55 protein-coding genes and 3 pseudogenes (2 of these 58 only partly in view) are annotated in these 57671 nt (G+C 41.1%); 49 read left to right on the forward strand and 9 right to left on the reverse strand.

Annotated features, from left to right (window positions below; genetic code table 11):
* The 38 genes and pseudogenes from pstC to trmD form a co-directional block, all read left to right on the forward strand.
* A protein-coding gene (pstC, locus tag A4H00_RS08775) for a phosphate ABC transporter permease subunit PstC (protein WP_067089696.1) crosses the window boundary here: on the forward strand, positions 1 to 161 show its final stretch. 757 nt of this gene lie to the left of the window's left edge; only the last 161 of its 918 coding nucleotides appear in the window; the start codon falls outside the window, past its left edge; the stop codon is at positions 159 to 161.
* A complete protein-coding gene (gene pstA / locus A4H00_RS08780; RefSeq protein WP_067089699.1) occupies positions 151 to 1038 on the forward strand; it encodes a phosphate ABC transporter permease PstA in 888 nt (295 codons plus the stop codon). The genes pstC and pstA overlap by 11 nt, the downstream gene beginning before the upstream one ends.
* 15 nt (positions 1039 to 1053) lie before the next feature.
* Positions 1054 to 1857 carry a phosphate ABC transporter ATP-binding protein PstB gene (gene pstB / locus A4H00_RS08785; RefSeq protein WP_067089704.1) on the forward strand — a complete coding sequence of 268 codons (804 nt, stop codon included), beginning with the start codon at positions 1054 to 1056 and terminating at the stop codon, positions 1855 to 1857.
* A gap of 12 nt (positions 1858 to 1869) precedes the next feature.
* Positions 1870 to 2628, forward strand: coding sequence for a phosphate ABC transporter ATP-binding protein PstB (pstB, locus tag A4H00_RS08790; RefSeq protein WP_067089708.1), 759 nt, complete (start codon positions 1870 to 1872; stop codon positions 2626 to 2628).
* A gap of 18 nt (positions 2629 to 2646) precedes the next feature.
* Complete coding sequence (phoU, locus tag A4H00_RS08795) at positions 2647 to 3303, forward strand: phosphate signaling complex protein PhoU (protein WP_067089712.1); 657 nt, start codon at positions 2647 to 2649, stop codon at positions 3301 to 3303.
* 96 nt (positions 3304 to 3399) lie between these two features.
* Positions 3400 to 4074: a response regulator transcription factor gene (locus A4H00_RS08800; RefSeq protein ID WP_067089716.1), complete on the forward strand. Its 675-nt coding sequence runs from the start codon at positions 3400 to 3402 to the stop codon at positions 4072 to 4074.
* Positions 4064 to 5450: pseudogene (locus A4H00_RS08805) on the forward strand (sensor histidine kinase). The gene A4H00_RS08800 and the pseudogene A4H00_RS08805 overlap by 11 nt, the downstream one beginning before the upstream one ends.
* Before the next feature lie 483 nt (positions 5451 to 5933).
* On the forward strand, positions 5934 to 7436 hold the full coding sequence (locus A4H00_RS08810) for an LPXTG cell wall anchor domain-containing protein (RefSeq protein WP_067089719.1): 1503 nt from the start codon (positions 5934 to 5936) through the stop codon (positions 7434 to 7436).
* Between the two features lie 391 nt (positions 7437 to 7827).
* Positions 7828 to 8658: pseudogene (locus A4H00_RS08815) on the forward strand (metal ABC transporter solute-binding protein, Zn/Mn family); the annotation flags it as partial.
* On the forward strand, positions 8659 to 12186 hold the full coding sequence (locus A4H00_RS12030; protein ID WP_067089727.1) for a pneumococcal-type histidine triad protein: 3528 nt from the start codon (positions 8659 to 8661) through the stop codon (positions 12184 to 12186).
* Positions 12187 to 12333: 147 nt separating this feature from the next.
* Positions 12334 to 13395: a pyridoxal phosphate-dependent aminotransferase gene (locus A4H00_RS08825; protein ID WP_067089731.1), complete on the forward strand. Its 1062-nt coding sequence runs from the start codon at positions 12334 to 12336 to the stop codon at positions 13393 to 13395.
* 287 nt (positions 13396 to 13682) lie between these two features.
* On the forward strand, positions 13683 to 14426 hold the full coding sequence (locus tag A4H00_RS08830; protein WP_067091599.1) for a DeoR/GlpR family DNA-binding transcription regulator: 744 nt from the start codon (positions 13683 to 13685) through the stop codon (positions 14424 to 14426).
* Entirely contained in the window at positions 14423 to 15334 is a 912-nt protein-coding gene (pfkB, locus tag A4H00_RS08835) for a 1-phosphofructokinase (RefSeq protein WP_067089735.1), read from the forward strand. Before A4H00_RS08830 ends, pfkB begins: the two co-directional genes overlap by 4 nt.
* On the forward strand, positions 15331 to 17286 hold the full coding sequence (locus tag A4H00_RS08840) for a PTS fructose transporter subunit IIABC (RefSeq protein ID WP_067089738.1): 1956 nt from the start codon (positions 15331 to 15333) through the stop codon (positions 17284 to 17286). The genes pfkB and A4H00_RS08840 overlap by 4 nt, the downstream gene beginning before the upstream one ends.
* A gap of 101 nt (positions 17287 to 17387) precedes the next feature.
* Complete coding sequence (locus A4H00_RS08845; protein WP_067089741.1) at positions 17388 to 17762, forward strand: DUF1149 family protein; 375 nt, start codon at positions 17388 to 17390, stop codon at positions 17760 to 17762.
* 1 nt (position 17763) lies between these two features.
* Positions 17764 to 18615 (forward strand): DegV family protein, encoded by an 852-nt coding sequence (locus A4H00_RS08850; RefSeq protein ID WP_067089745.1) that lies wholly within the window; start codon positions 17764 to 17766, stop codon positions 18613 to 18615.
* Positions 18616 to 18618: 3 nt separating this feature from the next.
* Entirely contained in the window at positions 18619 to 19386 is a 768-nt protein-coding gene (dapB, locus tag A4H00_RS08855; RefSeq protein ID WP_067089749.1) for a 4-hydroxy-tetrahydrodipicolinate reductase, read from the forward strand.
* Positions 19383 to 20594, forward strand: coding sequence for a CCA tRNA nucleotidyltransferase (locus tag A4H00_RS08860; protein ID WP_067089752.1), 1212 nt, complete (start codon positions 19383 to 19385; stop codon positions 20592 to 20594). Before dapB ends, A4H00_RS08860 begins: the two co-directional genes overlap by 4 nt.
* On the forward strand, positions 20587 to 22458 hold the full coding sequence (locus A4H00_RS08865; RefSeq protein ID WP_067089757.1) for an ABC-F family ATP-binding cassette domain-containing protein: 1872 nt from the start codon (positions 20587 to 20589) through the stop codon (positions 22456 to 22458). Before A4H00_RS08860 ends, A4H00_RS08865 begins: the two co-directional genes overlap by 8 nt.
* A 9-nt stretch (positions 22459 to 22467) precedes the next feature.
* A complete protein-coding gene (locus A4H00_RS08870) occupies positions 22468 to 22803 on the forward strand; it encodes a hypothetical protein (protein ID WP_067089762.1) in 336 nt (111 codons plus the stop codon).
* A gap of 66 nt (positions 22804 to 22869) precedes the next feature.
* A complete protein-coding gene (locus A4H00_RS08875; RefSeq protein ID WP_067089767.1) occupies positions 22870 to 23829 on the forward strand; it encodes an ROK family glucokinase in 960 nt (319 codons plus the stop codon).
* A gap of 445 nt (positions 23830 to 24274) precedes the next feature.
* Positions 24275 to 25180, forward strand: coding sequence for a LysR family transcriptional regulator (locus A4H00_RS08880; protein WP_067089770.1), 906 nt, complete (start codon positions 24275 to 24277; stop codon positions 25178 to 25180).
* Between the two features lies 1 nt (position 25181).
* Positions 25182 to 25646, forward strand: coding sequence for a signal peptidase II (gene lspA, locus A4H00_RS08885; RefSeq protein ID WP_067089773.1), 465 nt, complete (start codon positions 25182 to 25184; stop codon positions 25644 to 25646).
* Positions 25630 to 26520, forward strand: a complete 891-nt coding sequence (locus A4H00_RS08890) for an RluA family pseudouridine synthase (protein ID WP_067089777.1) — start codon at positions 25630 to 25632, stop codon at positions 26518 to 26520. Before lspA ends, A4H00_RS08890 begins: the two co-directional genes overlap by 17 nt.
* A 60-nt stretch (positions 26521 to 26580) precedes the next feature.
* Positions 26581 to 26916, forward strand: a complete 336-nt coding sequence (locus A4H00_RS08895; RefSeq protein ID WP_067089781.1) for a zinc ribbon domain-containing protein YjdM — start codon at positions 26581 to 26583, stop codon at positions 26914 to 26916.
* Positions 26917 to 26998: 82 nt separating this feature from the next.
* Positions 26999 to 27643 carry a Pr6Pr family membrane protein gene (locus A4H00_RS08900; RefSeq protein WP_067089784.1) on the forward strand — a complete coding sequence of 215 codons (645 nt, stop codon included), beginning with the start codon at positions 26999 to 27001 and terminating at the stop codon, positions 27641 to 27643.
* Positions 27644 to 27869: 226 nt separating this feature from the next.
* A complete protein-coding gene (locus tag A4H00_RS08905) occupies positions 27870 to 29666 on the forward strand; it encodes an oligopeptide ABC transporter substrate-binding protein (protein ID WP_067091601.1) in 1797 nt (598 codons plus the stop codon).
* Between the two features lie 413 nt (positions 29667 to 30079).
* Positions 30080 to 30610 carry a bifunctional pyr operon transcriptional regulator/uracil phosphoribosyltransferase PyrR gene (pyrR, locus tag A4H00_RS08910; RefSeq protein WP_067089788.1) on the forward strand — a complete coding sequence of 177 codons (531 nt, stop codon included), beginning with the start codon at positions 30080 to 30082 and terminating at the stop codon, positions 30608 to 30610.
* A 12-nt stretch (positions 30611 to 30622) separates the two neighbouring features.
* Positions 30623 to 31555, forward strand: coding sequence for an aspartate carbamoyltransferase catalytic subunit (locus A4H00_RS08915; RefSeq protein ID WP_067089792.1), 933 nt, complete (start codon positions 30623 to 30625; stop codon positions 31553 to 31555).
* 43 nt (positions 31556 to 31598) lie between these two features.
* Entirely contained in the window at positions 31599 to 32687 is a 1089-nt protein-coding gene (locus A4H00_RS08920) for a carbamoyl phosphate synthase small subunit (protein WP_067089797.1), read from the forward strand.
* A 180-nt stretch (positions 32688 to 32867) separates the two neighbouring features.
* Positions 32868 to 36047: a carbamoyl-phosphate synthase large subunit gene (gene carB, locus A4H00_RS08925; RefSeq protein WP_067089800.1), complete on the forward strand. Its 3180-nt coding sequence runs from the start codon at positions 32868 to 32870 to the stop codon at positions 36045 to 36047.
* Between the two features lie 165 nt (positions 36048 to 36212).
* A complete protein-coding gene (locus A4H00_RS12105; RefSeq protein ID WP_067089805.1) occupies positions 36213 to 36401 on the forward strand; it encodes a hypothetical protein in 189 nt (62 codons plus the stop codon).
* A gap of 248 nt (positions 36402 to 36649) precedes the next feature.
* Positions 36650 to 37414 (forward strand): class I SAM-dependent methyltransferase, encoded by a 765-nt coding sequence (locus tag A4H00_RS08935; protein WP_067089810.1) that lies wholly within the window; start codon positions 36650 to 36652, stop codon positions 37412 to 37414.
* Between the two features lie 16 nt (positions 37415 to 37430).
* Positions 37431 to 38078 carry a pyroglutamyl-peptidase I gene (gene pcp / locus A4H00_RS08940; protein WP_067089815.1) on the forward strand — a complete coding sequence of 216 codons (648 nt, stop codon included), beginning with the start codon at positions 37431 to 37433 and terminating at the stop codon, positions 38076 to 38078.
* A 145-nt stretch (positions 38079 to 38223) separates the two neighbouring features.
* Positions 38224 to 38496: a 30S ribosomal protein S16 gene (gene rpsP / locus A4H00_RS08945; protein ID WP_067089819.1), complete on the forward strand. Its 273-nt coding sequence runs from the start codon at positions 38224 to 38226 to the stop codon at positions 38494 to 38496.
* 22 nt (positions 38497 to 38518) lie between these two features.
* Positions 38519 to 38758: a KH domain-containing protein gene (locus A4H00_RS08950; protein WP_067089824.1), complete on the forward strand. Its 240-nt coding sequence runs from the start codon at positions 38519 to 38521 to the stop codon at positions 38756 to 38758.
* Between the two features lie 89 nt (positions 38759 to 38847).
* Complete coding sequence (gene rimM / locus A4H00_RS08955; RefSeq protein ID WP_067089829.1) at positions 38848 to 39366, forward strand: ribosome maturation factor RimM; 519 nt, start codon at positions 38848 to 38850, stop codon at positions 39364 to 39366.
* A complete protein-coding gene (gene trmD, locus A4H00_RS08960; protein ID WP_067089834.1) occupies positions 39356 to 40084 on the forward strand; it encodes a tRNA (guanosine(37)-N1)-methyltransferase TrmD in 729 nt (242 codons plus the stop codon). The genes rimM and trmD overlap by 11 nt, the downstream gene beginning before the upstream one ends.
* Positions 40085 to 40148: 64 nt before the next feature.
* Here the strand turns inward: trmD and A4H00_RS08965 are convergent.
* The 3 genes and pseudogenes from A4H00_RS08965 to coaA all read right to left on the reverse strand — a co-directional run bounded on the left by A4H00_RS08965 (position 40149) and on the right by coaA (position 41939).
* Positions 40149 to 40659: pseudogene (locus A4H00_RS08965) on the reverse strand (DNA topology modulation protein).
* Between the two features lie 53 nt (positions 40660 to 40712).
* Positions 40713 to 40961 carry a 30S ribosomal protein S20 gene (gene rpsT / locus A4H00_RS08970; protein WP_012027069.1) on the reverse strand — a complete coding sequence of 83 codons (249 nt, stop codon included), beginning with the start codon at positions 40959 to 40961 and terminating at the stop codon, positions 40713 to 40715.
* A 57-nt stretch (positions 40962 to 41018) separates the two neighbouring features.
* Positions 41019 to 41939, reverse strand: a complete 921-nt coding sequence (coaA, locus tag A4H00_RS08975; RefSeq protein ID WP_067089838.1) for a type I pantothenate kinase — start codon at positions 41937 to 41939, stop codon at positions 41019 to 41021.
* A gap of 97 nt (positions 41940 to 42036) precedes the next feature.
* Here coaA and A4H00_RS08980 point away from each other — a divergent pair, with 97 nt between their 5' ends.
* The 8 genes from A4H00_RS08980 (at position 42037) to A4H00_RS09015 (ending at position 49887) form a co-directional block, all read left to right on the forward strand.
* Complete coding sequence (locus A4H00_RS08980; protein WP_067089843.1) at positions 42037 to 42627, forward strand: class I SAM-dependent methyltransferase; 591 nt, start codon at positions 42037 to 42039, stop codon at positions 42625 to 42627.
* Complete coding sequence (locus A4H00_RS08985) at positions 42624 to 43901, forward strand: pyrimidine-nucleoside phosphorylase (RefSeq protein WP_067089847.1); 1278 nt, start codon at positions 42624 to 42626, stop codon at positions 43899 to 43901. Before A4H00_RS08980 ends, A4H00_RS08985 begins: the two co-directional genes overlap by 4 nt.
* A 15-nt stretch (positions 43902 to 43916) precedes the next feature.
* Positions 43917 to 44579 (forward strand): deoxyribose-phosphate aldolase, encoded by a 663-nt coding sequence (gene deoC, locus A4H00_RS08990; RefSeq protein WP_067089851.1) that lies wholly within the window; start codon positions 43917 to 43919, stop codon positions 44577 to 44579.
* Positions 44566 to 44955, forward strand: a complete 390-nt coding sequence (locus tag A4H00_RS08995; RefSeq protein WP_067089855.1) for a cytidine deaminase — start codon at positions 44566 to 44568, stop codon at positions 44953 to 44955. The genes deoC and A4H00_RS08995 overlap by 14 nt, the downstream gene beginning before the upstream one ends.
* A gap of 80 nt (positions 44956 to 45035) precedes the next feature.
* Positions 45036 to 46109 (forward strand): BMP family lipoprotein, encoded by a 1074-nt coding sequence (locus A4H00_RS09000; protein ID WP_067089859.1) that lies wholly within the window; start codon positions 45036 to 45038, stop codon positions 46107 to 46109.
* Between the two features lie 233 nt (positions 46110 to 46342).
* Positions 46343 to 47878 (forward strand): ABC transporter ATP-binding protein, encoded by a 1536-nt coding sequence (locus tag A4H00_RS09005; RefSeq protein ID WP_067089864.1) that lies wholly within the window; start codon positions 46343 to 46345, stop codon positions 47876 to 47878.
* On the forward strand, positions 47871 to 48932 hold the full coding sequence (locus tag A4H00_RS09010; protein WP_067089868.1) for an ABC transporter permease: 1062 nt from the start codon (positions 47871 to 47873) through the stop codon (positions 48930 to 48932). The genes A4H00_RS09005 and A4H00_RS09010 overlap by 8 nt, the downstream gene beginning before the upstream one ends.
* Before the next feature lies 1 nt (position 48933).
* Positions 48934 to 49887, forward strand: a complete 954-nt coding sequence (locus A4H00_RS09015; RefSeq protein WP_067089872.1) for an ABC transporter permease — start codon at positions 48934 to 48936, stop codon at positions 49885 to 49887.
* A gap of 218 nt (positions 49888 to 50105) precedes the next feature.
* On the opposite strand, the gene A4H00_RS09020 is transcribed toward A4H00_RS09015, so the two are convergent.
* Positions 50106 to 51089: an L-lactate dehydrogenase gene (locus A4H00_RS09020; protein WP_067089876.1), complete on the reverse strand. Its 984-nt coding sequence runs from the start codon at positions 51087 to 51089 to the stop codon at positions 50106 to 50108.
* Between the two features lie 192 nt (positions 51090 to 51281).
* On the opposite strand from A4H00_RS09020, the gene gyrA reads away from it, so the two are divergent.
* From gyrA to radC, 3 genes are read left to right on the forward strand one after another with little or no spacing between them, the layout of a single operon-like run.
* On the forward strand, positions 51282 to 53729 hold the full coding sequence (gene gyrA / locus A4H00_RS09025) for a DNA gyrase subunit A (protein WP_067089880.1): 2448 nt from the start codon (positions 51282 to 51284) through the stop codon (positions 53727 to 53729).
* Positions 53730 to 53733: 4 nt separating this feature from the next.
* Positions 53734 to 54480, forward strand: coding sequence for a class A sortase (locus A4H00_RS09030; protein WP_067089884.1), 747 nt, complete (start codon positions 53734 to 53736; stop codon positions 54478 to 54480).
* Between the two features lie 53 nt (positions 54481 to 54533).
* Positions 54534 to 55214 (forward strand): RadC family protein, encoded by a 681-nt coding sequence (gene radC, locus A4H00_RS09035; RefSeq protein ID WP_067089888.1) that lies wholly within the window; start codon positions 54534 to 54536, stop codon positions 55212 to 55214.
* Here radC and A4H00_RS09040 read toward each other — a convergent pair.
* From A4H00_RS09040 to A4H00_RS09060, 5 genes are all read right to left on the reverse strand, one after another.
* Complete coding sequence (locus tag A4H00_RS09040; RefSeq protein WP_067089891.1) at positions 55211 to 55903, reverse strand: gamma-glutamyl-gamma-aminobutyrate hydrolase family protein; 693 nt, start codon at positions 55901 to 55903, stop codon at positions 55211 to 55213. The genes radC and A4H00_RS09040 overlap by 4 nt on opposite strands.
* A 4-nt stretch (positions 55904 to 55907) precedes the next feature.
* A complete protein-coding gene (locus A4H00_RS09045; protein WP_067089894.1) occupies positions 55908 to 56546 on the reverse strand; it encodes a redox-sensing transcriptional repressor Rex in 639 nt (212 codons plus the stop codon).
* Between the two features lie 98 nt (positions 56547 to 56644).
* Positions 56645 to 56860, reverse strand: coding sequence for a DUF4649 family protein (locus A4H00_RS09050; RefSeq protein ID WP_067089898.1), 216 nt, complete (start codon positions 56858 to 56860; stop codon positions 56645 to 56647).
* The gene (locus A4H00_RS09055) at positions 56857 to 57210 is read right to left on the reverse strand and encodes a DUF1831 domain-containing protein (RefSeq protein ID WP_067089902.1); all 354 of its coding nucleotides are present in this window, start codon (positions 57208 to 57210) and stop codon (positions 56857 to 56859) included. Before A4H00_RS09055 ends, A4H00_RS09050 begins: the two co-directional genes overlap by 4 nt.
* A protein-coding gene (locus tag A4H00_RS09060; protein ID WP_067089906.1) for a cysteine desulfurase family protein crosses the window boundary here: on the reverse strand, positions 57210 to 57671 show its final stretch. Its footprint extends 660 nt past the window's final position; only the last 462 of its 1122 coding nucleotides appear in the window; the start codon falls outside the window, past its right edge — the gene reads right to left on this strand; its stop codon occupies positions 57210 to 57212. The genes A4H00_RS09055 and A4H00_RS09060 overlap by 1 nt, the downstream gene beginning before the upstream one ends.

The raw sequence follows: 57671 nt of genomic DNA on the forward strand, positions 1-57671 counted from the left end.
TGACATCTGTTTTAACCATGGGAATTGGAAATACGGTTATGGGCACTGTCCAAAATAATGTTCTCTGGTCATTGGCTCTCGTTCTATTATTGATGAGTTTGGTCTTTAACTTGATTATGAAATTTATTACAAGAGAGAGGAAGAGAAACTATGCACGCTAAAAAAGTTGATAAATTAGCGACAGGGATTTTGTACTCGATAGCGATTATTATCGTTGCCATTTTAGCTTCCCTCATTTTGTATATCTTGCTACGAGGTCTTCCTCATGTGAGTTGGTCCTTCCTGACTGGAAAATCGTCATCCTATCAAGCAGGTGGGGGGATTGGCATTCAGCTCTATAATTCCTTCTTCCTATTAGTGATTACGCTCTTGATTTCTGTTCCACTTTCCATGGGTGCAGGAATTTATCTGGCAGAATATGCGAAAAAAGGTCGCCTGACCAATTTTATCCGTACCTGTATTGAGATTCTATCTTCTCTTCCCTCTGTGGTGGTTGGTCTCTTTGGCTACTTGATTTTTGTTGTCCAATTTCAATATGGCTTTTCTATCTTATCAGGTGCCTTAGCTTTGACAGTCTTTAATCTGCCACAAATGACGCGCAATGTCGAAGATAGTTTGCGCCATGTTCACCATACGCAACGCGAAGCTGGTCTAGCTCTCGGTATTTCACGTTGGGAAACAGTATTTCACGTTGTCATCCCTGAAGCACTTCCAGGAATTGTAACCGGAATTGTCCTTGCTTCTGGTCGTATTTTTGGGGAAGCTGCGGCTCTTATCTACACCGCAGGTCAATCAGCGCCAGCCCTTGATTGGTCAAACTGGAATCCGTTGAGTGTGACGAGTCCGATTTCGATTTTCCGTCAGTCAGAAACGCTGGCAGTTCACATCTGGAAGGTAAATAGTGAAGGAACGATTCCAGATGCAACGCAGGTTTCAGCTGGTAGTGCAGCTATTCTCTTGATTTTCATTTTGATTTTCAATGTATCTGCACGTTATATCGGTAAAAAATTGCATGCAAAATTAACATCTGCAGCCTAGAGTAGAGGAGAAAAAATGGCAGAATACAATTGGAATGAAAAGCATATCATCACCTTTCCTCAGGAGAAGATTGCCTTAGAAACCAAGGATTTACATGTCTATTATGGTAGTAAGGAATCGATTAAGGGTGTTGATATGCAGTTTGAAAAACATAAAATTACAGCCCTCATCGGCCCGTCTGGCTCTGGGAAATCAACCTATCTTCGTAGTTTGAACCGTATGAATGATACCATTGATATTGCTAAGGTTACAGGAGAAATTCTCTATGAAGGTGTGGATGTGAACCGTCCTGAGATTAATGTTTACGAAATGCGTAAACACATTGGCATGGTTTTCCAGCGTCCCAATCCCTTTGCTAAATCCATTTACCGCAATATCACCTTTGCCCATGAACGTGCAGGTGTCAAAGATAAAAAAGTCTTGGATGAGATTGTTGAAACCTCACTCAAACAAGCAGCTCTATGGGAGCAGGTCAAAGATGATTTACATAAGTCAGCCTTGACCCTATCAGGAGGACAGCAACAACGCTTGTGTATCGCTCGTGCCATTTCTGTGAAACCAGAAATTCTCCTCATGGATGAGCCTGCTTCGGCACTTGATCCGATTGCGACCATGCAGTTGGAAGAAACCATGTTTGAATTGAAGAAAAACTATACGATTATCATTGTGACCCACAACATGCAACAAGCAGCGCGCGCCAGTGATTACACAGCCTTCTTTTATTTGGGAGATTTGATTGAGTATGATAAAACAGCCAATATCTTCCAAAATGCCAAATTACAATCAACAAACGACTACGTGTCAGGACACTTTGGATAGAAAGGAACTTTAATGACAGCACCGATTTTACAAGTCAAAGACTTGTCTGTTTATTACAATAAGAAAAAGGCCTTAAAAAATGTTTCCATTGACTTCTATCCAAATGAAATCACAGCCCTGATTGGGCCGTCTGGTTCTGGGAAATCAACGCTCTTACGTTCGATTAACCGCATGGGAGATTTGAATCCGGAGGTGACCTTGACAGGAGCGATTGATTACAATGGTCGAAATATTTACAGTCCCCGTACGGATACGGTTGATTTGCGAAAAGAGATTGGAATGGTATTCCAACAGCCCAATCCTTTCCCAATGACCATTTATGAAAATGTGGTATATGGCTTGCGAATTAATGGAGTGAAAGACAAGCATATTTTAGACGAGGCTGTTGAGACTTCCTTGATTGGAGCTTCCATTTGGGATGAGGTCAAGGACCGCTTGCATGATTCTGCGATCGGCTTATCGGGTGGACAGCAGCAACGGGTCTGTGTGGCACGGGTTCTTGCAACGAGCCCTAAAATCATCTTGCTGGACGAACCAACATCCGCCCTTGATCCTATCTCAGCTGGAAAGATTGAAGAAACCTTGTATGGCTTGAAGGACAAGTACACTATGGTCTTGGTGACACGTTCTATGCAGCAAGCCTCACGTATTTCAAACAGAACAGGCTTTTTCCTCGATGGTGATTTGATTGAGTATAATAAGACCAAGGAAGTCTTCTTGAATCCTCGAAATAAGGAAACGGAAGATTACATCACAGGAAAATTTGGATAAGAAAAAGGAACACCAACTATGTTAAGAACACAATTTGAAGAAGAACTAGATAAATTGCACAATCAATTCTATGCGATGGGAAATGAAGTTCTTGGACAAATCAATAATACTGTACAAGCCTTTATCTCGCATGACCGCGAATTGGCAAAAGAAGTGATTGAATCAGATGCCAAAATCAATGCTTTTGAAATTAAACTAGAGAAAAAATCACTTGAAATCATTGCCTTGCAGCAACCAGTATCATCTGACTTGCGTACGGTTATTACTGTTTTGAAGGCTACTAATGACTTGGAGCGCATGGGTGACCACGCAGTATCCATAGCAGAAGCGGCTATTCGAATGAAAGGAGAAGTCCGTATTAAAGTTGTTGAGGCTGAAATCAAGAAAATGGGGCGAGAAGTCCGTCGCTTAGTTGAGTCTGCCTTGGAATTATACCTCAATGGTGGCGAAACGGAGCAGGCGTATGAACTGGCAGCCCACGACGAAGTCATCAATCAGTATTACAACAGCATCCAAGAATTGGCAACAGAAGAAATCAAAAAAAATCCTGATGCCTTGATTGCAGGACGTGACTATTTCCAAGTCATTTCCTTCCTTGAACGCATTGGTGATTATGCCAAAAATATCTGCGAGTGGGTAGTCTACCTACGCACAGGAAACATTACGGAATTGTAAAAAATCTGGACACTTGTCCAGTTTTTTTAGCTTCTTTTAAGTTTGCTGGTGTAGAATCAACTATAATGATATAATGGAAAAACAGGAGAGAATAGGATGATTAAGATTTTATTAGTAGAAGACGATGTAAGTTTATCCAATTCAGTCTTTGATTTTTTAGATGATTTTGCGGATGTGATGCAGGTATTTGACGGCGAAGAAGGCTTGTATGAGGCGGAATCAGGAGTGTATGACCTCATCTTGCTTGATTTGATGTTACCAGAAAAGAATGGCTTTCAAGTGTTGAAAGAATTACGAACCAAAGGTATTACAACGCCTGTCTTGATTACGACGGCCAAGGAAAGTTTGGACGATAAGGGACATGGGTTTGAACTTGGAGCAGATGACTATCTGACCAAACCCTTTTATTTGGAAGAGTTGAAAATGCGCATCCAAGCCCTTCTGAAGCGTGCTGGGAAATTCAACGAAAATGTTTTGACCTTTGGGGATGTAACTGTTGATTTATCGACCAATACGACAACCGTAAATGGGGAAGAAGTAGAATTTTTGGGGAAAGAATTTGACTTATTAGTCTACTTTTTACAGAATCAAAATGTGATTTTGCCGAAAACACAGATTTTTGATCGCCTTTGGGGGTTTGACAGTGATACGACAATCTCAGTAGTAGAAGTCTATGTCTCTAAAATTAGAAAAAAATTGAAAGGGACGGCCTTTGGGGAGCAATTACAGACTCTAAGAAGTGTCGGATATATCTTGAAAAATGCTCATTAAATTTCGTAAACTTTACCACACGGATAATTTTTCTTATTTTATCCGTTATTTTTGTTTTTACACTAATCTTTGGTTTGATGACGGTGATTATTTTCCAGCTCATGCGTTCAACCATGTATCAAAGCGCTGATGAGAATTTTAAGGAAATTATGAGCAATCCTGAGATGATGATGAAATTCGCTCGGGCACGTGGCTTGTCTCCTGAGGCAGAAATTGTCTGGGAAAAAAGTGTAACAGGAAGCCAATCTGATACAGAGGACGGAGTAAACGATTCGGCAGATGAGAAGTCCTTTTATTCCGCTTCCAAAATTCGTCTCAACTCAAATTATCATGTGATTCTTTACGATAGTAAAGGCAACCGGTTGAATCAGGTCGACTTCTTCTCAGGTTTGTCAACCTTGACCTTGGATAAAAAACCTCTTGGTACCATTACCGAATGTGCTGTAACGACTCCTTTTGGAGAGCAGGAGTATTACCGCTGTATAACAGTGTCTTTATCAGAAGATGCGATGGCATCTTACGCTGGATTAGATATCAAATATGCCACAATTCTTTTCAATACAAGTCAAATTAAATCATCTATTGCCTCTTATGAGTCAACGGTAATCCTTGTCATGATTAGCTTTTGGTTGATTTCGATTGTGGCAAGTATCTACCTATCTAATGTCAGTATGCGTCCTATCCTTGCTAGTTTTCAAAAGCAAAAAGAGTTTGTGGAGAATGCAAGTCATGAATTGCGGACACCGCTTACTGTCTTGCAAAACCGATTGGAAAGTCTTTTTAGACATCCGGAAGCAACGATTATGGACAGTAGTGAAAATATTGCCTCCAGTTTAGCAGAGGTGCGCAATATGCGTCTTTTAACAACCAATCTGCTCAATCTCGCTCGCAGAGACGATGGTTTGAAACCAGAAATTGATGCGATTCAGCCAGCATTTTTTGATGAAATATTGGCAAACTATGTGATAATGGCTGAAGAAAATGGAAAAACGATAGCTATCACAAATCAAGTTACAGAGACAATTCGGACGGATAAGACCCTACTCAAGCAATTGATGACGATTTTAGTCGATAATGCAATGAAGTACTCAGAAGCCGATGGTCATATCTGGATTCAAACAAGTCTCAAAGATAAGTTTTTAGTCGTACGTGTTGCTGATAATGGTCTTGGAATTAGCCCTGAAAATAAAAAGAAGATCTTTGACCGATTTTATCGTGTTGATAAGGCACGAACGCGTCAAAAAGGAGGCTTTGGACTAGGCCTCTCTCTTGCGAAGCAAATCATTGATACCTTACATGGAACAATTACTGTTCAAGATAATCAGCCAAAAGGTACTATTTTTGAAGTAAAAATTCCAAAAGAATTTCGAAAATAATAGATAGGGGGGATAAGCGAATCAGCTTCGAACATTTCCTCCCTTTCCGCTAAGACTTACAGTCATGTGGTTTATATAAGATTCTATTTTTTCATTGGGTTGCAATACTCATCAAGAATCAGAATCTGACGTTGTTAACTTACCTTGCGGAACTGTCGTTCTATCTATAGTTTTGTTGTCTAGTCAGATTTTGACTTTCATAGAGTACAAAAGACCTCAATTCGATCTCGTTGGGAGGTGCTGAAATACCGTTAGAGTGCCCACTTTCAGGCAAACGTTCATCTTTTGTATGGAAAATGTAAAATTTTTCAAAAAATACTTGACATTTTAGGGATAAATATATAGAATAGTAGCGTAAAGGATGTTACAGTGCTTACAGTGCTTACAGTGCTTACAGTGCTTACAGTGCTTACAGTGCTTACAGGGTCTATAGTGTCCTTATACAACATTATCTTTCTATTTTCAAAATAAGAGGAGGAAAATATGAATACGAAGAAAATTGTTTTAGCTAGTTTAGCTAGCGTTTCACTTCTAGGTGCAGCTGTTGTAGCTCAGCAAGTGATCAGCCCTGCATCAAATGTAGAGGCAGCTAGTGTTGCTCAAGTCCGTGTGGCAGTTATTGACCAAAATGGTGCAGCTGTTCCGGGTGCTACTGTTGACGTTAACATCGGTGGAAAAATCACAACCTATACTGCGGATGCAAACGGTTTTGTAGACCTTACTGCTACTACAGGTACTATGGTTGAGTACCGTGTTTCTACACTTCCAAACGGATACGAGCTCACTCAGTACAATGGCCAACCAGTTGGCTTCCAAGGTGTTGTGAAAGCAGTTGATGTGCGCCTAGAAAAACGTACATTGTCAGTGACCAACAATAACCCAGCTCCAGTAGAACCAGCTAAACCACAAGAGGATCCAAAACCAAAAGAAGATCCAAAACCAAAAGAAGATCCAAAACCAGTTGATAACCAATCAGTAGCACAAGTGCGTGTAAGAGTTGTCGATGAAGCTGGTCAACCAGTATCAAACGTATCAGTTGATGTTATGGTAGATGGCAAAGCTACAGGATACACAACAAATGATCAAGGTGTTCTCGAATTGACAACGAACGGTGGAGCAGCTGTTCAATACCGTATTGCAACACTTCCAGCAGGTTATGAGTATGTAATGTACAATGATAGCCCAGTTAGCAACCAAGGTATGTTAACAGCTAATGCAGCTAGCTTGCAAGAACGTACTCTTGTATTGAAGAAAGTTGGAGGTAAGCACCATTCTACTGGTCCAGATGAGACTCCAAAATCGGACAAACCAAAATTGGATCTAGATCAATTACAAAAGGATGATCAGTTTCCAGAAGGTGAAGCAAAAGTTATCGTGGCAGTTGTAGACTATGCAGACCAAAGCAAACCACTTGCAGGCGTTGGTATCAAAGTAACTGTTGGTGGAAAAGACTACCGTTTGACAACAGGTGCAGATGGTACGATCACAATCCCAGCTAAAGACGGTGAAACAGTTGCATATGAAATTGTAGACCCAGGAAATAACGGCTACGGATTTGTAGAATACGGTGGAATGCCAGTGAGCCACAAAGGTGAAGTGAAAGCTCTTAAAGTTCGTGATGAAAAACGTACCCTTGTTCTTACAAAAGGTGGAGCAGCACCAAGCGGTTCACAAGGACCTATCCAAGGCCCAGGTATGCGTCATAAACCTGGTTCAACAACCACAAGCACAAATACTCCACCAGCTCCAGTAGGTGGACCAAAAGCAACTACTACAAGCACAAATACTGCTCCAGCACCAGGTAACAAAACTCAACCGGGTATGAGCACTTCAACAGCGAAAGCAGCAGCTCCAGCAGCAGCTAAGAAAGAAGAGAACAAAAAAGTATTGCCTAAGACAGGTGATGCAAGCTCACTTCTTACAGTTGTAGGAACAGTTCTTTCAGGCTTTGGTATTGCAGGAGTAGCAAAACGCCGTAAAAAATAATTCACTTAGATAATCACTATTATATTATCTTATATAAGGAATTTAGATAGAGAAGAAGCTTAGATGGATAACCATCTGAGCTTTTTCTGTTTATTTATAACACTTGGAAAAAGACTACAGTGGTAGTTTGGTTTCTACAAACGGGAACTTTGTGAATCTTTTTTCATTTTTTTAAAAAAATACTTGACAGTTACTAGATAGAGTGGTATATTATTAACTAGTTTAAGAACCAGTTAAGTAATTAGCTGAGTTTATTTTTAAGCATATAGACAACTGGTTAATAATCGGTAAAGGAGTTATGATGAAAGTAAAAAAGGTTATTCTAACAGTGTTGAGCTTGATTTCCTGTCTAGGTATTGTAGGCTGCAGTAGGGAAACGCAGCAAAGTGGGCAGGGGCTGAAGATTGTCACCAGTTTTTATCCTATTTATTCTATGGTTAGAGAAATCGCAGGCGAAGTCAATGATGTCCGCATGATTCAATCAAATAATGGCATTCACTCCTTTGAGCCATCAGCCAATGATGTTGCCGCTATCTATGATGCAGATATCTTTGTCTATCATTCAAGAACCTTGGAGTCTTGGGCTGGATCGCTTGACCCTACCTTGCAAAATTCAACTGTTAAAGTTATTGAAGCTTCTCAAGGAATGAGCTTGGACAAAGTACCGGGTTTGGAAGATATGGAAGCTGGTGAAGGGGTAGATGAAAAAACACTCTATGATCCACATACTTGGTTAGATCCTGAAAAAGTTGCAGAAGAAGCTCGAATTATTGCCCAGCAGTTGTCAGAAGTGGATCCGGAGCATAAAGAGCTGTATATGAAAAAAGCTGATAAGTTAAGTCAAGATGCTCAAGCTTTAACCAAAAAATATCAGCCAATATTTGCAAAGGTCTCTCAAAAAACTTTTGTGACCCAACATACAGCCTTTTCTTACTTAGCCAAGCGTTTTGGCTTAGAGCAATTAGGGATTGCAGGGATTTCACCAGAGCAAGAGCCTAGTCCACGCCAGTTGGCAGAGATTGAGGAATTTGTGAAACACTATAAGGTTCAAACCATTTTTGTGGAAAGCAATGCTTCTTCAAAAGTAGCTGAAACGCTGGTTAAATCAACAGGAGTCGCCTTAAAAACTTTAAATCCTCTGGAAGCTGATCCGGAGAACGATGCGACCTACTTGGAAAATTTAGAGGCAAATATTGCCATATTAGCAAAGGAATTAAAATAGATGAAAAAGAAATATATTATTGGTAGTGTTGCAGCCATTGCCCTTAGTTTATGTAGTTATGAACTCGGCCGTCATCAAGCAATTTCTGAAAAAGAAAGTCATCGTGTGGCCTATGTCGATCAACAAGCTTCTCCAAATAATGTCGCGACAAAAGCTGAAAATTTGACTCCTGAGCAAATCAATGCTAAAGAAAATATTAAAGCAGAACAAATTGTCATCAAAATCACGGATAAGGGCTATGTTACATCGCATGGTGACCATTATCATTACTATAATGGGAAAGTTCCGTTTGATGCCATTATTAGTGAAGAATTGATTATGAAAGATCCTGCTTACCAATTGCAGGATGCAGATATTGTCAACGAGGTAAAAGATGGCTATATTATCAAGGTCAACGGCACCTACTATCTATACCTAAAAGATCCAGCTCATACCACCAATGTACGGACCAAAGCAGAGATTGCTCGTCAGCGTGAAGAACATGTGCAAAGCAAGATTGCTGCAGGAGAAAATAATCAGTCAGTTCCTCAAGAAGTCAAGGCCGCACGAGCGCAAGGTCGTTACACGACAGACGATGGCTATGTCTTTAATCCGACAGATGTGATTGAAGATACAGGGGATGCCTACATTGTTCCTCATGGCAATCATTTCCATTATATTCCAAAAAGTGATTTGTCTCCAAGTGAGTTAGCCGCAGCACAGAATTATTGGAATAGCAAAAAAGGTGGTGGGAACCGTCCTTCTTATGCTCAGGCTGGTAGTCAGAACAGTGCCAGTCCATCAAACTCAGACGGTCAGGAAGATATTCAAGGTTTGCATACAAGCAGACAGCAAGCTCCATCACTTTTCCAATTATTACAAGACTTGTATGCAACTCCACTTTCAGAGCGCCATGTCGAGTCAGATGGTCTTGTCTTTGATCCGGCGCAGATTACACGTCGTACGGAAAGTGGTGTTGTGGTACCGCATGGCGATCATTTCCACTTTATTCCTTATGCTCAAATGTCAGCACTCGAAGCAAGGATTGCTCGCATGATTGAGATTGGAAAGGTTGTCACCCCAGATGAAGAAAGACCTCAAACAAATACTGAGAGTGTGTCAGCACACCAGAGTGCTCATTCAGATTCGTCCATTCCTTCTTTGCATCAGTCTGGAAATCAACTTGATCAGAATCCTTCGCAAGAGATGCGAACAAAGAAAACGGGATATACGACAGATGACGGCTATGTCTTTAGCCCAACGGACGTGATTGAAGATACAGGAGACGCTTTCATCGTCCCGCATGGCAATCACTTCCACTATATTCCGAAAAATGACTTGTCTCCAAGTGAGTTAGCCGCAGCTCAGAGTTATTGGAACAATAAAAAAGGTGGCATACAGACTTCGTCTCAACCTCAATCAGGTTTGACTAACGTACAGAACAAGCCTAATTTACCAGAAAGTCCGCAAGTTGGCTTGCTTGGAATTCCAAATCCAAGCAAACCAGAAAAAATACTTCCGAGTCAGCCAGATGTGACTGGACATGTTCCGCATTTGAGCAGTGAAACGATTTCAAGTATTGTTTCTCATGGTAATCAGGAGCCGAGTATTTTCCAACTCTTGCAGGAATTGTACCAGAAACCGCTTAGTGAACGTCATGTGGAGACAGATGGTCTTGTCTTTGACCCAGCACAAATCACTAACCGTACCTCAAGAGGGGTGGCAGTACCTCACGGTGATCATTTCCACTTCATTCCGTACGCACAGATGTCTCCGTTAGAAGAGAAAATTGCTCGGATGATTGAGATTGGAAAAGCGATAAAACCAGACGCAACACCAAGTGAGCCGACTGTTCCAGCAAAACCAAGCAATCCAGTAAGGCCAATTAACAAGCCAAGTGCAGTGCCAACTACGCCAACACAGCCTGTTGAGCCAAGTAAACCAGTCGAAACTGTTCCAACTCCAGCAAATCCAATTGAGCCAAGCGACAAACCTGAAGATAAGCCAGCAGTTGAAGTTCCTAAAGATCCAGAAAGTCAGCCAGTACTGCCTCAGGATCCGAAGCAGGAGGAAGCCCCTAAGGCTGAAAAACCGCAGAAGAAAAGTATGTATTCGCAGGAAGAATTGGCCGCAGCACGGGCAGAAGGCCGCTATACCTCTGCTGAAGATGGCTATATCTTTAAGGCAGAGGACATCATCAGTGATGAGGGCGAGTCTTATCTGATTTTCAGAGACAATTACACACATTGGGTAGACAAAGAGTCTCTTTCAGAAGCAGAATTAGCAGAAGCCAAAGCCTTTTGTGAGGCAAAAGGGTTGAAAGCTCCTGCTGCAGATGATGTATCCTATTTTGATGCCAGCAAGGAAAGTGCAGAAGCAGTCTTTGAACGAGTGACCCCTAAAAAAGTGATTCCGTTTGAACGCTTGCCGTACAATTCAGGCTATGTATCTGACATTAAGAAGGGCAAGATTATCATTCCTCATCGGGATCATTACCATAATCTATCCGTTTCTTGGTTCAACGATTCAGAATCCTTTAAAGCACCGAGTGGCTATAGCTTGGAAGACTTGTTTGCAACCATTAAATACTATCTTGCCCATCCAGAGGAACGTCCATATTCGCAATATGGTTGGGGTTCTGTAGAGGAGAGCAAGGAAGAAACACCGAACATTCCAGAAAGTAAGCCAACAGAGGCACCTAGCCACCCAGAACGAGAAGGCAAGCCAAATTCACAGATTGTCTATACACCTGAGGAAATTGCTGCTGCCAAGGCGCAAGGTCGTTATACAACATCAGACGGTTATATCTTTGATGCCAAGGACATTGTTGAAGACCTTGGAGATGGCTACTTGGTTCCTCATATGAGTCATAGCCATTATATTCCAAAGAAAGATTTGTCTGAAAAAGAGCAAGAAGAAGCGCGCCGCTATGTAGCAGAAGCTGGTCTTGCAGATAAGAAAGAAGAGCCGACAGTTCCAACTACTGGTGAAAAGGCTATTGATATCTACAATCGTGTAACACCAGCCAAACTTGTCCCAGTTGAGGCTATGCCGTATAACTCCGCTTATGTTGTAGACTTTAGAGATGGTCAGATGATTATTCCACATTATGATCACTATCACAATATCTCTCTTTCTTGGTTTGATAATGACCATTACCATGCACCAGCCGGATATACCTTGGAACAATTCCTCGCAACGGTCAAATATTATGTCACTCATCCAGAAGATCGTCCAGTATCTGAGGACGGATTTGGCAGTGCCAGCGACCATGGCAAGGCGACTGATGAAGGAAAAGAAGAGACAGACGAGGTAGAAGAAACAGCACCAGAACCAGACGAAGAAGAATTGGAGCAACAAAGGTTAGCCGGAGAGTACGGACTGTCAGTGGATGATTTCCAAGACAGACTCGTCAAAATTGCCTTAAAATACAAGGTAGCTGTGGATAGTTTTAGTTACCAACCAGGACAAAAAACACTTTCATTGGTAACAAAAGATGGTAAAACAGTCCTTGTTTCTCTGGAAAGTTTAGAAGAACTTCCGGCATAAATAAAAACTAGTAAATTCCATGAGGGAATTTGCTAGTTTTTTTACAGTAAAAGCTTGATTTTTCCGTATTCCATGCTATAATAATGTACATTTATACAGTTTTGTCAAAAATAACGTATAATAACACATCTTAAAGGAGAGAGCAAAATGGTAGAGTTTAGACAGGGATTGGCGAGCTGGGAGCCGTACAAATTGGGGCAAATTGCTCCATATGATTTGGCCAATAATGAGAACCGCTTAATGGATTGGACAGGGCTTTTAGAGAATATCCAAGCCAATATGAGTCTGTCCGATTTGATGTACTATGGTGATAATTGCTATCGTGATGTTATTGAAAAATATGCCAACTATGCTGGTGTGCATGCTACACAAGTTACAGTCGGTGTAGGGTCAGATTTTCTCATTCACATGATTGTAACGACCTTCTTAGAAAAGGAAGATGTCTTTTTGACCGTTGATCCGGATTTTTTCATGTATCAGGTCTACAACCAGCTGCATGATTCGCGTTTCGAGGCATATCCCTTAGAGTGGGAGCAGGGCAGTCTACACTTGTCGGCAGAAAAACTTTTGATTTATGCAGAGCGAGTGGAGCCTAAGGTTCTCATGTTATCCAATCCCAACAATCCCTCTTCTGTAGCCTTTGATCCCAAAGAAATCGAGCAAATTCTACAATCTTTCAAGGGCTTGGTTGTCTTAGATGAGGCCTATATCGAGTTTTCAGATAGCCCGAGTTTTGTCAGTTTGATTGGAACTTACCCTAATCTCATTGTTTTACGTACCTTATCAAAAGCCTTTGGTCTAGCAGGTCTGCGGTTAGGCTTTGCCATAGCTAATGAGCGCTTGATTTATGAACTGGATAAGGCTATCCCGCCTTTTAGTGTGTCAAATGTTGTGGCAAAAATTGGCTCTGTGGCTCTAGATTACACTAATCAAGTGGAAGAGTCAAGACAAGCAATCATCGCACTTCGTCGGGAGTTTCTGGATTTTCTGGCTCAGATTCCGAAGGTTCAAGCCTTACCTAGTCAGACAAATTTTGTGACATTTACCTTTCCAAAAGCAGAAGCCTTTTATCGCAAGGCATTAGAACAGGGATTTGACTTCAAGTATTACCAAGAAGGAAAACTAACAGGTTATATTCGGATGGCGATTGGTCGTCCTGAGGAAATGGCCTTAGTGAAGCAGATTCTGCTCTCTCTTATGTCTGAATAAATGAAGTAGATTTCGCCAAAAACGTTTGACTAATATACAAAAATAGGAGTAAGATACTCAACGTTAGGAATAACAAGTGAGTTCTGCTCCTGTTTTATTTTTGTTTTAGATGAACTTTCGATGGATAGGGTTTGTAGCGTATTAGTCCATATGCTGGACTATTTTTGACAAAAAGTATATTTTATCCTTAAAATGATAGGTTTTGAAAGAAAATGATTGACAATGATTGACAATGATAGAAAAACGTGTATAATAGTTTCTGTAATCGATTGCAGGAGGTGAGAGAGATTCTTAAATCAGAACGCCAACAGATAATTGTAGAGACCATTAAGGAGCGTCAATTTGTGAAATTGGAAGATTTGGTGGTATTGCTACATTCTTCTGAATCAACTGTCAGACGCGATTTGGATGAGCTTGAAATGGCGGGAAAGCTTCGTCGTGTGCATGGCGGAGCCGAAAGTCTACCCAATCTTCAGGAAGAAGAATCCATTGTTCAAAAATCTGTCAAAAACGTTCAAGAAAAACGGCAAATCGCTCAAAAAGCTGCCAGTTTGGTAGAAGATGGGGATGTCCTCTTTCTTGATGCAGGAACAACAACCGAGTTCATGATTGATTACTTGGCAGCGACTGAGTTGACTGTAGTGACCAATTCTGTTCATCATGCTGTCAAGCTAGTAGATAAGGGCTTTTATACCATCATCATTGGCGGTAAGGTTAAAAAGTCAACAGACGCTTCTATCGGAGCAGTAGCACTGGAACAGATTCGGCAGCTGCATTTCACCAAGGCATTTCTTGGAATGAATGGTGTTGATAGCCATGACTATACGACACCAGACATAGAAGAAGGAGCGATTAAGCGGACGGTTTTGAACAATACCAGTCAAGCCTATGTCTTAGTCGATTCATCTAAATTTGGTCCGATTTCTTTTACAAAAGTGGCAGAAATCGAAAGAGCACATCTCATTTGTTGTCACACCGAGAGCAATCTAATAGCAACTATAAAGAAAAAAACGAGGGTAATTGAAGTATGATTTATACAGTCACCTTAAACCCTGCGATAGACTATATTGTTCGTCTGTCAACGATCGAATCAGGCGCAGTTAATCGCATGGATAGTAGTGATACCTTTTCTGGTGGTAAGGGAATCAATGTCAGCCGGATTTTACAACGGCTTGGCTATGCCAGTACCGCAACTGGTTTTGTTGGAGGATTTACTGGGGAATTTATCAAGAGCAGTTTGGCTGCTGAAGAAATTGGTACTCGGTTTGTCAATGTAGACCAAGATACCCGTGTCAATGTCAAAATCAAGGCAGACCAAGAAACGGAGATCAATGGACTAGGACCGATTGTGACAGAGGAGCAGCTGGCAGAATTAGAAACCATTTTAGCACATGTCACCACAGAAGATACCGTGGTTTTTGCAGGTTCTGCACCAGCTAGTTTGGGAAACCAAGTCTACAATCGCTTGATTCCCTTAGCCAAAGAGGCTGGAGCAGAAGTTGTCTGTGACTTTGAAGGTCAGACCCTGCTGGATTCTTTGGCCTATCAACCACTCTTGGTCAAACCAAATAATCATGAATTGGAAGCCATTTTTGGTGTGACCTTCCAGTCGCGTGAGGATATTGTGCAGTATGCAAAAGAAATTCTTACCAAAGGTGCACAACATGTGATTGTGTCCATGGCAGGTGATGGAGCATTGCTAGTGACTCCAGAAGCAACCTATTTTGCAAAACCAATCAAAGGAGAGGTCAAAAATTCTGTCGGAGCTGGTGATTCAATGGTTGCTGGATTTACAGGTAAATACACGACATCTCATGACCCAATTGAAGCCTTGAAATGGGGAGTTGCCTGCGGAACGGCAACAGCTTTCTCAGATGATTTAGCCAGCATTGAGTTTATTAAGGAAATGTATGAAAAAGTGGAGGTAGAAATGCTATGAAAATTCAAGATGTCTTACGACAAGAAGTGATGTTGCTTGATTTAGCAGCAAAAACAAAAGAAGCAGTCATTGATGAAATGGTCACAAGCTTAGTGGAAAAAGGGTTTGTAACAGATTTTGATGTCTTTAAAACAGGGATTATGAACCGTGAAGCCCAAACGACAACTGGTCTCGGTGATGGAATCGCTATGCCTCATAGCAAGAATGCGGCAGTAAAAGAAGCAACGGTTCTCTTTGCAAAATCAAATGCAGGTGTCGACTATGAGAGTTTAGATGGTCAGCCAACAGATTTATTCTTTATGATTGCTGCACCAGAAGGGGCTAATGATACGCATTTAGCAGCCCTTGCAGAATTGTCCAAATATTTGATGAAGCCAGGATTTGCAGACAAACTTCGTCAAGTCTCTTCACCTGCTGAAGTTCTAGCAGTCTTTGATGAAGCTGAGGCAGCTGATAAAGCGAGTCAAGCGGTCGAAACAGCAAGTGTTAGCACAGGAGAAAAAGACTTTATCGTTGCTGTTACAGCATGTACAACAGGAATTGCCCATACCTATATGGCAGAAGAAGCACTGAAAAAACAAGCTGCTGAAATGGGGATTGACATTAAGGTAGAAACAAATGGTGCATCTGGTGTTGGCAATAAGTTGACAGCAGAGGATATCAAGCGTGCTAAGGGCGTTATCATCGCGGCAGATAAGGCAGTTGAAATGGCTCGATTTAATGGAAAACCACTTGTATCACGCCCAGTTGCAGATGGTATCAAAAAGACAGAAGAACTCATCAACATCGTCTTAAACGGTGAAGCAAGTCTGTATCAAGCAAAAGAAGGTGTGAGTATGGAAGAATCAGCTGAAACATTGAGTCTTGGAAAAGCCTTCTACAAACACTTAATGAGCGGTGTTTCCCAAATGCTTCCATTTGTTATCGGTGGCGGTATCTTGATTGCCCTCGCCTTCCTCATTGATAATGTCTTGGGTGTACCACAAGAACAATTGTCTAGTCTTGGTTCGTACAATGAATTAGCTTCTATGTTTATGCAGATTGGTAGCGCTGCTTTTGGCTTTATGCTGCCACTTCTTGCAGGGTATATTGCTTATTCTATTGCTGAAAAGCCAGGCTTGATTGCAGGTTTCGTAGCAGGTGCTATTGCAAAAGATGGTCTGGCTTATGGAAAAATTCCATTTGGGGCAGCGACCTCTGACATTCCAGCAGCTGTTTCTTCTGGTTTCTTAGGTGCTCTTGTCGGCGGTTTCTTGGCAGGTGCGGTTATCCTAGCCTTACGAAAAGTTCTTGCGCATTTGCCAAAATCTCTTGAAGGAATCAAATCCATTCTTCTCTTGCCACTGCTTGGCGCTATGATTACGGGATTTGTAATGTTCTTTGTCAATATCCCAATGGCGGCTATCAATACTGGTATGAATGATTTCCTCAGTGGTTTAGAAGGAAGTTCCGCAATCATCTTGGGACTTGTCCTTGGAGGGATGATGGCAATCGATATGGGCGGTCCCGTCAATAAGGCAGCCTATGTCTTTGGTACAGGTACATTGGCAGCAACCGTTGCAAATGGTGGTTCTGTGGCAATGGCAGCTGTTATGGCAGGTGGCATGGTGCCTCCTCTAGCAGTCTTTGTTGCTACTCTCTTATTTAAAGATAAATTTACAAAAGAAGAACGTAATTCAGGATTGACCAATATTGTTATGGGCTTATCCTTTATTACAGAAGGGGCGATTCCATTTGGGGCAGCAGACCCAGCACGTGCGATTCCAAGTTTCGTAGCAGGGTCAGCGATTACAGGAGCTTTAGTAGGTTTGTCTGGTATCAAATTGATGGCACCACACGGAGGAATCTTCGTGATTGCCTTGACTAGCAATCCGCTTCTCTACCTCGTCTTTGTTCTCGTTGGTGCAATTGTATCCGGTATTCTCTTTGGTGCCCTTCGCAAAGCAAACTAATCAAAAATATTCAAACCTTATCATTGAATTGGTAAGGTTTTTTCTCAATTTTATGAAAAATATGGTATAATATCTGTATTATTGTATTTAGGAGAAAAACGATGAATATAATCCGTGATAAAGAGTTTGTGAATCAGTACCACTTTGATGCTCGTAACAGAGAGTGGGAGGCGGAAAATGGTGTTCCGACGACTAAATTGAAAGTAGATTTTCAATTGATTGAGCAAAACACAGAAGAGAACAAAACGTCAATTATTGTGATTCTTCGTTTTATGATTGTTTTGGATCATTTTGTCATTTCTGGTGCGATGAGCCAAGGAATACATATTTTAGAAAAAATAGTTAGAGAAGTAGATGAATTTAGCGAGCAAGACAAGCGATTCTTAGTAAGTCCGTTGCTAGACATCTTGCAACGTCTGACATATGAAGTAACAGAAATCGCCTTGGATGCCCCGGGTGTAAATTTGGAGTTTTAACATGAAATTGGCTGTGATTACAGATTCATCAGTTGTACTGCAAACAACAGAGAGAGAGAATCTTTTTGTATTAGATATTCCAGTAACGATTGAGGATACGACCTATATCGAAGGGAAAAATCTAAGTGTAGAAGAATTTTATCAAAAAATGGCGTCAGCATCTGAATTGCCAAAAACGAGCCAGCCAAGTCTGTCTGAATTGGTCGAAATTCTTAGCCGCTTGCAAAAAGAAAACTATAGTCATGTCATTGGTCTATTTTTATCCTCAGGAATTTCAGGTTTTTACCAGAATATCCAGTATTTGAAAGACGAATTTGAAGGAATGACCATTGCCTTTCCAGATAGTAAGATTACATCTGCCCCACTTGGTATGATGATAGAAAATATCTTAAAGCGATATGACGCGGGTCAGCCTTTTGAGGAAATTTTGGCAAAGTTAGATCAAGAAATCAGCGGTACAACTGCCTTTATCATGGTTGACGACTTGAATCATTTGGTCAAAGGAGGACGCTTGTCAAATGGCGCAGCTCTTCTAGGCAATCTTCTTAGCATCAAACCAATTTTATCTTTTACTGATGAAGGGAGAATAGAAGTATACGAAAAAGTTCGCACAGAGAAAAAGGCTGTCAAGCGCCTGTTGGAAATTTTACAAGAGCAGACTCAAAATGGTCGCTATCGGATAGCTGTGATTCATGCCAATGTGCCACAAAAGGCTGAAGAATTTAGGCAATTGTTACAAGAAAGTGGCACTGACCATGAGTTGTCCATTGTATCCATGGGGTCTGTTATTGGAACGCACGTAGGTGAAGGGGCAATTGCCTTTGGTGTTTCACCAATTATTGACGAGGAGTAGGAGATGACGATTCAGGTAATTATTGCAGGATTTAAAGGGAAAATGGGGTCTACAGCTCTTGATATGGTCAAAAAGGACAAGGACTTGGCTTTAGCAGCACTACTTGATCCCTTTGCGACAGAAAAAGAAGTGGATGGTGTACCCGTCTACACGTCAAAAGAGGAGTTAATTGGTTGTTCAGCAGATGTGTGGGTTGATTTTACGACCCCTGCCTTTGCCTATGAAAATACCAAATTTGCACTTGAAAATGGCTTTGCGCCAGTTGTTGGGACAACAGGCTTTACCTCAAAAGAAATTGACGAATTGACTGCCTTATCAGCTGAGAAAAAACTCGGTGGTTTAATTGCTCCAAACTTTGCAATCGGAGCGATTTTACTCATGCAATTTGCAACCCAGGCAGCCAAGTATTTCCCAAATTTGGAAATTATTGAACTACACCACGATAAGAAAAAAGACGCACCAAGCGGAACTGCTATTAAGACCGCAGAATTGATTTCACAGGTTCGCACAAGTCAGTCACAGGGCTTGGCAGATGAAGAAGAGTTGATTGCAGGAGCTCGTGGTGCAGATTTTGATGGGATGCGTATTCATTCTGTCCGCTTACCTGGCTTGGTCGCTCATCAAGAAGTCATTTTCGGAGCGCAGGGTGAAGGGTTAACCATTCGCCATGATTCGTATGACCGCAGTTCATTTATGAGTGGTGTCCGCTTAGGAATAAAAGAAGTAGTAAAACGAGAGCAACTCGTTTATGGTTTGGAACAGTTATTATGAGATTACATCAGTTGCCTTCTGAATTTCAGAAGGCTTTGCCGATTTTAGAGAAAATCAAACAAGCAGGCTTTGAGGCCTATTTTGTCGGTGGTTCAGTCCGAGATGCGATTCTAGGACGGCCGATTCATGATGTTGACATTGCTTCGTCCAGTTATCCAGAAGAGACAAAAGCGATTTTTTCACGTACCATTGATGTCGGGATTGAGCATGGGACAGTCCTTGTTTTAGAGGAGCATGGCGAATATGAAATTACCACCTTTCGGACAGAGGATGTCTATGTAGATTACCGCCGTCCGAGTCAGGTTTCCTTTGTTCGTTCCTTAGAAGAAGATTTAAAACGTCGTGATTTTACCGTCAATGCATTTGCCTTAAATGAAGAAGCACAAATCATTGATAAGTTTGACGGACTGCGTGATTTGGAAAACAAAACCTTGCGGGCGGTTGGAGTGGCTACGGAGCGGTTTACAGAAGATGCCCTTCGCATTATGCGTGGCTTTCGTTTTGCCGCTACGCTTGATTTTACAATTGAAGAAACAACGTTTGAAGCGATGAAAACAACTGCTCCTCTCTTGGAGAAGATTTCGATTGAGCGAATTTTTATTGAATGTGACAAGCTCTTGATGGCAACAAGTTGGCGTAAGGGAATCAGAGCCCTTATTGACTCTAAAGCCTACAATTATCTGCCTGATATGAAAGAGAAAAATAGAGAGTTGGAAGAACTGTTGGAGGTTATTTCAGAAGACTTTGCCTTTCGTACTTCAGAGCAGGCCTGGGCAATGCTGATGATTTGCCTAGAGCTTTCAGCGCCCAAAAGCTTTCTCAAACATTGGAAAACCAGTAATGATTTTCAAAAAACAGTGATGAAGCTGGTTGCAATCTATCAATTACGCCAGCAACAATCGGTGAATAAGCAGATGTGCTATCGCTACGGAAAGGAATTGCTGTACCTAGTTGAAGAACTCAGACAAGCTCAGGGACTTGAGGTTGATTATGACCGTATCGATCGAATTGACCATTCTTTGACGATTCATGATAAGCATGAGATTGTCGTAAAAGGTGGCGATGTGATGACAACCTTTCAGCTTAAACCGGGCCCGCTACTTGGACGGCTATTAAATGAGGTTGAAAACGCGATTGTAGCAGGAAATTTAGCCAATGACAGCACTGCTATCATGGCATTTGTAGGGGAGAAACTAGCCAATGAGTGATTTTATCGTTGAACAATTGAGTAAGTCAGTAGGAGATAAGACAGTTTTTGCAGGAATTTCTTTTATTATTCACCAGTATGATCGTATCGGTATTATTGGTGTCAATGGAACTGGGAAAACAACGCTTTTGGATGTGTTATCTGGCAAATTAGGTTTTGATGGCGATGTTTCTCCTTTTCGAACAAAAAATGCGTATAAGATTGCCTACCTCACTCAAGAGCCTGATTTTGAGGAAAGTCAGACGATTTTAGATACGGTTTTGTCCTCTGATTTACGAGAAATACAATTAATTCGAGAATATGAAGCGCTCGTTGCTTCCTATAGTGAGCAAACACAGAATCGCTTAGAGAAGGTGATGGCCGAAATGGATGCTCTACATGCTTGGGAAATTGAGCACCAGATTAAGACAGTCTTATCCAAACTCGGTTTGACTGATACAAACCAGCGTGTTGGCGATTTATCAGGTGGTCTTCGTCGTCGGGTTCAATTAGCGCAAGTACTACTAGGTGATGCAGACTTGCTACTCTTAGATGAGCCAACCAACCATTTGGATATTGAAACGATTGAATGGTTGACGACCTTTTTGAAGCAAGCCAAAAAGACAGTCCTTTTTATCACCCATGATCGCTATTTTTTGGATAATGTGGCAACTCGTATTTTCGAGTTGGACCGAGCTAGTCTAACCGAATACCTTGGAAATTACCAAGATTATGTGCGACTAAAAGCTGAGCAGGACGAACGCGATGCAGCTTTACGCCACAAAAAAGAACAATTATATAAGCAGGAGTTGGAGTGGATGCGTAGACAACCGCAAGCCCGTGCGACCAAGCAACAGGCGCGGATCAATCGTTTTCACGATTTAAAATCAGATGTAGGCCATACAGTAGATGATAGTCAGCTCGAAATCAATTTTGAGACTAGTCGTATTGGAAAAAAAGTCATCGAATTTCAACAGGTGGATTTTGCCTATCCAAACAAGGATATTTTAAAGGGCTTTGATTTACTGGTACAAAACAAGGACCGTATTGGAATTGTGGGAGATAATGGAAAAGGAAAATCAACCCTGCTCAATCTAATTGCAGGGGAATTACAGCCTACATCTGGTCAACTCATAGTGGGTGAAACCATTCGTGTCGGTCATTTTTCACAGCAAATTCAAGGCTTGGATGAAAATAAGCGGGTCATCAATTTTTTACAGGAAGTAGCAGAAGAAGCCGAAACAACATCAGGAATGGTTTCGATTGCGGAACTCTTGGAGCAATTTCTGTTCCCGCGCAATACCCATGGAACCTTGATTCAAAAGTTATCAGGTGGTGAGAAAAAACGCCTTTATTTACTGAAAATTTTGTTAGAGCGTCCGAATGTCTTACTGCTTGATGAGCCAACCAATGACTTAGATATTGCAACATTAACCGTATTAGAACAGTTTCTCCAAGGCTTTTCAGGACCAGTGATTACAGTGAGTCACGACCGCTATTTCCTCGATAAAGTAGCGACCAAGATTCTCGCCTTTGAAGACGAGGGGATTCGCACCTTCTTCGGCAATTATACAGATTATCTGGATGAGAAAGCTTTTCTTGCTTCTGCAGAAGCCAATCGAGTTGTAGCTCCTAAAGAAAAGCAGGAAAAAGCTCGTGAGAAACAAAAACGGATGTCCTACTTTGAAAAACAGGAATGGGCAACAATTGAAGATGATATTGCGAGTGTCGAAGAGAAAATCGTCGAAATTGAAGCAGATATGCAGATTTGTGGCAGTGACTTTACACGTTTGTCTGATTTACAAAAAGAATTAGAGTTGCAAAACGAGATTTTGTTGGCTAAATACGAGCGCTACGAATATCTGAGTGAGTTAAGCGAAGGATAGGTGTAGAATATGAAAAACATTATGATTGTCTATATGGGCATCTATTTGCTTGTGACGGTAATCGCTGCTGCATATAGTTATGTCAAGACCAAACGGATGAATCAGCTGTGTTTAGGTCTAACCCTGCTGACTTGCCTCCTCTTACTTGTAACGTTGTGGTTCTATGCCCAAGGCTATCAGCCTATTCAAATGGTGGGATTTGCAGTCGGTTTTACCTTAATTTCGAGTCTCTTTCTCTATAATGGTACGAGAGAGGGAACACAGTTTATCTATACTTTCTTGTTTAGCGCAGGACGCTTCCTGTTGCATTTACAGTTTTTACTTTTGCTCTATCTTTTTCGATAAAAAGTAGTGCAAACCTTTGCAATGTGGTATAATAAGGCGAAGTAAAAATTTTATGAGGAGTATCTTATGGCAAAGAAGATTATTGGTATTGACCTTGGTGGAACTTCTGTTAAATTTGCGATTCTAACAGAACAAGGTGAGATTCAAGAAAAATGGTCCATTAAGACCAATATATTAGATGAAGGTAGTCACATTGTGCCAGATATCATTGAGAGTATCAAGCATCATTTTGACACACACCAGTTGACGAAAGATGATTTTCTAGGCATCGGAATGGGGTCGCCAGGTGTGGTAGACAGTAAGGCAGGGACTGTTATCGGTGCTTACAATCTCAACTGGAAGACGCTTCAACAGATTAAAGAACAAGTTGAATCTGCTATTGGTTTGCCATTTTTCATTGACAATGATGCAAATGTCGCTGCCTTAGGTGAACAATGGGTTGGTGCTGGAGGTAACAATCCAGATGTCGTCTTTATGACCCTAGGAACTGGCGTCGGCGGTGGTGTCATCGCTAGCGGTAACTTGATTCGTGGATTTGGCGGTGCTGGAGGCGAATTAGGACATATTACAGTTGACTTTGAAGAGCCAATTGCTTGTACCTGTGGTAAAAAAGGTTGCTTAGAGACGGTGGCTTCAGCAACTGGTATTGTGAACTTGACTCGTCGCTATGCGGATAGCTACGCTGGTGATGCCGAATTGAAAAAACGCATTGACGATGGTCAGGATGTAACGGCAAAAGATGTCTTTGACCTTGCAAAAGCAGGAGATGACCTCGCTCTTATTGTTTACCGTCATTTCTGTCGCTATTTAGGAACAGCTTGTGCCAATATTGCCGCTGTCTTAAACCCTGCTTATATCGTCATCGGCGGCGGTGTGTCAGCAGCTGGAGATTTCTTACTAGAAGGGGTTAATGAAGTCTATTTGAAAAATTCCTTCCCACAGATTGCTCAAACGACAAAATTAACCCTAGCCAATCTCGGAAATGATGCCGGTGTTCTCGGTGCTGCATCGCTCGTTTTAAAATAATCATTTTGATAAAGAAAATGGAGAAGATTCCATGACAAATATGCAGTAGTTGTTAAAAGAAAGCTATTATAAGTTCATTTTTGTCAGTAGATAGTGAAATAATAAATGGATCTTTTCTATCATTTGTCAAGAATAATAAGGTTTCCTAACTGTAATAATTATCTGAATGCGCATCAAGGGATTATTAAGAAGATGAGATCGAGCTTTTTTTGAATTTTAGTACACAAAAGGATACCTTATCTAGCATTTTTTTAATAAGGTATTGTAATGATTGTGCATAGGCGACTTTAATAAAGCGGAGTCTTAAAGTTTAGGGGTTCTATAATTTCTGTAGTGCTAAATTCACTATGGAGATTATAGGACTTTTTGTGTGAAATTGTATTTCGTGTATGAAAGAGGCTAGAATATGGTATAATAAAGAGTATTTTACAAAGGAAGTGACAACATGAATATTCAACAATTGCGCTATGTTGTGGCGATTGCAAATAGCGGGACTTTTCGAGAAGCAGCAGAGAAAATGTTTGTCTCACAGCCGAGCTTATCCATTTCTGTACGTGATCTAGAAAAAGAATTGGGCTTTAAAATTTTTAGTCGGACTAGCTCAGGAACCTTTTTGACACGTCGGGGAATGGAATTTTATGAAAAAGCCCAAAGCTTAGTAAAGGGGTTTGATCAATTCGAACACTTGTATTTACAGTCAGATGATGGTGAAGTAGAGTTTTCCATTTCCAGTCAGCACTATGATTTTTTACCACCTTTGATAACGGAATTTTCGCAACGATTTCCTGAGTATCCAAAATTTCGTCTGTTTGAGTCAACAACGGTACAGATTTTAGATGAGGTTGCACAAGGACACAGCGAGTTGGGGATTATTTATCTCAATCACCGCAATACCAAGGGAATTATGCAAAAGTTGGATAAACTCCGCTTGGAAGTAGTTGATTTGATTGATTTTCAAACCCATATCTATATCCGCAAGGGACATCCTCTGGCTGAAAAGAAAGAGATTGAGCTGGCTGATTTAGCAGGACTTCCAACCGTTCGTTTTACCCAAGAAAAGGATGAATATCTCTATTATTCGGAAAATTTCTTTGATACCTCGGATTCGTCTGTGACCTTTGATGTGACAGACCGTGCGACCCTAAATGGTATTTTAGAGCGAACAGATGCCTATGCGACCGGTTCAGGATTTTTAGACAGCGAGAGTGTGCATGGGATTACGGTGATTCCTTTTAAGGAAGAAAAAGGGAATCGGATGGTCTATGTCAAAAGAGAAGATGGCGAATTAAGTCCTTGTGCGCAAGATTTTATCAGCGTCATGGAAGACTATTTTGCCAAAAAGAAAGGATAATATGAGAAAAATTGGATTTCCATTAGGCATTGTGAGCTTGATTGCACTTGATCAGTGGGTAAAGGCTTGGACTGTGGCTACTATTGCCTTAAATGAACAACGCGCTTTTATTCCCAAAATTGTCAATTTTTATTACCTGCGTAACTACGGAGCTGCATTTTCCATTCTCCAGCATCAGCAATGGTTCTTTACTCTTGTGACTCTCATCGTGATAACAGTAGCTATTTGGTATTTCATCAAGCATATAGAGGGTAGTCTCTGGACTTTGTGGAGCCTATCTCTTGTGATTGCAGGGGGAATCGGAAATTTTATTGATCGCCTTCGTCTAGGATACGTTGTGGATATGTTTCATCTTGATTTTATTGATTTTCCTGTCTTTAATGTCGCAGATATGTGTTTGACAGTTGGTGTAGCGGTCTTGTTTATCAGTATTATGAAAGAAGAGAATAATGGAAATAAAAGTTGAAACAGGTGGTATGCGTCTTGATAAAGCCTTGGCGGATTTGACCCCTCTATCGCGTTCGGTAGCCAATGAGCAAATTAGGGCTGGCCTAGTCCTCGTCAATGGTCAGGCAAAAAAAGCTAAATATACGGTTCAGCCAGGAGACTGTATCCAATACGAGATTCCTGAAGTGGAAGAAGTAGACTATGTCGCAGAAGAGATTCCACTTGAGATTGTGTATGAAGATGCAGATGTAGCTGTTGTCAATAAGCCGCAAGGCATGGTGGTACATCCCTCAGCTGGTCATACTTCAGGTACTCTGGTCAATGCACTTCTGTATCATATCAAGGATTTATCTGGTATCAATGGAGTCATGCGACCAGGGATTGTTCATCGTATTGACAAGGATACATCTGGTCTTTTGATGATTGCTAAGAATGATGAATCCCATCAGAAATTGGCAGAAGAATTAAAGGCGAAGAAATCCTTACGAAAATATGTGGCGATTGTCCATGGCAATTTGCCAAATGATCGAGGTGTAATTGAAGCGCCGATTGGTCGTTCGGATAAGGATCGTAAAAAACAAGCAGTAACAGCTAAGGGAAAAGAAGCCCTCACCCGCTTTCAGGTCTTGGAGCGCTTTGGAGACTATACCTTAGTCGAGTTAACTCTTGAAACAGGTCGGACACATCAGATTCGTGTTCATATGGCCTATATTGGTCATCCAGTTGCTGGAGATGAGGTGTATGGACCACGTAAGACCCTAAAAGGTCACGGTCAGTTCCTACATGCTAAGACCCTTGGTTTCACCCATCCTAAGACAGGTGAGCTTGTGACCTTTACGGCAGAAGAGCCAACTATTTTCCGTGAAACCTTAGAAAAACTCAGAAAAGCCTAACTTGCTCAATTAAACCGAGCATGGTATACTAGAACAGTTACAAAAAAATGAGGAGTGAATATGGAAACTTTACCAAATTGTCCAAAATGCCAATCTGAATATGTCTATGAAGACGGTGTATTGCTTATCTGTCCAGAGTGTGCTTATGAGTGGAACCCTGCAGAGGTTGCTGAAGAAGAAGGTCTTGTAGCGATTGACGCCAACGGAAATCGTTTGGCAGATGGTGACACGGTAACCCTGATTAAGGACTTGAAAGTCAAAGGAGCACCGAAGGATTTAAAACAAGGTACACGTGTGAAAAATATTCGCATTGTGGAAGGTGACCACAATATCGATTGTAAGATTGATGGTTTTGGTGCCATGAAATTAAAATCAGAATTTGTGAAAAAAATCTAATCAAATGAAACAGATTTTTATAAGAATTGGGAGTCGAACACGTTATTGTTTTGCTCCCTCTTATTCTTTTAGGAGGAATACATTGAATTATCAAAGTAAGTATTTTTATTCGCGTTGTTTGCTAGCTATTCTTGCCATTGTTGGCACGACTCTTGAGATTGTCAAATATGGTATCGGGATGTTGCTGTATTATACCGTGCAGTCCAATTTGCTGGTAGCCCTATTTTCAACTTACATGGTCTATGCCCTGTACCGTAAAAAAGACTTGCAAAGTCGGACATTCTTACGGATAAAGGCAGCAGTCACCATGTCGATTATGATTACCTGTGTCATTTATCATTTGCTGCTAGCCCCTTTAGCGACAGATTTTTGGCGTGTGGAAAACCTTCTCTGCCACTATATTGTCCCGCTTTACTTTCTACTAGATACCTTGTTTTTGGACAAGCAAAGACAATACAAGTGGTTTGACCCAATCTGGTGGACAGCTCTGCCGATTACTTACTTAGGCTTTGCCCTTATCAATGGTCTCTTTATCAAATGGCCAATTCCTGAGGCGAAAGATAGTCCCTTTGCCTATTTCTTCTTAAATGTTCCTAAATACGGTTGGAATTTTGTCTTGAGTTATTCAGGCACTATTTTTATTGCCTATTTACTGGCTGGTTTTGGTTTACTATTGTTGAAGTCCACTTCCTTACCAAGTCAGTCACAAAAGCCACGGACTGTTTAATTTTTCTCTTTCCTTTTGGTAGATATACAAAAAAATATGGAATTCTCTCTATTTCTAACATAAAAGGGAGGATTTTCTTACATGTACATGTCACAATATACAAAAAATATGAATATTTTTTCATAAAAAATGCAGACAAATGAACTATTTTGTGTTAAAATACAACAACAGACATGGAAAGCATCGTCTGGTGACCAATCAAAAAGAAAGTTTTGAGGTTTTATTTATGAAAAAATCAACAAAATTCTATTCTCTAGCAGCCGTGACTCTTTTGTCAGCATCTGTACTAGCAGCTTGTGGATCAACTGGGAATAAAAACGCATCATCTGCAAATGAAGCAAGTCTTTCATTTCCAGGAGAAGTGACTCATGATGGAAGTGCAATTAAGGGTGGCCAGCTCAACTATGCAATCGTCGCAGCATCAGCGTCAACTGGCTTGTTGATTGATGAGTTAACTGAAAATAATGTTGACTCAACTTTTGGGACTATGGTTGATGAGTCCATGTTTGGATATGACGGTGACCGTAAATTAGATGATTCAGGACTTGCCAAAGTTGATTTTGACGTAAAAGAAAAAACAGTAACCGTTACCTTGAATGGTAAAGACTACAAGTGGTCTGATGGGCAGCCGTTTACGATTGATGATTACATCTTTACGATTGAAAAAATGGCAGATAAAGGCTATACAGGAGTGCGTTTCGGAGATGGATTTAAAAACATCGTTGGAATGGATGAGTTTGTCGACGGAAAAGCAGATAGTGTTTCAGGGATTGAAAAAGTGGATGATTACTCTGTCGTATTGCACATGAAGGAAATGACTCCTTCTATGATGTATGCAGGTGGAGACGTTCCAGCCTATGTCATGCCAAAACACATCTTTAAAGATATTCCAGTTGCTGAATGGGAAAAGAGTGACTATGCGCGTGCGACAACTAAGTTCGTCGGTATGGGACCATTCAAAATTAAAGAAGTGGTGAGTGGAGAATCTGTTACCTTTGTAGCAAACGAAAATTACTATGCTGGCAAACCAACCATTGATACCTTGAAGATGGATATCGTGTCTCCTGACACAATTGTGTCAGAGATGAAAGCGGGTCACTATGACTATGCAGAAATGCCAACGGATCAATTGGACAGCTTTAAGGATGCGTCTAACTTTACAGTTCTTGGAACCTTGGCTTCAAGTTATGAGTACCTATCCTTCAACCTTGGAAAATACGACAAGGACGCAAAGAAAAATGTCATGAATCCTGATGCTAAGATGAATGATGTGAAGTTGCGTCAGGCGATGGGCTACGCTCTTGATACGAAGACTGCTGGCGAAAAACTCTACAGTGGTTTGTACCATCCAGCAACGTCATTGATTATTTCATTCTTCGGAGACTTACATGACTCAGAATTAGAAGGTTACACTTACAACCCAGAAAAAGCGAAGAAATTGCTTGATGAAGCAGGTTACAAAGATGTAGATGGAGACGGTATCCGTGAAGATAAGAACGGAAAACCATTTAAAATCAGCCTTGCAGCTCGTAAACGGACAGAAGCTAATGAAGCTCTTATCCAACAATATCAAAACTGGTGGAAAGAAGTCGGTCTGAACGTTGAACTTTATACTGGTCGTACAATGGAGTTGAATTCATTCTATGATACAATCGAAGCTAACGATGAAAATATTGACGCTTATCTAGCAGGTTGGTCAACAGGATATGATCCAAATCCAACAGGTTTATGGGGAGCAGAAGCACCGTTTAACTACTCACGTTATGTATCAGATGAAAATACGAAGCTATTGAAAGCAATCAGTTCAGAAGAATCATTTGACGAGAAGAAAAATCTTGACAACTACAAGAAATGGCAAGAAAATGCTGAAAAAGAAGCCTTTGCGATTCCATTGTTTGAATCTGAAAAGCTCATCGCAGTTAATAAACGTGTCAAATACTTTGATACCAAATACGGTTCAGCTTCTAAAGCACAATTTAATAAACTTGAATTAACAGCTGACCAAGGTGTAGCTGAGAAATAAGCTAGACGAAAAATAAAATATAAGGATTGGCAGAACGACCAGTCCTTATTTGTCTACAACAGTGGTATTTTAGACAGTTCCTTACGGTTTCGCTACTAGGTTTTAGGGAGTGCTGTTCATTTTCGACCTACGATTTGTTTTTTGAGAAAAATTCTGTTATACTAATAGAAATAAATCCTTTAAGGACTGTTCCGTGAAACAGGCAAGGAGTATCAGCTAAAACAGGTTTCTGGATAGCTTAGTAAGACGAAGTAGACAGTCAGATGTTGGATCGCAGGTTGAACTGCCATTAGGCAAGGTACACATTTCACTTGTTCTACCCGTTTTAAGAAGCGATACAAGACCTTATTTTCTGGAATCTCCTTGTGGTCAAGGAGATTTTTTTGTGCCATTGGGCGAGAAGGGAGTTTGTCATGAAAACCAAGGAAATAGTAGATGAGATGACCATGAAACGGGCTATTACCCGGATTACCTATGAAATCATCGAACGCAATAAAGAGCTAGATAATATTGTCTTAGCTGGGATTAAAACACGTGGAGTCTATATTGCAAAACGTATCCAAGAGCGCTTGAAACAGTTGGAAGGAATTGATGTTCCACTTGGAGAACTGGATACCAAGCCGTTTCGGGATGACATGAAGGTCGAAGAAGATACAACTGTGATGACTGCAGATGTGAATGATCGTGATGTGATTTTGGTTGACGATGTCCTCTATACAGGGCGGACCATTCGAGCTGCAATTGATAATATTGTATCACTTGGTCGCCCTGCACGAGTGAGCCTAGCGGTCTTAGTGGACAGAGGCCACCGTGAATTACCAATTCGAGCAGATTATGTCGGAAAAAACATTCCAACCAGCCGCACAGAAGAAATCATTGTGCAGATGGTGGAGTCAGATGGGAATGATTCGGTTTTGTTGGTTGATAGTAACGAGGCGAAATAAGAGGTAGAAAAAATGGCAATCATCGACGGAAAGGTGTCACTCCAGCATGTGGTGACCATGGAGAGCCTAACAAATGAAGAAGTATTGGGATTGATTCAGCGTGGATTGGCTTTTAAATGGGGAGAAGCGACCGCTGCGATTGACCAGCCTGTTTATGTTTCTAATCTCTTCTTTGAAGATTCCACTCGTACCCACAAGTCTTTTGAAATGGCAGAGCTACGTTTGGGGCTAAATATGATTGACTTTGATGCAAAGACTAGCTCAGTCAATAAGGGAGAGACTTTATATGATACCATTTTGACCATGAGTGCCTTAGGGGTAGACATCTGTGTTATCCGCCATTCAGAAGTAGATTACTATCGGGAGCTTATTGAGAGCCCAACCATTACGGCTTCGATTGTGAATGGGGGAGATGGATCTGGACAACATCCTAGCCAGTCTCTGCTTGATTTAATGACCATTTATGAGGAATTTGGGCGCTTTGAGGGCTTAAAGATTATGATTGCAGGGGATTTGACACATTCACGTGTTGCCAAGTCCAATATGCAGATTTTAAAACGCTTGGGTGCAGAATTGTTTTTTGCAGGACCAAGTGAATGGTATACAGCAGAATTTGATGCCTACGGTCAGCATGTAGCCTTGGATGATATTGTCGAGCAAGCAGATGTCTTGATGTTCTTGCGTGTGCAGCATGAACGCCATGACGGAAATGGCCATTTTTCCAAGGAAGTTTATCACCAATTGCACGGCTTAACACAGGAGCGGTATCATCGCATGAAGGAATCTGCTATTATCATGCACCCAGCTCCGGTCAATCGTGATGTCGAAATTGCTGATGCCTTAGTTGAAGCACCGAAGTCACGCATTGTTCGACAGATGCAAAATGGTGTTTTTGTGAGGATGGCTATTTTAGAAGCTGTTTTACAGGCAAGAGCCACTAAATAGAAACGTTAACAGGCTCCAGAGAGAGCAGACGAGGAGGGAAATAATGGCAAAACGATTGCTAATTTTAGAAGATGGAACGATTTTCGAAGGTGAAGCCTTCGGAGCAGATATTGATGTGACAGGTGAGATTGTCTTTAACACAGGGATGACAGGTTATCAAGAGTCGATTACAGACCAGTCCTACAATGGTCAAATTTTGACCTTTACCTACCCGTTGGTTGGAAATTATGGGGTCAATCGTGATGACTACGAATCAATCACTCCTACTTGTAAGGGTGTTGTAGTTCGTGAATGGGCTCGTCGAGCGAGCAACTGGCGCAATCAATTAACCTTGGATGAATTTTTAAAGGCCAAGAAAATTCCGGGTATTTCAGGAATTGACACGCGCGCTCTCACCAAAATTATCCGTCAACATGGGACTATGCGGGCAACGCTTGCAGATGTAGGAGATTCGGTCGAGCATTTATCAGATCAGCTACGTGCGACAGTATTGCCAACCAATAATATCGAACAGGTTTCAACTAAGACTGCCTACCCTGCACCGGGAATTGGTCGCAATATTGTTCTAGTAGACTTTGGTCTCAAACATTCCATTTTACGTGAGCTTTCAAAACGTGATTGTAACATCACGGTAGTATCATTTGATACGACTGCTGAAGAAATTTTAAACTTAGCGCCAGATGGTGTCATGCTCTCAAATGGGCCTGGGGATCCAGATGATGTGCCAGAAGCCTTGGAGATGATTCGTGGTATTCAAGGAAAAATTCCGATTTTTGGAATCTGTATGGGGCATCAATTATTGGCAAAAGCAAATGGGGCTAGCACCTATAAGATGAAATTTGGGCACCGTGGTTTTAACCATGCCGTTCGTGAAATTGCAACTGGCCGTGTCGATTTTACCTCTCAAAACCATGGGTTTGCGGTGTCGCGTGAAGACTTACCAGACTGCTTGATGATTACCCATGAGGAAATCAATGACAAATCAGTCGAGGGCGTTCGCCACCGTTATCAACCAGCCTTCTCTGTTCAGTTCCACCCAGATGCAGCACCTGGTCCACATGATGCCAGCTATTTGTTTGACGATTTTATGGAATTGATTGATGCCTTTCAAGCTGAGGCAGGTAAAAAATAACATATTTAATGGCAGCCAGAGAGCTGACGAATAGAAAGGAGAAACAAAGGGAGCCGTATTTGCAAAATTGAATACGGGCTACGAACTTTGTCAAAAAGATAGTTTGTCCTAGAACTCATTGTTCTGCGGAACAAACTCCTATTTTGACTGTGTTCGTTTGACGCCCTTTATATCTTAATTATGCCAAAACGTAGTGATATTAAGAAAATTATGGTGATTGGGTCTGGGCCGATTATTATTGGTCAGGCGGCTGAGTTTGATTATGCGGGGACACAGGCTTGTCTTGCCTTGAAGGAAGAGGGCTATAGTGTGGTCTTGGTCAATTCAAATCCGGCAACGATTATGACGGATAAGGAGATTGCAGATCGGGTTTATATTGAGCCGATTACGCTGGAGTTTGTGACGAGGATTTTACGGAAGGAGCGACCAGATGCGCTTTTACCAACCTTGGGTGGTCAGACGGGCCTCAACATGGCCATGGAATTGTCTAAGGCTGGGATCTTGGATGAGCTTGGGGTTGAACTCTTAGGGACGAAATTATCTGCCATTGACCAGGCTGAAGACCGTGATTTGTTTAAGCAGTTAATGGAAGATTTGGGGCAACCCATTCCAGAATCTGAAATTGTCAATACCGTGGAAGAAGCAGTAGCTTTTGCAGCGACCATTGGGTACCCAGTCATTGTTCGTCCTGCCTTTACCCTTGGGGGAACGGGTGGTGGTATGTGTGCCAATGAAGAAGAACTCCGTGAGATTGCAGAAAATGGTTTGAAACTCTCTCCAGTGACCCAATGTTTGATTGAGCGTTCGATTGCTGGCTTTAAGGAAATCGAGTACGAAGTCATGCGTGATAGTGCCGACAACGCCTTAGTCGTGTGTAACATGGAAAACTTTGACCCTGTCGGCATCCATACAGGAGATTCGATTGTTTTTGCCCCAACTCAGACCTTATCAGATATTGAAAATCAACTGCTGCGTGATGCAAGTTTGAGCATTATCCGTGCCCTCAAGATTGAAGGAGGCTGTAATGTGCAGCTGGCCCTTGACCCGCATAGCTTTAAATACTATGTCATTGAGGTGAATCCGCGCGTGTCTCGCTCGTCAGCTCTTGCCTCAAAAGCAACTGGTTATCCAATTGCCAAACTCGCAGCTAAGATTGCTGTAGGCTTGACCTTGGATGAGATGGTGAATCCTGTGACAGGTTCGACCTATGCCATGTTTGAGCCAGCCCTTGATTACGTCGTTGCCAAAATTCCTCGCTTCCCATTTGATAAATTTGAAAAAGGTGAGCGCCGTTTGGGAACACAGATGAAGGCAACCGGTGAGGTTATGGCAATTGGTCGGACCATTGAAGAAAGTCTTTTGAAGGCTTGTCGTTCGCTTGAAATTGGTGTCTATCATACAGAAATGAAAGACTTGGCAACCGTGACAGATGATGTCTTAGTGGAAAAAATTGTCAAGGCGCAAGATGATCGTCTCTTCTATGTATCTGAGGCTCTTCGCCGTGGGTTTACGGTGGAAGAAATTGCTCATCTAACGAAAATCGATATCTTTTTCTTGGATAAACTGGTCCATATCATTGAATTAGAAGCAGAGCTAGCTAGCAATATTGGCAATGTTGATGTCTTGAAATGTGCGAAACAAAATGGTTTTGCAGACCGCAAGATTGCAGAATTATGGCAGCAGACTACTGAGGAAGTTCGTCAGTTCCGCTTGGAAAATGGGATTGTTCCTGTCTATAAAATGGTGGATACTTGTGCGGCTGAGTTTGAAAGTGCCACTCCGTACTTCTATTCGACCTATGAATGGGAAAATGAATCGATTCGCTCTGAGCGAGAATCTGTCCTTGTTTTAGGATCAGGACCAATTCGGATTGGACAAGGGGTCGAGTTTGACTATGCCACTGTTCACTCTGTTAAGGCCATTCAGGCAGCAGGTTATGAAGCGATTATCATGAATTCAAATCCAGAGACGGTATCGACAGACTTCTCTGTTTCAGATAAGCTCTATTTTGAACCCTTGACCCTCGAAGATGTCTTGAATGTGATTGAGCTTGAGCAGCCAATCGGTGTCATTGTTCAATTTGGTGGACAGACTGCGATTAACTTGGCAGAACCATTGTCTAAGGCAGGTGTGCGGATTATCGGTACCCAAGTTGCAGACTTGGACCGTGCGGAAGACCGTGATTTGTTTGAAAAAGCCTTGAAAGACTTAGGTATTCCACAACCGCCAGGGCAAACTGCAACGAATGAAGAAGAAGCTGTTGAAGCTGCTCGCAAGATTGGCTTTCCTGTCCTTGTTCGTCCGTCCTATGTTCTTGGTGGTCGAGCTATGGAAATCGTTGAAAATGAGATTGACTTAAGGAGCTATATGCGGACAGCTGTTAAAGCCAGCCCTGAGCATCCAGTCCTTGTCGATTCTTACATTGTTGGTCGTGAGTGCGAAGTTGATGCTATTTCAGACGGAAAAGATGTCCTTATTCCAGGAATTATGGAGCATATCGAACGTGCAGGGGTCCACTCAGGTGACTCGATGGCCGTCTATCCTCCGCAGACCTTGTCAAAAGAAATTCAAGCAACGATTGCAGATTATACCAAGCGGTTAGCGATTGGACTGAACTGTATTGGCATGATGAATATTCAATTCGTTATCAAGGATGAAACAGTCTATGTGATTGAAGTGAATCCACGTGCCAGCCGTACCGTTCCATTCTTATCGAAAGTGACAGATGTTCCAATGGCGCAGGTAGCAACGAAGCTCATCCTGGGGCAAACCCTAGCGGAATTAGGCTATGCAGACGGCTTATATCCTGAATCGGACAATGTCCATGTAAAAGCTCCTGTCTTCTCCTTTACCAAACTAGCTAAAGTAGACAGCCTCTTAGGGCCTGAAATGAAATCAACTGGTGAGGTCATGGGGACAGATACGACCCTTGAAAAAGCATTGTATAAAGCCTTTGAAGCCAGTCATTTCCACTTGGAAGAATTTGGCAATGTTGTCTTTACAATTGCAGATGAAACTAAGGAAGAAGCTCTTGCCTTGGCTAAACGATTTGAAGCAATTGGCTATGGTATTTTTGCGACTGAAGGCACGAGTGAATTCTTCAAGGAAAATGGAGTAGACTCTATCGCAGTAAACAAACTGGGCGAGGACAAGGAAAATGACATTCCAGCTCTTGTTCGTAAGGGGCAAGTACAGGCTATTATCAATACAGTTGGAACAAAACGTGTGGCAGAAGGAGATGGACAAATCATCCGCAGCTCTGCTATCGAAACAGGCACACCGCTCTTTACCGCCCTTGATACGGCAGACGCCATGTTAAAAGTGTTAGAGAGCCGTAGCTTTACGACCAATGCCATTTAGAGTATAATAGAAAGTAAAAGGAATAGAGGAGTAAGTGTAGTGAAGGTAAATCTAGTCAGCTCGGTTGGATAATTCAAACAAGCGCCAGTAGGCTTTTCTTGGACAACCTTTTTCTTAAATTTCTGGGTCCCGTTAGTCCGTGGGGACTGGAAGTGGGCAGCCATTATGTTTTTGGTTAACATGGTAATTGGAGGAGTTTTCTTTAATTCAGATGTCTCTGCCCTCGTCTTTTTAGTATGGGCTACTTGGGGCTTCTTCTACAATAAACTCTATATCAAAGAACTCTTTGCCAAGGGCTACAAGCCAGCAACAGACTTTGATGCAGAAGTCATTCGCACAAAGGTCAATTTATAATAGAAATAAAAGAAAGTGAGGATAGTTATAAACTATTTTCACTTTTTCTTTGAGGTAAAATGCAGTAGTCATCAAATTTCTCACTGAAAAACTCATACTCTATTTAGCATTTTTCGATACGTTATTAGATAGTGCGGACGTAAGAAAGTATTAAAAAGGTGAATTAATTTTAATGGAGTATCAATAGCAATTAGATGATATCAGAAGATGATTTCGACAGAAGTCATCTTTTTTGTTATACTGGCAGTATGAAATGGATTATTACAACAAGTCTCGGTATGGATGAACAGTTGGTTGCAAGGGCAAAGGTCATTGCAGCTTCTTTTGGTGTGCCCTATATTGAGCGGAAAAAACAGGCTGTTAAACGACTACAAGAGCAGTATGGGACAGTCTTAGTGGTCTATCAGGATAGACTTTTACTGGAGCAGGTTGGAGGAAAGCGATTATTTTTCCACCCAGATACGGCACTGTTGCGTATCAAATCGCAGCATGATCCCTTACTAGAGCTGATTGGCTCAACTCCTAAAAGGATTTGTGATGCTACTATGGGCTTGGCTTCTGATAGTATCGTGATGGCAAGTGCTGGTCATCAAGTAGTAGCAATTGAGTCTACGAGCCTGATTGCTTTTATTGTGAGTCAAGGATTGCAAAATTGGGATACTGGTATGGAGCAGGTCAATACAGCCATGCGGTCGATTCAAGTGGTCGAAATGGATAACCTTACTTTCTTACGACAGCAGGCAAGTCATTCCTTTGATATTGTCTATTTTGACCCCATGTTTTCCGAGGATATTGTCGAATCACAGAATTTAGCAGGCATAGAGAATCTGGCTAATCCTGCAAGGTTAACGAAAGATTTGTTAGCAGAAGCGAAGCGAGTAGCAAAAGAAAAAATTATTTTAAAAGCTCATTTTAGAGACCCTATTTTTGAAGAATTTGGTTTTACTCGCCTAGTTCGTCCTAATCAGAAATTTCATTATGGAATTCTGGAAATTACAGGCAGTATAAAGTAGAGAAAAGGAGTAACTCATGAAAATTCTCGTAACAGGTTTTGATCCTTTTGGTGGGGAAGCCGTCAATCCAGCCTTAGAAGCTGTTAAACAATTGCCAGCTAACATTGCTGGTGCAGAAGTCCAATGGCTGGAAGTCCCAACTGTTTTTTACAAATCAGCACAGGTATTGGAAGAAAAAATCGCTGCCTACCAACCAGATGTGGTGCTGTGTATCGGTCAAGCAGGTGGTCGATTTGGTCTGACACCAGAGCGTGTTGCCATTAACCAAGATGATGCACGGATTCCAGACAATGATGGCAACCAACCAATTGATACGGTTATCCGTGCAGATGGCGCACCAGCTTACTTTGCCACTCTTCCGATTAAGGCCATGGTAGAGGCAATCAAAGCAGCAGGTCTACCAGCTTCTGTCTCAAATACAGCAGGTACCTTTGTCTGCAACCACTTGATGTACCAAGCCTTGTACTTGGCGGATAAGAAATTCCCAGGTTTGAAAGCTGGCTTCATGCACATACCATTTATGACCGAGCAAGTCGTAGATAAGCCTAATACGGCTTCAATGGCTCTAGCAGATATTGTCAAAGGAATCGAATCGGCAATTGCAGCCATTGTCTCTTATCGAGATAAGGAAGACCTCAAAACCATAGGTGGAGAAACGCACTGAGTGACGGATAGAGATTGTCTATAAAAACAGTTAGGTGTCAAGTTTTTTTCTTGACACCTTTTGAAATTCTGATATAATAGAATATGTGATAAATAGTTTTTGCTATTTCACCGATAAATTATAAAAGAAAAGAGATTCATAGAAAATGGCAGTAAAAATCCGTTTAACTCGTATGGGTTCTAAGAAAAAACCTTTCTACCGTATTAACGTAGCAGATTCACGTGCTCCACGTGACGGACGTTTCATTGAAACAGTTGGAACTTACAACCCGCTTGTTACTGAAAACCAAGTAACATTGAAAGAAGACCGTGTTCTTGAGTGGTTGGCAAATGGTGCACAACCTTCTGATACAGTTCGCAATATCCTTTCAAAAGCTGGAGTATTGAAGAAATTCCACGATTTAAAATTCTCAAAATAAAACGAATTAAGAGAGTACACTTATGGACATGATTGAAAATCTGATTATTGCAATTGTGAAACCCTTGATTTCACAGCCAGATAGCTTGACGATAAAAATCGTTGATACACCTGAATTTTTAGAATATCACTTAGACTTAGAGCAGTCTGATATTGGTCGCGTTATCGGCAGAAAAGGACGCACAATTTCTGCGATTCGGACGATTGTTTATTCTGTTCCAACAAGTGACAAAAAAGTTCGTCTTGTGATTGATGAAAAGTAAAAGGAGCGGCTAGTCCGCTCTTTTTCTTGTCTTGAGAAAATGTCTAAAAAATGGTACAATAAGGCATATTATAGAGTTTTGGAGAGCATATGAATTATTTTAAAGTTGGAAAAATCGTCAATACCCAAGGACTTCAAGGCGAAATGAGGGTCTTGTCTGTGACAGATTTCGCAGAAGAGCGATTTAAAAAAGGCAACCAGTTAGCCTTATTTGATCCCAAAGACCAATTTGTCATGAATGTAGAAATCGCTAGCCATCGGAAGGCAAAAAACTTTGACATTATCAAGTTTAAAGGGATGTACCATATCAATGATATTGAAAAATACCGTGATTTTACCCTCAAAGTAGCAGAAGAGGACTTGACGGATTTGGAGGACGGTGAATTTTACTACCATGAAATCATTGGTTTAGAAGTCTATGAAGGTGAACAGTTACTTGGGACGATTAAGGAAATTTTACAGCCAGGGGCAAATGATGTGTGGGTAGTCAAGCGGAAAGGCAAGCGCGATCTTCTTCTTCCCTATATTCCGCCTGTGGTCCTTGACGTAGATGTGGCAAATGGTCGTGTCCAAGTAGAGATTCCAGAAGGATTAGACGATGAAGATTGATATTTTGACCCTCTTTCCAGAGATGTTTGCACCCTTGGAGCATTCGATTGTTGGTAAAGCTCGGGAAAAAGGCTTGCTTGAGATTACTTATCATAATTTTAGAGAAAATGCTGAAAAGTCTCGCCATGTAGACGATGAACCTTACGGAGGCGGTCAGGGGATGTTGCTACGGGCTCAGCCGATTTTTGATGCTTATGATCAGATTGAAAAGACCTCTCCTCGTGTTATCTTGCTAGATCCTGCTGGTAAGCGGTTTGATCAATCCTATGCGGAAGAGTTAGCCCAAGAAGACCATTTGATTTTCATCTGCGGTCATTATGAGGGGTATGACGAGCGCATTAAGACCTTGGTGACAGATGAGATTTCACTAGGGGATTATGTCCTTACAGGAGGGGAACTTGCTGCGATGACTATGGTCGATGCGACTGTTCGCTTAATTCCAGAAGTGATTGGTAAGGAAGCCAGCCATGCGGATGATAGTTTTTCGTCTGGTTTGTTGGAATACCCTCAATATACGCGTCCCTATGATTTTAGGGGGATGCTGGTACCGGATGTGCTCATGAGCGGCCATCATGAAAAGATCCGCAAGTGGCGTCTGTATGAGAGTTTGAAAAAAACCTATGAACGGAGACCCGATTTATTAGAGCAGTATGAGTTGTCTGATGAAGAAGGTAAAATGTTGGAAGAAATTAAAAACTTGTCTAAGGATGAGCAATAGGCTAGGCCATGAACATCAGGTTTTCGCTCTGAAAAATAGTAATGGGCTGGGAGTTTGTTTACTCTCAGCCCATTACTGTTTTCATAAATTGGTCTAATTCCTTCTGATTGCGGAGAATTTTTAGTTTGCTGTGATATTTTTGATAGATTTCTTGGTAACGCATTTGGACTTTTTTAGAACGACCATCTTTTAGAATCCAACGGATAAATTTCCAGTCCAGTTTTTCGATGCAGCCTTCCGCGCTACTTTCACGGACTCGTCCAGCATAGGTGATATAGCGTTTTACAGCACGGTATAAACAATTCCAGCGTGAAAATGCCATCAGGATAATCTGGTCTGCTTCTTCCGTGCGTTCTTGGTAGTAGAAGGCGCTGTAATTTCCTTCAATGACCCAAGAATCATTCTCTAAAAAAGTCTGGAGCTGGTTGCGCATGTCTTCATCTGGTCGTTCCTGCCAGTTAGGAAGAAATCGTAACTTATCCAAATGTAGACAGGGAATCCCATAATGTTTACTGAGATAGCTAGCTAAACGTTGATTTTCCTGAAGCGCTATAGCCGATGATTGCAATTTTCATGTTAGAACCTTTCTAGAAATTTGGATAAAAAAAGAAGCCAAAGGCTCTTTTTATTAAGCAAGTTTTGATGCAAGACGTGCTTTGTCGCGGCTTGCTTTGTTTTTGTGAATCAAACCTTTTGTTTCTGCTTTATCGATAGCTGAGCTAGCAGCGCGGAAAAGCTCCTCAGAAGGATTTGCTTCAAATGCTTTAATTGCAGTACGCATAGCTGATTTTTGAGCTGAGTTTTTTTCGTTTTGTTTTACGTTCAATTCAGCACGTTTGATAGCTGACTTAATGTTTGCCAATGGTTTCACCTCCACCTTTTCTGTACTAACTATACCATTATATCCGAAAAAATAAATTTTGGCAAGTGGAAATTATTTTTTCAAGTAAATTTCATCAATTTCATGATTTTTGGCTTTATGAAGAATAATATCTGCCCGATGTCTGGTTGGCTCAATATAGTCTTTGAGATTGACCAGATTGATGGTCTCCCAGATATTATGCGCCAAATTTGAAATTTCCTTTTCTGAGAGCTCTAGGAAGCGATGGTAGTAGTTATTGGGATTACTTTGAGCTAATTTCAGTAATTTTCTGAAGCGCTCCAAGTACCATGTTTCAATATCGTCAACTGCTGCATCGACATAAATGGCTAGATCAAAATAATCGCTGACATACAAGTGCTGATTTTGAGGATTTTGAAAAACATTGATTCCCTCAACAATGAGAAAGTCTGGTGCTGAAATAGTTTGTCGTTGATCTGGTACAATATCATACACTTCATGTGAATAAACAGGAATCTGGTAATCATGTCCATTTTCAATATGATTTAAAAAGTCCAGCAACAATTCCATATTATAGGATTCAGGGAAACCTTTTCGGTCAAGGATATTTTTCTCTTTTAAAATAGCATTGGGATAGAGAAATCCATCTGTGGTGACCATTTCTACTTTGGCATGCTTAAAGGTTCGGGTTAATAAAATTTGTAAGAGACGACTGGTGGTCGATTTTCCGACAGCTACACTACCTGAGATGCCAATGATAAACGGCTGGGTCTTTATTTTCTTCTGTAAAAAGAGACTCTTGGAAAAAGAAAGATCCTCACTTGCCTTTTTATAAATCCGAATCAAATTGATAAGGGGTAAGTAGACATCTAGGACATCTTGGAGGCTAATCTTATCATTGAAACTTTTAATCGAATTCAACTCTTCTTGTGTGAGCGGAACAGTGGTATTTCGGTGTAATTGTTGCCAGGTTTGGCGGCTGATTTTTTCAAAATTAATCAATTCGTTCTTCATAGCACCATTGTAGCATGATTTTTTACAGGTGTAAAATGATAGGAGGGGGATAAAGCAATCACTTGTAAACGTTTTTATTAAATGGTATAATAAGGGTATGGCAAATATGTATTACGAGAAAAATCCTAGTGTGGCTCATGATCTTCATGAGCTTCGTGTCACTCTACTTGGTGAAGAAATGGTCTTCTTAACAGATGCAGGAGTGTTCAGCAAGAAAATGGTGGACTACGGTAGCCAAGTGCTTTTAAATACAGTAGAGTTGGAAAAAGAAAAAAGATTACTAGATGTGGGCTGTGGATATGGTCCACTTGGTTTGACTTTGGGGAAGGTTTTTAGTGTACGGCCAACTATGGTCGATATTAACAGTCGAGCAGTTGATTTAGCCATAAAAAATGCCGAGAGAAATAAGGTCAAAGCCACTATTTTCCAGTCCAATATCTATGAAGAAGTATCAGGAATGTTTGATTATGTAATTTCAAATCCACCAATTCGAGCTGGGAAGGCAGTCGTCCATGAAATCATTACAGGAGCGTATGACTATTTAGTTGATTCTGGACGATTGACAATCGTGATTCAGAAAAAGCAAGGTGCTCCGAGTGCCAAAGCTAAAATGGAGGAGGTTTTTGGAAACTGTACTATCTTGAAGAAAGATAAGGGATATTATATTTTAGAAAGCGTGAAAGAATGAGAACAGTCGACTTAATTCAGAAAAAACGAGACGGCCATGAACTCACCACAGATGAAATTAACTGGCTGATTAGTGGCTATGCAAATGGTACTGTCCCTGATTATCAGATGGCTGCCTTTGCAATGGCGATTTATTTTAGAGGAATGTCTACCCGTGAAATTTCTGATTTAACCATGGCGATGGTGGCAAGTGGTGAAGAAATCGACCTATCGGCCATTTCAGGTATTAAGGTAGATAAACACTCAACTGGTGGTGTCGGAGATAAGGTAACCTTAATTTTAGCACCATTAGTAGCTAGTTTTGGCATTCCTGTTGCTAAAATGAGTGGGCGTGGCCTAGGTCATACGGGTGGAACCTTGGACAAATTAGAGTCAATCAAGGGATACCAGATTGAAGTGACTCAGGACCAGTTTATCAAACAGGTGCAGGAGATTGGCGTATCTGTTATTGGCCAATCAGATAATATGGTAAAAGCCGATAAGTTGCTTTATGCTCTTCGTGATGTGACTGCTACGGTTGATATTATCCCTTTGATTGCAAGTTCTGTTATGTCTAAAAAAATTGCAGCTGGTGCAGATGCGATTTTACTAGATGTAACGGTTGGTGAGGGTGCCTTTATGAAGAACATTGAAGATGCTCGTCAATTGGCTCAAACCATGGTCGAACTAGGAAAAGCAGTTGGACGAAAGACTGTTGCAGTAATTACGGATATGTCACAGCCTGTCGGTACCAGTATCGGAAATCGTCTGGAAATTCTCGAAGCCTTGGACATTTTACAAGGTAAAGGACGAAAAGATGTAACAGAGTTTATCTGTGAATTGGCACAGATTATGCTGGGCCTTGCTAATGTTGAAAAGACTATCGAGGAAGTTCATGCTCATTTAGTAGATGGATCGGCTCTGCGCAAGTTTGAAGAAATGGTTCTGGCGCAAGGGGGCGATTTGGACGATTTGTATCGGCCAGTCCAAGTGACACATCAAGTGCCGGTATTTGCTCAGGAAAGTGGCTACATTACCGCCTTGCCCGCCTTAGAATTTGGCTTGTTTGCCATGAAGTTAGGTGCAGGACGAGCTGTGAAAACAGACAGCTTAGATTATGAGACAGGAATTGTCTTCCATAAAAAGGTCGGTGAACCTGTTGAAGCAGGTCAAGAAATTGCCACTATTTTTACAAATGAAAATATTTCGGAAAATATGCTTACAAATTTCCAAAAAAATGTTAAAATAGGAAATGTGAGTGTAAAAACGAAAGAAATTATAGAAATTGTTTCATAATGTACGGAGAAAAACATGAAATTAAATAAATATATTGATCACACTCTATTGAAGCCAAATGCTACGAAAGAACAAATCTTAGCGATTATTGACGAAGCAAAAGAATACGATTTTGCAAGCGTCTGTGTCAACCCAACTTGGGTAGCTCTTTCAGCGAAAGAATTACAAGGTACAGATGTCAAGGTTTGTACAGTTATCGGCTTTCCTTTGGGAGCAAATACATCAGCTGTAAAAGCAGTTGAAACCAAGGATGCCATCGCAAATGGTGCAGATGAAATCGACATGGTGATTAACGTCGGCGCACTTAAATCACAAGATTACGAAGCGGTGCTAGCAGATATTCAAGCGGTTGTGGAAGCAAGCGGTGATAAGTTGGTGAAAGTCATCATCGAAACCTGTCTCTTGACCGACGAAGAAAAAGTCAAAGCCTGTCAATTATCACAAGAAGCAGGTGCTGACTTTGTGAAAACATCTACTGGCTTCTCAACAGGTGGCGCAACAATAGAAGATGTAGCCTTGATGAGAAAAACAGTTGGGCCAGATATGGGAGTGAAAGCATCTGGAGGTGCACGTTCATACGAAGATGCCAAAGCCTTTATTGAAGCAGGTGCGACTCGTATCGGAGCTTCTTCTGGTGTAGCGATTATGAAAGGAGAACAGGCAGATGGCGACTACTGATTTGATTGATTTATCTATTGAAGTTAGTAAGAAAGCCTACGTACCCTATTCTCATTTTCCAATTGGAGCTGTTTTAGTTGCTAAGAATGGTCAAGTTTTTACCGGCGTTAATATTGAAAATGCTAGTTTTGGATTGACCAACTGTGGCGAACGGACAGCGATTTTCAAAGCCGTTTCAGAAGGTGTCTTGGAATTTTCTGAGTTGATTGTTTATGGTCAAACAGAAAAACCAGTTTCACCCTGTGGTGCATGTCGCCAAGTCATGGCAGAATTTTTTGATCAGGATCTAAAAGTAACATTGGTTGCTAAAGATAAATCGACAGTCGAGATGACAGTCGGGGAGTTACTTCCATATTCTTTTACAGATTTAACATAAGTCTGTAAGGCAGTCAGCTGACTGTATCATTTCCATTTTGCAACGAAAGTTGCACAAAGAATTTTTAGGAGGGTTCAGAAATGAACAAAAAACTTGTTGGTTTAGGTGTTGCAACACTTGCAACTTTGGCTCTTGCTGCTTGTGGAAGCCGTGCAGCAAAAAATGATGCTGATTCAATGTCAGAAAAAGATTCAGCAGTAAAAGCAGCTGTTGTTACTGACGTTGGTGGTGTTGATGACCGTTCATTTAACCAATCAGCTTGGGAAGGATTGCAAGCTTGGGGTGAAGAAAATGGTCTTAAGAAAGATGCTGGTTACACTTACTTCCAATCAGGTAGCGAATCTGATTACGTAACAAACCTTGATTCAGCTGTTTCAGGTGGTTACAACCTTGTATTTGGTATTGGTTTTGCCTTGGAAAATGCGATTGCTGAAGTAGCACCAAACAACCCTGACACAAACTATGTTATCGTCGATAGCGTTGTAAAAGATCAAAAGAACGTAGCAAGCGTTGGATTTGCTGACCATGAAGCATCTTACCTTGCAGGTGTAGCGGCTGCAAAAGCAACAAAAACAAACCACGTTGGATTTATCGGTGGTGTTGAAGGGGTTATCATTGACCGTTTTGAAGCTGGATTTGTAGCTGGTGCAAAATCAGTAAACAAAGACATTAAGATTACAGTTGACTATGCTGCTTCATTTGCAGATGCAGCGAAAGGTCAGACATTAGCAGCTGCTCAATATGCTGCTGGTGCAGATGTTATTTTCCATGCTTCAGGTGGTACCGGTAACGGTGTATTTGCTGCTGCTAAAGCAGAAAACGAAACGCGTAATGAAGCAGATAAAGTTTGGGTGATCGGTGTAGACCGTGACCAATCAGCAGAAGGTAAATACACTTCTAAAGATGGTAAAGAATCAAACTTCGTTCTTGCGTCAACATTGAAACAAGTTGGTACTTCTGTAAAAGATATTGCCAACAAAGCTCTTAAAGGTGAATTTCCTGGTGGAGAAATTATCACATTCTCACTTGCTGATAAAGGTGTAGACTTGGCTGAAACAAATCTTTCAAGCGAAGCGTCAGAAGCAGTAGCTGCTGCTAAGAAAGACATCTTGGACAAGAAAGTTGAAGTTCCAGAAACACCTGAGAAAAAATAAAGAATAATGTGTCATCCGAAACGGCGACCTGACTCGGTCGCCGTTTTAGGAGTTGAGGGGGAAGAGTATAGTCATCAAGTATGTTTTCTTAAAGAGAGTTGCTTGTGTTCCTACTAGCTAAGAAACTATCGAAAGAACAGTGATGAAGGGTTATTTTCTCTCAGCAAAGCCTATCAGCAAAGGTATTGATAGGTTTTGCTGACAAAAAATAATAGTCTGAAAGGAAGAAGATTATGACAAAAGATTATGTCATTGAGATGCGAGAAATCACAAAAATCTTTGGGGAATTTGTGGCCAATGATCACATCAATTTGAATGTCAGACGTGGAGAAATTCATGCCCTTTTAGGAGAAAATGGTGCTGGAAAATCAACATTGATGAATATGCTTGCAGGCTTGCTTGAGCCTACAAGTGGTGAAATTGCGATCAATGGTCAAGTAGTTACAATTGACTCTCCTTCTAAGGCAGCTCATCTTGGAATTGGGATGGTACACCAACATTTCATGCTAGTTGATGCCTTCACAGTAGCTGAAAATATTATTTTAGGAAGTGAGACCACTAAAGCCGGTGTCATTGATATAAAAAAAGCCATTCAGGAGATTAAAGAATTGTCAGCTAGATATGGCTTAGATGTTGATCCGACTGCAAAAGTAGCAGACATCTCAGTAGGGGCTCAACAACGTGTAGAAATTCTAAAAACACTGTATCGTGGTGCAGATTTATTGATTTTTGATGAACCAACTGCGGTTCTAACACCAGCTGAAATCACCGAATTGCTAAAAATTATGAAGGCGCTAGTTCAGGAAGGGAAATCGATTATTTTGATTACCCATAAACTAGATGAGATTCGTGCAGTAGCAGACAGCGTTACAGTTATTCGTCGTGGAAAATCGATTGAAACAGTTGAAGTTGCTGGAGCAAGCAATGAAGACTTGGCAGAATGGATGGTTGGACGTTCGGTATCCTTTAAAACAGAGAAAATTGCGGCCAATCCAAAAGAAGTGATTCTTTCCATTAAAGATTTGGAAGTTAATGAAAACCGTGGCATTCCAGCGGTGAAAGGCTTGTCGCTTGATGTACGAGCTGGCGAAGTAGTGGGAATTGCAGGAATTGACGGAAATGGTCAAAGTGAGCTGATTCAGGCTATTACAGGTCTTCGTAAGGTTAAATCTGGCAAAATTCTCATTAAAGGAGAAGACGTTGTCGGAAAAACTCCTCGTAAGATTACAGAGATGAACGTCAGCCACGTACCAGAAGACCGTCATCGGGATGGTTTAGTTCTACAAATGACCGTGGCAGAAAACATTGCTTTACAGACCTACTATAAAGAGCCTATTTCAAAAAATGGTATTTTAAATTACGATACCATTAATCAAAAGGCCCGTGATTTAATGGCAGAGTTTGATGTTCGTGGTGCAAGTGAAGTTGTTCCAGCAAAGGCACTTTCTGGAGGAAATCAGCAAAAAGCTATCATTGCCCGTGAAATTGACCGAAACCCTGATTTGTTAATTGTCAGCCAACCGACCCGTGGTTTAGATGTTGGTGCGATTGAATATATTCGGAAACGCTTGATTGCTGAACGGGATAAGGGAAAAGCTGTTCTAGTTGTCAGCTTTGAATTGGACGAAATTTTAGATGTGTCTGACCGTATTGCGGTTATTCACGATGGTGTGATTCATGGTATTGTCGATCCTGCCAAGACCAATAAACAAGAATTAGGATTCTTAATGGCTGGTGGAAAACTTGAAAAGGAGGAAGCAAATGCCTAAGAAGTTACAAAATATCACCCTTCCTTTGTTAGCAGTCGTATCTGGATTGCTACTAGGAGCGATTATTATGCTGGTTTTCGGCTATGATCCACTTTGGGGTTATGAAGAATTATTCTATTCTGCCTTTGGTTCTGTCAAATCAATTGGTGAAATTTTCCGAGCGATGGCCCCCTTAATCTTTACAGCACTTGGATTTGCTGTTGCGAGCCGAGCAGGATTTTTTAACGTTGGTTTATCAGGTCAAGCCCTTGTAGGTTGGGTATTTGCTGGCTGGTTTGCTCTCGAAAATCCAGATTTACCAAGACCTATCTTAATTCTTGCAACCATTGCCATTGCTATGATTGCAGGCGGAATTGCTGGTGCCATACCAGGTGTTTTACGGGCTTATCTGGGAACGAGTGAGGTTATTGTGACCATTATGATGAACTATATCTTACTCTACTCTAGCAACTACATTATTCGCAATGTCTTTGCTTCTGATTTGATGAAGAACAAGGATTCGAGTATCAATATCTCTGCGAATGCTTCTTACCAAACAGAATGGCTTCGTTCCTTAACAGATAATTCACGGATGAATATTGGTATTTTCTTTGCAATTATTGCGGTACTCCTTATTTGGTTCTTGTTGACCAAGACAACACTTGGTTTTGAAATCCGCTCTGTAGGATTGAATCCAACTGCTTCAGACTATGCAGGAATGTCAGCAAAACGAACCATTATTCTATCCATGATTATCTCAGGTGCTTTAGCGGGTCTTGGTGGAGCAGTGCAAGGACTTGGAACCTTCCAAAATGTCTATACGCAGGGTGGAAATTTGGACATTGGTTTTAACGGAATGTCTGTTGCCTTACTTGCTTCCAATTCACCACTGGGTATCCCATTAGCGGCCTTCTTGTTTGGTTTGTTATCAATTGGAGCGCCTGGTATGGTCAAAGCACAAATTCCACCTGAATTGATTAATGTCGTGACGGCCTCTATCATCTTCTTTGTCGGTGTTAAATTTGTCTTTGAACAATTACTAAAACGGAACAAAAAAGCGAAAGGAGCTAACTAATATGAATTTGACAATAGTAACGCTTTTAATTTCGCAGATGCTGATTTACTCAGCTCCATTGATTTTCACTAGTTTGGGTGGAGTATTCTCAGAACGTGCAGGTGTCGTCAATGTGGGACTTGAAGGAATCATGGTGATTGGTGCCTTTGCTGGTGTTGTTTTCAATTTGGAATTTGCCAGCAGCTTTGGTAAAGCAACCCCACTTTTAGCTGTCTTAGTTGGTGGGATTGCAGGGCTACTTTTCTCCATTATTCACGCAGTAGCAACTATCAATTTTCGAGCAGACCATGTCGTATCAGGTACAGTTTTGAACCTCTTAGCACCAGCCTTTTCAGTCTTTTTGGTTAAAGTGCTTTATAATAAAGGACAGACAGACAGTATTCCAGAATCTTTCGGAAAATTTTCATTCCCTGTGTTGGAAAAAATACCAGTGGTTGGTGATTTATTCTTTAAAAATACCAGTCTAATGGGATATGTAGCCATTGCTATGGCCTTTGTATCCTGGTTTGTTCTTTATAAGACGAAATTCGGATTGCGCCTACGTTCAGTAGGTGAACATCCTCAGGCGGCAGATACTTTGGGAATCAATGTGTATACTATGCGTTATGCTGGTGTTCTTATCGCAGGTTTCCTTGGAGGAGTTGGAGGAGCTGTCAGCGCCCAAACCGTTAATATTAACTTTTCAGCAACCACAATTGTAGGTTCAGGTTTTATTGCCCTGGCAGCAGTTATCTTTGGTAAATGGAATCCAATTGGTGCTATGCTAGCCAGCCTATTCTTTGGCTTGTCACAGAGTTTATCTGTTATCGGTGGACAACTTCCTGGTTTATCACACGTACCAAATGTTTATCTGCAAATTGCACCATATTTTATTACAGTAGTGGCACTTGCAGCCTTCTTTGGAAAAGCAGTCGCGCCAAAAGCCGATGGTGTGAACTACATTAAATCGAAATAACAAGTTACAGGAGTTGAGTGTTTTGTTCAGCTCCTTATTATTTTTTCGAGAGCTGATACTCTATAAAACGCAAAATCTGCTAGGCAATGGAGCCACGGGTAGAACTAGAGTTTAGGAAGATGAGTTAACAGCTTCAAATTTTGATTTTTGATGAGTATGAAAAAACCAGCTGTGTCGTTATGACATAGCTGGCTTAGCGTTTATTCATAGTTTTCAGACTAATTTTTGATAGAAGCTGCGATTTCTGGATTTGCAAATGCATTATCCATGATTTCTTTTAATTGTTTAGCAGATGCTTGCATTTTTTGCAATTCAGCCTCATTTAATGGGATATTTACTGGACGAACGATACCATGTGCTCCAATAATAGCTGGTTGTCCAATAAAGACATCTTCAACGCCTTCATATTGACCTGCTTGGTAAACAGAAAGAGGAAGTACCGCATTTTCATCATCAAAGATTGCTTTGGTAATACGAGCAAGTGCTGCACCAATACCGTAGTAAGTTGCACCTTTTTTGTTGATGATAGAGTAAGCTGCATCGCGGACAGAGATAAATAAGTCCACCAATCCTTGTTCATCAATATCACGGTTATCTTGCAACCAGTCGTATAATTTAACGCCGGCAACGTTAGCGTGTGACCATACAGCAAATTCAGAGTCACCATGTTCACCCATGATATAAGCATGGACAGAACGTGCGTCGATACCGATTTTTTCAGCAAGGGTTTGACGGAAACGAGCAGAGTCAAGTGAAGTACCAGAACCGATAACACGCTCTTTAGGGAAACCTGAGAATTTCCATGTTGAGTAAGTTAAAATATCAACTGGGTTAGCAGCGACAAGGAAGATACCGTTGAAGCCAGATGCTACAATTTCATTTACGATTTGTTGATTGATACGAAGGTTTTTCTCAATCAATTGAAGGCGAGTTTCACCTGGTTTTTGTGGCAAACCTGCTGTAAGGACAACGAGATCTGCATCATGTGCATCAGAATATTCAGCTGAGTAGATTTTTTTTGGTGAAGTAAAGGCAAGAGCATGGCTCAAATCTTCTGCATCACCTTGCGTACGGTCTTTGTTGATATCGACGATACCTAATTCTTGACCAATTCCTTGATTGACAAGTGCATATGCGTAAGCAGAGCCTACAGCACCGTCACCGACAAGGATTACTTTTTTATGTTGTTTAGTTGCAGTCATTCTTCTAAACATCTCCTTAGTTTTATTTGGGGACATGCGTCCCAACCAACTATCATTCTAGCACTTTTTGTATATTTTGTCACTTGTGAAAGGTTGTTTGAAAATGTTTACATTATAAGGCCCTGACAAGAAAATTTCTTCACAATATGTTATAATATAGTAGATACTTTCAAGAGAAAAGAGACAGATTTAATGCATGATAAAAATTTAGTAGATGTAAATCTGACCAGCGAAATGAAGACCAGTTTCATTGACTATGCAATGAGCGTTATCGTAGCTCGGGCTCTTCCGGATGTACGTGATGGTCTAAAACCTGTTCATCGTCGAATCTTGTACGGGATGAACGAATTGGGCATTACACCAGATAAGCCACACAAGAAATCGGCTCGTATTACCGGGGATGTCATGGGTAAATACCATCCACATGGGGACAGTGCGATTTATGAAGCCATGGTGCGGATGGCCCAGTGGTGGAGCTACCGGTATATGCTCGTAGATGGGCATGGAAACTTCGGTTCGATGGATGGCGATGGAGCAGCTGCACAGCGCTATACCGAGGCACGTATGAACAAAATCGCCTTGGAGATGTTGCGTGATATCAACAAGAATACCGTAAACTTTGCGGACAACTATGATGCTAGTGAGCGTGAGCCTGAGGTCCTACCAGCACGTTTTCCAAATTTATTGGTTAATGGTACGACAGGTATTGCCGTTGGGATGGCGACAAATATCCCGCCTCACAATCTAGGTGAGACGATTGAAGCAGTGAATCTGATTATTGATAATCCAGAAGCAACGACTCGGGAAATTATGGAAGTCTTGCCTGGTCCTGACTTTCCAACGGGTGCTTTGGTCATGGGGAAATCAGGCATTCACCGTGCTTATGAGACTGGAAAAGGATCAATTGTTCTTCGTTCCAGGACAGAAATTGAAGAGTATGGCAATGGTCGTGAGCGCATCGTTGTGACAGAATTTCCTTATATGGTCAATAAGACCAAGGTTCATGAACATATTGTCCGTCTGGTTCAAGAAAAACGAATAGATGGAATTACAGCTGTTCGTGATGAGTCCAATCGCGAAGGAGTTCGTTTTGTAATCGAGGTCAGACGAGATGCATCAGCCAATGTCATCTTGAATAATCTTTTCAAATTGACCCAACTTCAGACTAATTTTAGTTTCAATATGTTGGCCATTCAAAATGGAGTACCGAAAATTCTTTCTGTTCGTCAAATTTTGGAAGCCTATGTTGAACACCAAAAAGAAGTTGTTACTCGCCGTACCCAGTTTGATAAAGAAAAGGCAGAAGCGCGTGCCCATATCTTAGAAGGATTGCTGATTGCCTTAGATCATATTGATGAAGTAATCAAGGTGATTCGTAATAGCGAAACAGATGCAGAAGCACAGGCAGAATTGATGGCACGCTTTGAGCTATCAGAGCGTCAGAGCCAAGCTATTCTTGATATGCGCCTTCGCCGTTTGACAGGCTTGGAACGCGATAAGATCCAATCAGAATACGATGATTTGATTGCCTTGATTGCTGATTTAGCAGATATTTTAGCCAAACCAGAGCGGGTTGTACAAATTATCAAAGATGAACTAGAAGAAATCAAGCGCAAATATGCAGATCCTCGTCGGACAGAGTTAATGGTAGGTGAAGTCCTATCCCTTGAAGATGAAGATTTAATTGAGGAAACAGATGTGTTAATTACCCTATCCAATCAAGGGTATATTAAACGGCTTGCACAGGATGAATTTCATGCTCAAAAACGTGGAGGACGTGGTGTTCAGGGAACAGGGGTCAAAGATGATGACTTTGTTCGTGAATTGGTTTCTACTAGTACCCATGACCGTCTCCTCTTCTTTACCAACAAGGGGCGTGTCTATCGTCTAAAAGGCTATGAAATTCCTGAATACGGCCGCACAGCAAAGGGATTGCCGGTTGTAAATCTCTTGAAGTTAGAAGAAAATGAGTCGATTCAGACGATTATCAACGTTACCAAGGAGCAAGAAGAAGGACATTATCTCTTCTTTACTACTCGTCAAGGAATTGTCAAACGGACTAGCGTTGCTGAATTTGGCAATATCCGTCAAAATGGGTTGAAGGCTCTGAACTTAAAAGAAGATGATGAATTGATTAACGTTTTCTTGACAGATGGGCAAACAGATGTTATCATGGGTTCTAAATTCGGTTATGCCGTCCGGTTCACAGAGACAGATGTTCGCAATATGAGTCGCATAGCGACTGGTGTGCGGGGAATGCGGCTTCGTGAAGGGGATTGCTTAGTCGGAGCAGCAGTTGTCTCAGATGACCAAGAAGTTCTTGTGCTGACGGAAAATGGTTTTGGAAAACGAACACCAGCTTCAGAATACCCAACCAAAGGGCGTGGCGGTAAAGGAATTAAAACTGTTAAAGTTGCAGAGAAAAATGGTTATCTAGCTGGCTTAACAACCATTTCAGGCGATGAAGATATTATGGTGATTACAGATACAGGAGTCATTATTCGGACAAACGTTGCCAACATCTCACAGACAGGACGTGCAACCATGGGGGTAAAGGTCATGAGATTAGATAATGAGGCAAGTATTGTGACGTTTGCTTTGGTTGATGCTGCAGATTCTAAAGATTCAGAGGAAAATTAAGATTATGAGTAATCGTAGACGTTCTAGTAAGAAAAAGAAAAGCGGTATTTGGAGAAATTTATTAGCAGGTATGTTTTTCCTTATTGCAATCGCATTGATGTTCAATACTTCTATTCGCAACATGATTATTGCTTGGAATAGCAATCGCTACCAAGTTACTAAAGTGACAGAAGCAGATATCGAGAAGAACAAGCAGGCAGAAACAACTTTTGATTTTGAGCAGGTGCAATCCATCTCGACAGAAGCTGTTTTGAAAGCTCAATGGGAGTCCCAGCAACTCCCCGTCATTGGTGGAATTGCGATTCCTGATTTAAATGTTAATCTCCCTATTTTTAAGGGTTTATCAAATGTTGCCTTGATGTATGGGGCAGGAACGATGAAAGAGACCCAAGAAATGGGACAGGGGAATTATTCCTTAGCTAGTCATCATATTTTTGGAATAGCAGGAGCGAGTGAAACACTCTTTTCACCTCTTGAACGTGCACAGGAAGGTATGAAGATTTATTTGACAGATAAGCAAAATGTCTATACCTATGTTGTGACAAGTGTACAGTCGGTGACTCCTGAAAGTGTAGAGGTTATTGATGATGTGGAAGGTCAAACAGAGATTACGCTTGTGACCTGTGAGGATTTAGAAGCCACCATGCGGACCATTGTCAAAGGAAAACTAGAAAGTAGTGTTCCTTACAATGAGACACCAAAAGATATTTTGAAACATTTTGAGAAAAAATATAATCAGGTACAAATTTAAAAAAGAAGGCAAATGCCTTCTTTTTTGCGAATAAATATAATGAGGAGGAAGATATGTATCAAATTATGTTTCAAGAAGAGTCACTATTACCACGGGAGCGTTTATTGGAAGTAGGCGCAGAAAGTCTTAGCAATCAAGAATTATTAGCCATTTTTATCCGAACGGGGACAAAAAAAGAGCCAGTTTCTATCCTATCAAATAATCTATTAGCCAAATTAGAAAATCTAGCTGCCTTAAGGGATTTGTCTATTGAAGAATTGCAAACATTAGCAGGCATTGGTCGTGTTAAAGCTGTAGAAATCAAGGCAATGATTGAGTTGGGACGGCGAATTAATCAGTCAGAAATTTTACTTCAAGATCGTGTGCTTGGAAGTGAGAAATTAGGGCGTAAAATGATGCAGGATATTGGCGATAAGAAGCAAGAACATCTAGTTGCTCTTTATCTTGACACACAAAATAAAATTATTAGCCAAAAGACTATTTTTATTGGTAGTGTAAATAAAAGTATTGCAGAACCAAGGGAGATTTTGCATTATGCCGTAAAATGTATGGCTACATCGATTATTGTTGTACATAATCACCCTTCTGGGTCTGTGCAGCCGAGTAAAAACGATCTGGTATTTACTGAGACACTAAAAAAGTCCTGCGAGATGCTAGGACTTGTCTTACTTGATCATTTGATTGTGGCGAAATCAGCCTATTATAGTTTTCGTGAGGAAGGAGAGCTTTGTTAAAATTCATTAACGAGGTAATCGAACAAAGCTTTTTCTTCGGTACGAGTAGAATAAAGAAGTTCTGGATGCCACTGTACGCCAAGGAAATGCGCTCTATCAGTCATCATCGTTGCTTCGATAGTCCCATCTTCAGCTTGACCAATCACCTGTAAACCAGAAGCCAGTTGATCTAAGGCCTGTCTATGAAAAGAGTTAACCATCGGTTGTCTTCCATAGACAGTGGCCAGTGGATTTTCTTCTTGTAGGTAAATTGAGTGAACAGGTGTATGAGAAATGGTAGTTTGCCAATGATTTGGGATGGATTGATGCAAGGTACCACCCATGGCAACATTAAAAAGTTGCATCCCACGACAAACACCAAATATTGGCTTCTGCTGTTTGATGGCTTCTTGAATCAAAGCAAGTTCAAAGTCATCACGCTGGCTATGATAATTGTCGCTGTCAATGGTCTGCTCTTGCCCATAGTAACTTGGAAGGACATTCTGTCCACCAGTCAAAATGAGCTTGTCAATCATGTTGATATAGCTTTGAGCCATATTAGCAGAGACAATTGGCAGGATGAGAGGGATTCCTCCAGCAGATTCGATTGCTTTGACAAAAGTGGTGGCAGCATAGGATAGAACTGGCTCAGTATCATCGGTTGTATTGAGAAATTCATTGGCTGAAATACCGATAATTGGCTTACTCATAACATTATCCTTTTCTCATGAAATAAAGGAGGGTTTGTAATTCACTGGTCAAATCGACATACTGGACGACGACATCTTTTGGTACAGATAAGTTGACGGGTGAGAAACTCAAGATTCCCTTAACACCAGCCGCGACCAAGACATTAGCAACTTCTTGGGCCTTGGTACTTGGTACGGTCAAGATAGCTGTTTGAGCGTTTGCTTCTTTTATCTTTTCTTCGATTTCTGAGATGCCATAGATTGGAACATTTTCATCAATTGTACCAACTGATGGGTGATTATCTGCTTCAAAAGCCATGACAATTTTCATTTTATTCCGCTCATGGAAGCGATAATGCAGGAGTGCTCGCCCCATATTCCCGACCCCAACCAGCATCACATTGGTGATAGAATTATCATTCAAAATATCAGCGAAGAAATCCATTAATTTTTTGACATCGTACCCAAATCCACGGCGTCCTAATTCACCAAAGTAAGAAAAATCACGACGAACAGTAGCAGAATCAATACCGATAGCTTCTGCAATTTCTTTGGAACTTGCTTTTTCAATATTTCCGGCATGAAATCGTTTGAATATGCGGTAATAGATTGATAAACGCTTAGCAGTGGCACGGGGAATAGGGGATTTTTTTTCGTTTTTCACAATCTTTTACTCCTTTTAATTATTAATTCTATTTTAGTAAAAGTTTGTGAAAAATGCAACAGATTACACCAGAAAAAACAAGAAGAAATTCTTGTTTTTTAGTGATTATTCGGGTCTATTGTTTTGAGATAACGATATAAATTGCCGATGGGTCCTTGATAACCTAAGTCTCGACCATCTTGAATGATTGAGTGTACTTTTAGGTGATCAGGAAGGGTCACGCAACCTGAAAAAGAGAGCAGTAGGTCCTCAAAGTTTTCAAAAGTTTGTGAGCGAATCTGCTGATAAGAATCTTGATAGCGCAGCTCAATCATGCTTTTGTACTTTCTTTTGTGAAAATATCTCGGTCAACTAAGCTATCCATAAGGAAGTAAAATTTTTCTTGGATAACGGTATTTCCACCTGCTTTAAAAATATCGACCAAATGTAGACCTGATTTGTCTGTAATATTGATTTTAAAACCAGTCAAATCTTTATTGATAATAATTTTTAGAAGAAAGCCTTGATTAGAGTTGGGAATTTCTTCTAACATACGTGTTAATTGGTAATTACCAACCTGAGTCTGTTCAAATGTATTGTCACGCAAGGTGTATTTTTTGATACCTGGGTGAATAGAGTAGGTATAGTCACAGTTTTTAAGCGTTACAGATGTTGTAAAAGCCATTAATAAATGCCTCCGATAATTTCATGTAGTTTGTCGATGAGGAAGTCCACTTCCTCTTTGGTATTTTCAGGTGAGAAGCTAATCCGAATGGATTCCTTTAGGCGATGTGAATCTTTTCCATATAGCGCTTCTAAGACATGGCTCTTTTGAATCACGCCAGCAGTACAGGCAGATCCGCTGGAAACAGCGATACCTGCGAGATCTAGGCGCATGAGCATTTGCTCATTAAGCTGATTGGGGAAACCGATGTTGACAACGTAGGGAAGTGTCGGTCCTGCTTCATTTAGATAATGATGAGAAGACGCCAAATTTTTTATCAGGTGATCTTTTAAAGCAGAGACGCTGTTGAAATGTTCTTCTAGCTGTTCTGTTTGTTCTTTTAAAGCTGTTGCCATAGCTGCAATTCCTGCCAGATTTTCTGTTCCTGCACGGTGTTGTTGCTCTTGACGTCCTCCGTGAAT

The sequence above is a fragment of the Streptococcus marmotae genome, assembly GCF_001623565.1.
In the GTDB taxonomy this organism is placed as follows: domain Bacteria; phylum Bacillota; class Bacilli; order Lactobacillales; family Streptococcaceae; genus Streptococcus; species Streptococcus marmotae.

Bases quoted from the DNA above. Each gene is read 5' to 3' on its own strand.
- pstA (WP_067089699.1), top strand. From the start codon at position 151: ATGCACGCTAAAAAAGTTGATAAATTAGCGACAGGGATTTTGTACTCG.
- pstB (WP_067089704.1), top strand. From the start codon at position 1,054: ATGGCAGAATACAATTGGAATGAAAAGCATATCATCACCTTTCCTCAG.
- pstB (WP_067089708.1), top strand. From the start codon at position 1,870: ATGACAGCACCGATTTTACAAGTCAAAGACTTGTCTGTTTATTACAAT.
- phoU (WP_067089712.1), top strand. From the start codon at position 2,647: ATGTTAAGAACACAATTTGAAGAAGAACTAGATAAATTGCACAATCAA.
- A4H00_RS08800 (WP_067089716.1), top strand. From the start codon at position 3,400: ATGATTAAGATTTTATTAGTAGAAGACGATGTAAGTTTATCCAATTCA.
- A4H00_RS08810 (WP_067089719.1), top strand. From the start codon at position 5,934: ATGAATACGAAGAAAATTGTTTTAGCTAGTTTAGCTAGCGTTTCACTT.
- A4H00_RS12030 (WP_067089727.1), top strand. From the start codon at position 8,659: ATGAAAAAGAAATATATTATTGGTAGTGTTGCAGCCATTGCCCTTAGT.
- A4H00_RS08825 (WP_067089731.1), top strand. From the start codon at position 12,334: ATGGTAGAGTTTAGACAGGGATTGGCGAGCTGGGAGCCGTACAAATTG.
- pfkB (WP_067089735.1), top strand. From the start codon at position 14,423: ATGATTTATACAGTCACCTTAAACCCTGCGATAGACTATATTGTTCGT.
- A4H00_RS08840 (WP_067089738.1), top strand. From the start codon at position 15,331: ATGAAAATTCAAGATGTCTTACGACAAGAAGTGATGTTGCTTGATTTA.
- A4H00_RS08845 (WP_067089741.1), top strand. From the start codon at position 17,388: ATGAATATAATCCGTGATAAAGAGTTTGTGAATCAGTACCACTTTGAT.
- A4H00_RS08850 (WP_067089745.1), top strand. From the start codon at position 17,764: ATGAAATTGGCTGTGATTACAGATTCATCAGTTGTACTGCAAACAACA.
- dapB (WP_067089749.1), top strand. From the start codon at position 18,619: ATGACGATTCAGGTAATTATTGCAGGATTTAAAGGGAAAATGGGGTCT.
- A4H00_RS08860 (WP_067089752.1), top strand. From the start codon at position 19,383: ATGAGATTACATCAGTTGCCTTCTGAATTTCAGAAGGCTTTGCCGATT.
- A4H00_RS08865 (WP_067089757.1), top strand. From the start codon at position 20,587: ATGAGTGATTTTATCGTTGAACAATTGAGTAAGTCAGTAGGAGATAAG.
- A4H00_RS08870 (WP_067089762.1), top strand. From the start codon at position 22,468: ATGAAAAACATTATGATTGTCTATATGGGCATCTATTTGCTTGTGACG.
- A4H00_RS08875 (WP_067089767.1), top strand. From the start codon at position 22,870: ATGGCAAAGAAGATTATTGGTATTGACCTTGGTGGAACTTCTGTTAAA.
- A4H00_RS08880 (WP_067089770.1), top strand. From the start codon at position 24,275: ATGAATATTCAACAATTGCGCTATGTTGTGGCGATTGCAAATAGCGGG.
- lspA (WP_067089773.1), top strand. From the start codon at position 25,182: ATGAGAAAAATTGGATTTCCATTAGGCATTGTGAGCTTGATTGCACTT.
- A4H00_RS08890 (WP_067089777.1), top strand. From the start codon at position 25,630: ATGGAAATAAAAGTTGAAACAGGTGGTATGCGTCTTGATAAAGCCTTG.
- A4H00_RS08895 (WP_067089781.1), top strand. From the start codon at position 26,581: ATGGAAACTTTACCAAATTGTCCAAAATGCCAATCTGAATATGTCTAT.
- A4H00_RS08905 (WP_067091601.1), top strand. From the start codon at position 27,870: ATGAAAAAATCAACAAAATTCTATTCTCTAGCAGCCGTGACTCTTTTG.
- pyrR (WP_067089788.1), top strand. From the start codon at position 30,080: ATGAAAACCAAGGAAATAGTAGATGAGATGACCATGAAACGGGCTATT.
- A4H00_RS08915 (WP_067089792.1), top strand. From the start codon at position 30,623: ATGGCAATCATCGACGGAAAGGTGTCACTCCAGCATGTGGTGACCATG.
- A4H00_RS08920 (WP_067089797.1), top strand. From the start codon at position 31,599: ATGGCAAAACGATTGCTAATTTTAGAAGATGGAACGATTTTCGAAGGT.
- carB (WP_067089800.1), top strand. From the start codon at position 32,868: ATGCCAAAACGTAGTGATATTAAGAAAATTATGGTGATTGGGTCTGGG.
- A4H00_RS12105 (WP_067089805.1), top strand. From the start codon at position 36,213: ATGTTTTTGGTTAACATGGTAATTGGAGGAGTTTTCTTTAATTCAGAT.
- A4H00_RS08935 (WP_067089810.1), top strand. From the start codon at position 36,650: ATGAAATGGATTATTACAACAAGTCTCGGTATGGATGAACAGTTGGTT.
- pcp (WP_067089815.1), top strand. From the start codon at position 37,431: ATGAAAATTCTCGTAACAGGTTTTGATCCTTTTGGTGGGGAAGCCGTC.
- rpsP (WP_067089819.1), top strand. From the start codon at position 38,224: ATGGCAGTAAAAATCCGTTTAACTCGTATGGGTTCTAAGAAAAAACCT.
- A4H00_RS08950 (WP_067089824.1), top strand. From the start codon at position 38,519: ATGGACATGATTGAAAATCTGATTATTGCAATTGTGAAACCCTTGATT.
- rimM (WP_067089829.1), top strand. From the start codon at position 38,848: ATGAATTATTTTAAAGTTGGAAAAATCGTCAATACCCAAGGACTTCAA.
- trmD (WP_067089834.1), top strand. From the start codon at position 39,356: ATGAAGATTGATATTTTGACCCTCTTTCCAGAGATGTTTGCACCCTTG.
- coaA (WP_067089838.1), bottom strand. From the start codon at position 41,939: ATGAAGAACGAATTGATTAATTTTGAAAAAATCAGCCGCCAAACCTGG.
- A4H00_RS08980 (WP_067089843.1), top strand. From the start codon at position 42,037: ATGGCAAATATGTATTACGAGAAAAATCCTAGTGTGGCTCATGATCTT.
- A4H00_RS08985 (WP_067089847.1), top strand. From the start codon at position 42,624: ATGAGAACAGTCGACTTAATTCAGAAAAAACGAGACGGCCATGAACTC.
- deoC (WP_067089851.1), top strand. From the start codon at position 43,917: ATGAAATTAAATAAATATATTGATCACACTCTATTGAAGCCAAATGCT.
- A4H00_RS08995 (WP_067089855.1), top strand. From the start codon at position 44,566: ATGGCGACTACTGATTTGATTGATTTATCTATTGAAGTTAGTAAGAAA.
- A4H00_RS09000 (WP_067089859.1), top strand. From the start codon at position 45,036: ATGAACAAAAAACTTGTTGGTTTAGGTGTTGCAACACTTGCAACTTTG.
- A4H00_RS09005 (WP_067089864.1), top strand. From the start codon at position 46,343: ATGACAAAAGATTATGTCATTGAGATGCGAGAAATCACAAAAATCTTT.
- A4H00_RS09010 (WP_067089868.1), top strand. From the start codon at position 47,871: ATGCCTAAGAAGTTACAAAATATCACCCTTCCTTTGTTAGCAGTCGTA.
- A4H00_RS09015 (WP_067089872.1), top strand. From the start codon at position 48,934: ATGAATTTGACAATAGTAACGCTTTTAATTTCGCAGATGCTGATTTAC.
- A4H00_RS09020 (WP_067089876.1), bottom strand. From the start codon at position 51,089: ATGACTGCAACTAAACAACATAAAAAAGTAATCCTTGTCGGTGACGGT.
- gyrA (WP_067089880.1), top strand. From the start codon at position 51,282: ATGCATGATAAAAATTTAGTAGATGTAAATCTGACCAGCGAAATGAAG.
- A4H00_RS09030 (WP_067089884.1), top strand. From the start codon at position 53,734: ATGAGTAATCGTAGACGTTCTAGTAAGAAAAAGAAAAGCGGTATTTGG.
- radC (WP_067089888.1), top strand. From the start codon at position 54,534: ATGTATCAAATTATGTTTCAAGAAGAGTCACTATTACCACGGGAGCGT.
- A4H00_RS09040 (WP_067089891.1), bottom strand. From the start codon at position 55,903: ATGAGTAAGCCAATTATCGGTATTTCAGCCAATGAATTTCTCAATACA.
- A4H00_RS09050 (WP_067089898.1), bottom strand. From the start codon at position 56,860: ATGATTGAGCTGCGCTATCAAGATTCTTATCAGCAGATTCGCTCACAA.
- A4H00_RS09055 (WP_067089902.1), bottom strand. From the start codon at position 57,210: ATGGCTTTTACAACATCTGTAACGCTTAAAAACTGTGACTATACCTAC.